The 57,671-nt window shown below is 42.7% G+C and carries 43 protein-coding genes and 3 pseudogenes (1 of these 46 running past the window's edge); 15 read left to right on the top strand and 31 right to left on the bottom strand.

Annotated elements, in window-relative coordinates; all coding sequences use genetic code 11:
- The 4 genes from CSV70_RS12885 to CSV70_RS12855 form a co-directional block, all read right to left on the bottom strand.
- On the bottom strand, positions 1-472 hold the 5' end (the start) of the coding sequence (locus tag CSV70_RS12885) for a DUF418 domain-containing protein (RefSeq protein ID WP_099661151.1). The gene continues 716 nt to the left of window position 1, outside the view; the window shows 472 of its 1,188 coding nt (coding positions 1-472); its start codon is at positions 470-472; its stop codon lies off the left edge, out of view.
- Positions 469-4,173, bottom strand: coding sequence for a helicase-exonuclease AddAB subunit AddA (gene addA, locus CSV70_RS12880; RefSeq protein WP_099661152.1), 3,705 nt, complete (start codon positions 4,171-4,173; stop codon positions 469-471). The genes CSV70_RS12885 and addA overlap by 4 nt, the downstream gene beginning before the upstream one ends.
- On the bottom strand, positions 4,157-7,648 hold the full coding sequence (gene addB, locus CSV70_RS12875) for a helicase-exonuclease AddAB subunit AddB (RefSeq protein ID WP_099661153.1): 3,492 nt from the start codon (positions 7,646-7,648) through the stop codon (positions 4,157-4,159). The genes addA and addB overlap by 17 nt, the downstream gene beginning before the upstream one ends.
- A 1,573-nt stretch (positions 7,649-9,221) precedes the next feature.
- Positions 9,222-9,854 (bottom strand): TVP38/TMEM64 family protein, encoded by a 633-nt coding sequence (locus CSV70_RS12855; protein ID WP_085133035.1) that lies wholly within the window; start codon positions 9,852-9,854, stop codon positions 9,222-9,224.
- Between the two features lie 95 nt (positions 9,855-9,949).
- On the opposite strand from CSV70_RS12855, the gene CSV70_RS12850 reads away from it, so the two are divergent.
- Together CSV70_RS12850 and CSV70_RS12845 are read left to right on the top strand one after the other, a co-directional pair.
- Entirely contained in the window at positions 9,950-10,684 is a 735-nt protein-coding gene (locus CSV70_RS12850) for an AzlC family ABC transporter permease (RefSeq protein ID WP_099629564.1), read from the top strand.
- Entirely contained in the window at positions 10,684-10,986 is a 303-nt protein-coding gene (locus CSV70_RS12845; RefSeq protein ID WP_085133033.1) for an AzlD domain-containing protein, read from the top strand. The genes CSV70_RS12850 and CSV70_RS12845 overlap by 1 nt, the downstream gene beginning before the upstream one ends.
- A 111-nt stretch (positions 10,987-11,097) precedes the next feature.
- On the opposite strand, the gene CSV70_RS12840 is transcribed toward CSV70_RS12845, so the two are convergent.
- The 16 genes from CSV70_RS12840 to CSV70_RS12760 all read right to left on the bottom strand — a co-directional run bounded on the left by CSV70_RS12840 (position 11,098) and on the right by CSV70_RS12760 (position 27,627).
- Positions 11,098-11,349, bottom strand: coding sequence for a CsbA family protein (locus tag CSV70_RS12840; RefSeq protein WP_085133032.1), 252 nt, complete (start codon positions 11,347-11,349; stop codon positions 11,098-11,100).
- A 14-nt stretch (positions 11,350-11,363) separates the two neighbouring features.
- Positions 11,364-12,536, bottom strand: coding sequence for a PDZ domain-containing protein (locus CSV70_RS12835; protein WP_099629563.1), 1,173 nt, complete (start codon positions 12,534-12,536; stop codon positions 11,364-11,366).
- 171 nt (positions 12,537-12,707) lie between these two features.
- Positions 12,708-14,135 carry a S41 family peptidase gene (locus tag CSV70_RS12830; RefSeq protein ID WP_085133030.1) on the bottom strand — a complete coding sequence of 476 codons (1,428 nt, stop codon included), beginning with the start codon at positions 14,133-14,135 and terminating at the stop codon, positions 12,708-12,710.
- A gap of 70 nt (positions 14,136-14,205) precedes the next feature.
- Positions 14,206-14,793 carry a redoxin domain-containing protein gene (locus CSV70_RS12825; protein ID WP_099629562.1) on the bottom strand — a complete coding sequence of 196 codons (588 nt, stop codon included), beginning with the start codon at positions 14,791-14,793 and terminating at the stop codon, positions 14,206-14,208.
- A complete protein-coding gene (locus tag CSV70_RS12820) occupies positions 14,790-15,473 on the bottom strand; it encodes a hypothetical protein (protein WP_143560436.1) in 684 nt (227 codons plus the stop codon). The genes CSV70_RS12825 and CSV70_RS12820 overlap by 4 nt, the downstream gene beginning before the upstream one ends.
- A gap of 43 nt (positions 15,474-15,516) precedes the next feature.
- Positions 15,517-16,833: a murein hydrolase activator EnvC family protein gene (locus CSV70_RS12815; protein ID WP_233191811.1), complete on the bottom strand. Its 1,317-nt coding sequence runs from the start codon at positions 16,831-16,833 to the stop codon at positions 15,517-15,519.
- 25 nt (positions 16,834-16,858) lie between these two features.
- Entirely contained in the window at positions 16,859-17,743 is an 885-nt protein-coding gene (gene ftsX / locus CSV70_RS12810) for a permease-like cell division protein FtsX (RefSeq protein WP_085133027.1), read from the bottom strand.
- Positions 17,733-18,419, bottom strand: coding sequence for a cell division ATP-binding protein FtsE (ftsE, locus tag CSV70_RS12805; RefSeq protein WP_085133026.1), 687 nt, complete (start codon positions 18,417-18,419; stop codon positions 17,733-17,735). The genes ftsX and ftsE overlap by 11 nt, the downstream gene beginning before the upstream one ends.
- Before the next feature lie 396 nt (positions 18,420-18,815).
- Entirely contained in the window at positions 18,816-19,160 is a 345-nt protein-coding gene (gene cccB, locus CSV70_RS12800; protein WP_085133025.1) for a cytochrome c551, read from the bottom strand.
- A 454-nt stretch (positions 19,161-19,614) separates the two neighbouring features.
- Positions 19,615-20,716, bottom strand: a protein-coding gene (gene prfB / locus CSV70_RS12795; protein ID WP_099628044.1) for a peptide chain release factor 2 whose coding sequence is annotated in 2 segments (ribosomal slippage) — positions 19,615-20,643 and positions 20,645-20,716 — 1,101 coding nt in all. Because the reading frame shifts where the segments join, the coding sequence is not laid out codon by codon here.
- Between the two features lie 33 nt (positions 20,717-20,749).
- A complete protein-coding gene (gene secA / locus CSV70_RS12790; RefSeq protein ID WP_099661168.1) occupies positions 20,750-23,248 on the bottom strand; it encodes a preprotein translocase subunit SecA in 2,499 nt (832 codons plus the stop codon).
- 941 nt (positions 23,249-24,189) lie between these two features.
- Positions 24,190-24,744: a ribosome hibernation-promoting factor, HPF/YfiA family gene (gene hpf / locus CSV70_RS12780; RefSeq protein WP_099627955.1), complete on the bottom strand. Its 555-nt coding sequence runs from the start codon at positions 24,742-24,744 to the stop codon at positions 24,190-24,192.
- Positions 24,745-24,862: 118 nt separating this feature from the next.
- Positions 24,863-25,234 (bottom strand): PilZ domain-containing protein, encoded by a 372-nt coding sequence (locus CSV70_RS12775; RefSeq protein ID WP_158232428.1) that lies wholly within the window; start codon positions 25,232-25,234, stop codon positions 24,863-24,865.
- Between the two features lie 67 nt (positions 25,235-25,301).
- A complete protein-coding gene (gene fliT / locus CSV70_RS12770; protein WP_085133017.1) occupies positions 25,302-25,655 on the bottom strand; it encodes a flagellar protein FliT in 354 nt (117 codons plus the stop codon).
- A complete protein-coding gene (gene fliS / locus CSV70_RS12765) occupies positions 25,652-26,053 on the bottom strand; it encodes a flagellar export chaperone FliS (RefSeq protein WP_085133016.1) in 402 nt (133 codons plus the stop codon). The genes fliT and fliS overlap by 4 nt, the downstream gene beginning before the upstream one ends.
- Positions 26,054-26,085: 32 nt before the next feature.
- A complete protein-coding gene (locus CSV70_RS12760; RefSeq protein WP_099661166.1) occupies positions 26,086-27,627 on the bottom strand; it encodes a flagellar hook-associated protein 2 in 1,542 nt (513 codons plus the stop codon).
- 448 nt (positions 27,628-28,075) lie between these two features.
- Here CSV70_RS12760 and CSV70_RS12755 point away from each other — a divergent pair, with 448 nt between their 5' ends.
- The 5 genes and pseudogenes from CSV70_RS12755 to CSV70_RS12735 all read left to right on the top strand — a co-directional run bounded on the left by CSV70_RS12755 (position 28,076) and on the right by CSV70_RS12735 (position 34,153).
- On the top strand, positions 28,076-30,043 hold the full coding sequence (locus CSV70_RS12755) for a methyl-accepting chemotaxis protein (RefSeq protein WP_099661165.1): 1,968 nt from the start codon (positions 28,076-28,078) through the stop codon (positions 30,041-30,043).
- Between the two features lie 113 nt (positions 30,044-30,156).
- Entirely contained in the window at positions 30,157-30,285 is a 129-nt protein-coding gene (locus CSV70_RS12750; protein WP_085133013.1) for a YjcZ family sporulation protein, read from the top strand.
- Between the two features lie 110 nt (positions 30,286-30,395).
- A pseudogene (locus tag CSV70_RS16945) lies at positions 30,396-30,473 on the top strand (YjcZ family sporulation protein); the annotation flags it as partial.
- 139 nt (positions 30,474-30,612) lie between these two features.
- Positions 30,613-32,595 carry a methyl-accepting chemotaxis protein gene (locus CSV70_RS12740; RefSeq protein WP_099661164.1) on the top strand — a complete coding sequence of 661 codons (1,983 nt, stop codon included), beginning with the start codon at positions 30,613-30,615 and terminating at the stop codon, positions 32,593-32,595.
- A gap of 1,045 nt (positions 32,596-33,640) precedes the next feature.
- A complete protein-coding gene (locus CSV70_RS12735; protein WP_099629346.1) occupies positions 33,641-34,153 on the top strand; it encodes a sigma-70 family RNA polymerase sigma factor in 513 nt (170 codons plus the stop codon).
- Positions 34,154-34,577: 424 nt separating this feature from the next.
- Here CSV70_RS12735 and CSV70_RS12730 read toward each other — a convergent pair whose 3' ends face one another.
- Positions 34,578-35,132, bottom strand: coding sequence for a competence protein ComK (locus tag CSV70_RS12730; protein ID WP_085133009.1), 555 nt, complete (start codon positions 35,130-35,132; stop codon positions 34,578-34,580).
- 471 nt (positions 35,133-35,603) lie between these two features.
- Here CSV70_RS12730 and CSV70_RS12725 point away from each other — a divergent pair, with 471 nt between their 5' ends.
- The 3 genes from CSV70_RS12725 to CSV70_RS12715 all read left to right on the top strand — a co-directional run bounded on the left by CSV70_RS12725 (position 35,604) and on the right by CSV70_RS12715 (position 39,274).
- Complete coding sequence (locus CSV70_RS12725; protein WP_099629347.1) at positions 35,604-36,953, top strand: sigma-54 interaction domain-containing protein; 1,350 nt, start codon at positions 35,604-35,606, stop codon at positions 36,951-36,953.
- 209 nt (positions 36,954-37,162) lie between these two features.
- Entirely contained in the window at positions 37,163-38,485 is a 1,323-nt protein-coding gene (locus CSV70_RS12720) for a GntP family permease (protein ID WP_233191812.1), read from the top strand.
- Between the two features lie 21 nt (positions 38,486-38,506).
- Positions 38,507-39,274: a 3-hydroxybutyrate dehydrogenase gene (locus CSV70_RS12715; RefSeq protein ID WP_099629348.1), complete on the top strand. Its 768-nt coding sequence runs from the start codon at positions 38,507-38,509 to the stop codon at positions 39,272-39,274.
- A gap of 107 nt (positions 39,275-39,381) precedes the next feature.
- Here CSV70_RS12715 and CSV70_RS12710 read toward each other — a convergent pair whose 3' ends face one another.
- From CSV70_RS12710 to CSV70_RS12700, 3 genes are read right to left on the bottom strand one after another with little or no spacing between them, the layout of a single operon-like run.
- The gene (locus CSV70_RS12710; RefSeq protein WP_099629349.1) at positions 39,382-40,173 is read right to left on the bottom strand and encodes a putative hydro-lyase; all 792 of its coding nucleotides are present in this window, start codon (positions 40,171-40,173) and stop codon (positions 39,382-39,384) included.
- Positions 40,174-40,192: 19 nt separating this feature from the next.
- The gene (locus tag CSV70_RS12705; protein ID WP_099627945.1) at positions 40,193-41,419 is read right to left on the bottom strand and encodes an NRAMP family divalent metal transporter; all 1,227 of its coding nucleotides are present in this window, start codon (positions 41,417-41,419) and stop codon (positions 40,193-40,195) included.
- A complete protein-coding gene (locus CSV70_RS12700; RefSeq protein WP_099629350.1) occupies positions 41,416-42,192 on the bottom strand; it encodes a LamB/YcsF family protein in 777 nt (258 codons plus the stop codon). Before CSV70_RS12700 ends, CSV70_RS12705 begins: the two co-directional genes overlap by 4 nt.
- Before the next feature lie 278 nt (positions 42,193-42,470).
- Here CSV70_RS12700 and pxpB point away from each other — a divergent pair, with 278 nt between their 5' ends.
- Positions 42,471-43,211, top strand: coding sequence for a 5-oxoprolinase subunit PxpB (gene pxpB, locus CSV70_RS12695; RefSeq protein ID WP_099629351.1), 741 nt, complete (start codon positions 42,471-42,473; stop codon positions 43,209-43,211).
- Positions 43,202-44,188, top strand: coding sequence for a 5-oxoprolinase subunit C family protein (locus tag CSV70_RS12690; protein WP_099629352.1), 987 nt, complete (start codon positions 43,202-43,204; stop codon positions 44,186-44,188). Before pxpB ends, CSV70_RS12690 begins: the two co-directional genes overlap by 10 nt.
- A gap of 53 nt (positions 44,189-44,241) precedes the next feature.
- Here the strand turns inward: CSV70_RS12690 and CSV70_RS12685 are convergent, their stop codons facing one another.
- A complete protein-coding gene (locus tag CSV70_RS12685) occupies positions 44,242-44,982 on the bottom strand; it encodes an IclR family transcriptional regulator (RefSeq protein ID WP_099661163.1) in 741 nt (246 codons plus the stop codon).
- 139 nt (positions 44,983-45,121) lie between these two features.
- Between CSV70_RS12685 and CSV70_RS12680 the strand changes: the two genes are divergently transcribed.
- Positions 45,122-45,820 (top strand): YjjG family noncanonical pyrimidine nucleotidase, encoded by a 699-nt coding sequence (locus tag CSV70_RS12680; RefSeq protein ID WP_099661162.1) that lies wholly within the window; start codon positions 45,122-45,124, stop codon positions 45,818-45,820.
- A gap of 67 nt (positions 45,821-45,887) precedes the next feature.
- Here CSV70_RS12680 and CSV70_RS12675 read toward each other — a convergent pair whose 3' ends face one another.
- Positions 45,888-46,595 carry a gamma-glutamyl-gamma-aminobutyrate hydrolase family protein gene (locus CSV70_RS12675; RefSeq protein ID WP_099661161.1) on the bottom strand — a complete coding sequence of 236 codons (708 nt, stop codon included), beginning with the start codon at positions 46,593-46,595 and terminating at the stop codon, positions 45,888-45,890.
- 204 nt (positions 46,596-46,799) lie between these two features.
- A complete protein-coding gene (locus CSV70_RS12670) occupies positions 46,800-47,615 on the bottom strand; it encodes a choline kinase family protein (RefSeq protein ID WP_099661160.1) in 816 nt (271 codons plus the stop codon).
- Positions 47,616-49,168: 1,553 nt separating this feature from the next.
- On the opposite strand from CSV70_RS12670, the gene CSV70_RS12660 reads away from it, so the two are divergent.
- Positions 49,169-49,600 carry a hypothetical protein gene (locus CSV70_RS12660; protein WP_099661158.1) on the top strand — a complete coding sequence of 144 codons (432 nt, stop codon included), beginning with the start codon at positions 49,169-49,171 and terminating at the stop codon, positions 49,598-49,600.
- Positions 49,601-50,315: 715 nt separating this feature from the next.
- Here CSV70_RS12660 and CSV70_RS12655 read toward each other — a convergent pair.
- The 3 genes and pseudogenes from CSV70_RS12655 to CSV70_RS12645 form a co-directional block, all read right to left on the bottom strand.
- Positions 50,316-51,619, bottom strand: a pseudogene (locus tag CSV70_RS12655) (transposase).
- A 126-nt stretch (positions 51,620-51,745) separates the two neighbouring features.
- Positions 51,746-53,044: a hypothetical protein gene (locus CSV70_RS12650; protein WP_099661157.1), complete on the bottom strand. Its 1,299-nt coding sequence runs from the start codon at positions 53,042-53,044 to the stop codon at positions 51,746-51,748.
- Positions 53,045-53,327: 283 nt separating this feature from the next.
- On the bottom strand, positions 53,328-55,163 hold the full coding sequence (locus CSV70_RS12645; protein WP_099661156.1) for a nuclease-related domain-containing DEAD/DEAH box helicase: 1,836 nt from the start codon (positions 55,161-55,163) through the stop codon (positions 53,328-53,330).
- Positions 55,164-55,559: 396 nt separating this feature from the next.
- On the opposite strand from CSV70_RS12645, the gene CSV70_RS12640 reads away from it, so the two are divergent.
- Positions 55,560-56,468 (top strand): endonuclease, encoded by a 909-nt coding sequence (locus tag CSV70_RS12640; RefSeq protein ID WP_099661155.1) that lies wholly within the window; start codon positions 55,560-55,562, stop codon positions 56,466-56,468.
- Positions 56,469-57,257: 789 nt separating this feature from the next.
- Here the strand turns inward: CSV70_RS12640 and CSV70_RS16530 are convergent.
- Positions 57,258-57,671: pseudogene (locus CSV70_RS16530) on the bottom strand (hypothetical protein); the annotation flags it as partial.

Here is a 57,671-nt window from a genome sequence, read left to right as displayed (position 1 = left end):
ACAACAATAACGTTGGCACAAAATAAATGACTAGTGAAAGGGCCAGCAACCACTTCTTTGGAATCCGGATCACCGCAATCATAATGAATCCCATCAACGCGTAAGTGAACAAAATATCACCTGACCAGATCAGCACCGCATGCAACACGCCAAAAATCAGTAGAATTCCCATACGTCTTGCCATGAATGACCCAAACTGCGTATCATTCCTCAATGATTTTTCATACTGCATATTCAACCCATAGCCGAATAACATGGCGAATAACGGATAGAAACTGGCTTCAATAAATACATCGATAAAATGAAACATCGCCTGTTCATGCGAAATGGTGTACCACGAATACGGATCCATATACGCATACGGCGAATGGAAATGAAGCATATTCGCAATCAAAATACCGAGTAATGCAATACCTCTTAAAAAATCGAGTGCTTCCACTCGTTCTGTTAGAGGTGTAGGAGTCAACTTCAAACGAATTCCTCCTGTAAACTAATGATTTTTGCTCCGCTGAATAAGTAAAGCAACATTTCTTTAATTTCGATCGAAAGAATGGATTCCAATACATTCTTATACAAATTTAACTGAGTGCCATAACGGACTTGCATTTCATTAGCAATCGCCGAATCGGAACGAAACGCACGGATATCGTCTGTTTTATAATCAACGAGCACCCACTCGCCGTCTTCATGAAATAGACAATCCGCAATACCTTGAAGCAACTGGAATTCACCTTCAACAGCAGGTAGCGCGTAAGTAAACGGCATTTCACGTAACACTTGATCGGCTTGCTTCATCCGTTTGCCAAGTGTCGTCTGGAAAAAAGCCACAATCGCTTGAATATCAATCGCCATCGCCTCTTCTTTCGTCAACAGTTCACGTGCTTCGAGCTGCTCCACAAATTGCATAGCACTTGCTAGATCCAGTTCTTCTTTCAAATCGAGATGTTGCATAACGGTATGCATTGCGGTTCCAATTTCTGCTTTCGTCAATGAACGCTTCTGCAAAAATGATGGACGAGCATGAAGATTTGAGATGCGTTTCGTGACGTCTCGTTCCATTTCCTCAAACGGATCCGCGTCGCCTCGTTCGAACTCAAGCAACGCAATCCGCTTCAACTCACTGACGGATTGTTTGGAAGACAATTCAACTGCAAATTCAAACGGATACTGCGCATCAAAACGACTTCGCACTTCTTCCACCAACACTGGATTCACCGTTGCCGTTTCCTGATCGACAGGTATCCAATCCTCAATCTCGACTTCATTCGTCCGATGAAAAGCAGAAAACGGCAAGGCATTTACTTCCCATGATGACGGATCATCCACCAGTTCCCCACCTGTCGTCTTACCGAACTTACCGAAATCCATATGACGCGCAACGGCTGGTCCTATCCAGTCGAGGTAACCGGTTGCCCGTGAACGTGTGTATTCCGGCAAAGGATCCTCTTCATTCAATAACTGTGCTTCTTGCCACTTGTTCATCGTCTTTTCGATGTCTTTAACTGAAGCAATCAATTCCAAATGCTCTTTAGCACGCGTCATGGCTACGTAGAGCACGCGCATTTCCTCCGCTCGCATCTCTAGCTCCTTTTTCTCTTTGATCGCCAGAAACGGTAGTGACGTGAACATAATACGCTTATCCGGGTCGATCGCTTTGACAGCGAGTCCAAAATGCTGATCAAATAAATACGGATTATGGAAATCCATTTTATTAAACGGACGACCCATTCCCGCTAAAAATACATACGGGAATTCCAAACCTTTTGATGAATGAATGGTCATGATACGCACGACGTTTTCCTTTTCGCTCATGAACCGCGCTTCTCCGAGATCATCTCCGCGTTTACGCATGCGGTCGATAAACCGAAGGAAACGGAACAACCCACGGAACGACGTCTTTTCATAGGCCATCGCCCGGTCATGTAACGCACGTAGATTGGCTTGGCGCTGTTTACCATTCGGCAAAATTCCGACCATTTCGTAATAATGCGTATCTTGATAAACTTGCCAGATCAATTCCGATAACGAACCGTGCCTAGCCATATTCCGCCAGTCTTCAAGTAATAGGAAAAAGCGTTGCAGTTTTTGCTGTGTAGCAGTATTCACTCCTGCCCCACCGGTCTGCATGAACAATTGTAGCGCTTCATAAAACGTCGCATTACGATTGACGAGACGAATTTGCGCTAATTCGTTTTCAGTTACGCCAACGAACGGAGCACGCAACACCGAAACAAGCGGAATGTCTTGGTATGGATTATCGATCACGCGCAATGTATTGAGCATAATCATCACTTCAATGGCATCAAAATAGCCCGAAGATAAAGACACATAGACAGGAATTCCAGCGGCTTTTAGTTCATCCGCAATTTCACTCGACCAGGTCATCGAACGCATGAGAATAACAATATCACTATATTCAAGCGGACGTTGCTTACCGCTAAATGCATCCGCGACTTGTGCTTGCTCATCTTTCCACGCTTTAATCTTCTGTGCAATATACCGTGCTTCTACTTGGGATTTCTTCAGCTCTTGCTGGGCTTCTTGTTCTTCAGACATTTCCTCTTCTTCATTCTCATACAAAATCGTCAAGCCTGCCGATACATCCTTATCGGGATAATGTGCACCGTACTTCAACGCGGCCGCCTCATCATATTCAATTTCCCCAACTCGCGTCCCCATGATCTGTCTGAAAATATAGTTCGTGGCATCGAGCACTTCTTTACGGCTTCGGAAGTTGGCATTCAAGTCAATTTTCAATCCTTGATCCTCTACATCAGACGTAAAACGATCATACTTTCCTAAAAACAAACCCGGTTCTGCCAAACGAAATCGGTAAATGGATTGTTTGACGTCCCCTACCATAAATAAATTGCCATCTGCTTCTCCGCCACGCTTCACTAACTGCAATATAGCTTCCTGCAAGAAATTCGTATCCTGATACTCATCCACCAATACTTCTGCAAATCGATTTTGGTAATCGATTGCAATATCAGAAGGCACTCGTTCTCCGTCTACTTCTTCGGATAAGATCTGTAATGCATAATGCTCAAGATCCGAGAAATCCACTAAGCCGCGTTCTTCTTTCGATGCTTGATAACGCGTCGAAAAATCCTCTACCAATCCAACGAGTGTATGCATAAGGGGAGCCATCAAACGGATTTCTTCTAGCAATCTTGCAGGTGTTCGAGTAAAGTACGTATCTTTCAATGCATTGATGATTTTCTTCACTTGATCACGCATCGCCTTAGCACGCGCGGCCAAGTCTTCATCACATGTATCTTTACGGATCGTACCTGCTTTCACCCATTTCAACGTCTGGAAATACGCATAGGCATCTTCCCACTTGCCGTGAAGCATATACTCAAGCGCACCGTCAATCCATGCTTCATCTGCTTTAGCGGTTTCAAGCAATGGCAACGGTCCATCATGCATTTCCGCTACTCGCTGTAAATCACGCGTGACCGTTTTAGCTTCTTCAAGCGTATGCTGGATCGATATTTTCAGCGAATCGATAAATGACAAGTCGTCAATCGTCGCATGATCCCCAATTTCATATTGCTGCGGAATGAGTTCTAGCCATTGCGATGGATTGGGATGTACACGGGAATAATCATAGAGTTTATCAATCAACGTCTCGATCGCCTGATCATTACGGTCTGCGGTGAAACTATCACTCAGACGATAAATCGCTTCTGGATCGGGCTGACTGTAGGCATCTTCCAACACTAGTGCGATCGTATCATCACGTAAAATCGCTGCCTCTGTTGCATCGGCAATACGGAATCCAGGATCGATATCCAGCACATATGAATACTGTCGAACTACTTGCAGACAAAATGAGTGCAACGATGAAATCTGTGCTTTATTCAGCAAGTTTAACTGTCTGCGCAAATGGACCGAAGAAGGATCTTGGACGATGGCTTCTTCAAGTGCACTCGCCATACGATGACGCATTTCGGCAGCCGCCGCATTGGTGAACGTCACAACGAGTAGCTGATCGACGTCTATCGGGTGTTCCGTGTTCAATACTTTTTCAATCATCCGCGTGATGAGGACTTTCGTTTTCCCTGAACCTGCCGCAGCAGAAACGAGAATATCTTTACCGGACGCGTGGATTGCTTTCCATTGATCGTCCGTGAATGTCTCATGTGGCGGTTTATTTGGAATTCGCATCTGGATCAATCTCCTTCCTCATCTTTTCTAATGATTCTTCTGGTTTATAGGCCGAATAGTTCCGTGTAGGTTGTGTCGGATCTGTACTATCAAACTGACAAATCGACTGATACGAACAAAACGTGCACGGCATATGTTCTTTCAAGCGGTATGGATAGACACGTGTATCACCTGATAGCATGCCGTCTCCCGCTTGCTGATGTTTTTTTCGGACAAATGAACGCAATATATTGATATCTTCAGGTGGTACGACTTTTGAATTCGAATAAAACGAACCGTCTTTCTTTAATCGTGCTGGAATAATTAACGATTCACTTTCGATCTGGTCATCCATCGCCAAAGCAACGTCCGCATCTTCTACTATATAGCCTTGCATTTTATAGGATTTCAATAACTCTTTTTCCACAGCATCTTCGTTTAACTCTTTTGTCAAACGCAACATCGGATTGTGAACATACATATACAGTACACCCGCGGGATTCGCGTAGACACCGAGCCAATCTTCCGCATGCTCAAGTGCCACATCGAGATAAGTCAGCATTTGCAGCGATAAGCCATAATACACTTCGGTCAAATCAAGTGCACGGGCTGACGATTTGTAATCGACTACTCGCAAATAGGTCTGATCGTCTTTTTTCATCGTATCGATTCGGTCAATTCGTCCTCTAATATGCATCTGTTGGCCATTTTTCAAATGGATTTCAAGTGGTGCGATATCCTCATCTGGACCGAAACCTGCTTCGATCGCAATCGGCGTGAAGCTGGAATTGCGTGCTTGCGACTGTAATGCACGGATCGTCCGTTGAATGATGTGCATCAATTTTCGTTGAATATATGCATAGCGTTGACTTGACAATAAAATTCTATGGAAGAACTTCGGCGCCAGTGCATCAATCGCGTCACGACCTAACTGCCAGCACTGTTCTTTCGTCAACGCAGCCCAGGACAAGCCTTGACGCATGACTTCGTCAGATACCCATTTCAATGCCGCATGGAATAAATCCCCGATATCGGGCGCTTCAAGCTGGAATTCAAAACGCTCTTGTAAATTCAGACCATATGTTGTGAAATGTTGGAACGGACAACTGTAGTATGATTCTATCCTGGATACACTCGTCGTAAAGGACGAACCGTATAAACCTGTCGTCAATTCCGAATCGAGCAACTCGGTCTTTTGTCGCTTCAACGCGGGTTGTACGATGGACTCTATAACTGAAGACCAAAGTGGATCTTCTTTATAATAGGCTAGTACCGCTTGCCATTCAGGTGCGATTTCTTCCTGTGTTGAAGCTTGTCGCATTATACGAATCGCATAAGACAACGCCACTTCAGGATGTTCGATATAGGCAAGCTGATCTTCTACTACAGACAATTCTGTAGGTTCCATGACAGCAATCTCCGTAGGTATATTCGGTACTATCTGCTGTAATCTAGGAATGTAAAGAGAGGGAATTAACGCTTTCCCTTCTTCATCCGCAATGGGATAGCTGACAGTCAAACGCGCACTTGCTCCGGTAAACGCCCGGTACGCCATATATGATTCGCGCATGAGCTGAAGCTTCGTCGTAGGTGCGAGCGTCATGCCGATCTCACTAAATAACTCTCGGTCACTGTCTGAAAGTAATCCTTCATGATCATTGCGCAAAGGCAACACCCCTTCATTCGCACCGAGTACAAACACCGCTTCGACATCCATTGAATTGAATAACTCCATAGTCGTCACAGTTACTTGATCGAGCGAAGGCGGAATCAATTTGAATTCCAGCGTATCGAATCCTTCATCCAATATTTTAATGGCTTCTGCAATCGGCAGTTCTTTCTCGCCAAACATTAGCACAAACTGATCCAACACATTAATCCAACTCGTCCACGCTTGTTCATGTTCCGCCGCTGCTTGCAAACGATTTATAGTATGTTCCGTTTGCTGCAACTCTATAATTTTATCGTAGATGCGAAGAGATTCTATTGTGTAAAACAACGCTTCCGCCACGTCTTGACCGGTACGAGCAGACTGTAACTTCTGTTGTAATTGTTCAATTGGCTCGCGAATCATATCGCGAGTCTCCGCAAACTCCGCCTGTGTCGCAAGTTCTTCATCTGTCTGTACGGTACGGACTTTTTCTAGACCTCTATAGCGACTCACCTTCCAACGCTCTTCATCTTGCCAGCGGGATTTGCCATGGATTCCTTTAGCCAGTACGAAATTCTCTAAGCGGTCTGCCCGCTCTCTCCATACTTGTTTGCTTTCATTGACAGGGAAAAACAAATCCGTCTTCACTGCCCTGAACACTGCTTCATACGACCAATCTGTACGCACCGCTTCAAGCAATGACCGTGCACATTCAATCAACGGATGATGCAGCATCGGTTTCTTCTGGCTAATGAACACTGGAATATCATATTGCGTAAAGATGTTCTGGATCAATTCGTTATAGACATCCGGTTGACGATTTAATACCGTCATGCCGCGGTACCGCTTGCCTTCACGCATCAGCTTGCGAATCGAACGTGCCACGGCATGCACTTCCGCACGGCGATTTGACGCCTCGATTATCTGGATCGCACCTTCCGATTCAAACGTTTCAGGCGGATAGTGATCAAACTGCTGTTCCAAATGCGCCAATTCTTGATTTGAAAAACGCTGCAACTCCGTCAAATGAATGCGTTCTTCACGATCAACAGACTCACTATATGCCAGTTGCTGAAGCGTTTCGTATTGTTGCTGTGCAGTATGGAATAATTCATGCTCGCTGTTATGCACTTTTTCTTCCATCGGCAACACGACTGTAACGCGTTTCGTATATTTCATTAATTGCGTAATAATCGAATATTCCTGTGTCGTGAAATCGCCAAAGCCGTCTATATAAATCGACGCGTCCTGTAGCCACTCCGAATGTGCTATCTGATCAGCTAGCGCATTTAGTTGCCCTTCACTGTCCATATACGTCGTTCCAAGACGTTCTTCTATTTTCTCAAGCAATAATTGCAAATCATGCGCTTTATCTTGCAAAATTCGAGGCGCTTGCTTATCGGCAAGTGAGATCGTCAATTCGGAAAATGCTTGCTGATCGATACAATACTTACTGAATTCCTTCATGACGTCACTAATTTGCTCAGCGAATCCGTGCTTCGAAGCCGCTTGTTTAAATAGCTTGAACGAGTCTTTATTATCTTCTAGCACACTGCGTACGAGCATACGATACCCGAAGCTATCTACTTCTTCGCGCGTGATGCCCCCAACTTCTTGCAGCACCCGCCATGCAAGTCGTTTGAATGTCAATACTTGGGCACGGATCATGCCGGTCAATCCAGATTTGACGGACAGGCTATATTCCATCGAGTACGATAATTGATCGGGGACAATGACGACAATAGGCGCCCCCATCGGCCGTTCTTTCAATTCTTGCGCAATCTCGCGTTCAATAAAAGTGGTCTTTCCTGTTCCGGAGCGACCTGTAATAAAGCGCAGTGACATAACTCTCTCCCCTTTCATTGGAAGTAGGATTTATATAAGGTACGTTACGTTGTAGGATCGTTTTTAATATAGTGCCTACTGAATTACGGCTCTGGTAGGAGTGCGTAATAAACAGCGTTGAGTCGCCATTCTTGCACGTACTTTTTACTGTTAGCGTTTGGGCATAAGATTGTGGACTTGCTGACAATGTAAGTGGATTGCTCATTGGCTCCACTCCGGCGCTGGTGGATGGCTTTCGTTAGATAGTGTGTAGGACAGTTCATACACTTCACTCGCAAGAAACAAGTGATAGCTATCACCATGTCACTGTTTTTCTTTTTGCTAGAACCACAAACTAATTCATTTCCCCACAGTAGCGCAAGCACAACTGCGGGGTAGGCCGTGGCCATGAGACAACTGGCAGCACCATCGCCAGCTGGCTCATGGCTGGAGGCAATCCCCCACGTGCCTGCGCGGGTCGAGAAAGTGAACACTTGCTAACTTCAGTCTCCAAAAATAAGTCGAGCGACGTACCCAACAAAAGTGAGCAAGAAATGCATGATAGCTATCACAATGTCACTGTTTTTCTCTTTGTTAGAACCACAAACTAATTCATCCCCCCACAGTAGCGCAGGCACAACTGCGGGGTAGGCCGTGGCCATGAGACAACTGGCAGCCCCATCGCCAGCTGGCTCATGGCTGGAGGCAATCCCCCACGTGCCTGCGCGGGTCAAGAAAGCATACACTCACTAATTTTAGTATCAAACAACCAGTCGAGCGACGTTCCCAACAAAAAGTGAGCAAGAAATACATGTATCACAATGTCACTGTTTTTCTTTTTGCTAGAACCACAAACTAATTCATTTCCCAAAAGTAGCACAGGCACAACTGCGGGGTAGGCCGTGGCCATGAGACAACTGGCAGCCCTACCGCCAGCTGGCTCATGGCTGGAGGCAATCCCCCACGTGCCTGCGCGGGTCAAGAAAGCATACATTCACTAATTTTAGTATCCAACAACCAGTCGAGCGACGTACCCAACAAAAGTGAGCAAAAAATGCATGATAGCTATCACAATGCCGCTGGTTTTCCTTTTGCTAGAAACACAAACTAATTCATTTCCCCAAAGTAGCACAGGCACAACTGCGGGGTAGGCCGTGGCCATGAGACAACTGGCAGCCCCATCGCCAGCTGGCTCATGGCTGTAGGCAATCCCCCACGTGCCTGCGCGGGTCCAGAAAGCATACACACACTAATTTTAGTACCATATAATCAGTCAAGCCACGACCCAACACATTTTTATCTACCATTAAAAATTTTGAAAGCAAGTTTTATTCACGTAATAACGATCAGAACCACAAACTAGTTGATCGTAAGTGGAAGGTGACGACTCCCGGAGGATCAGCGTGCGCCTTGAGACCCTGGACTGAACGAAGTGAGGGAAGCGGCTCAAGCCACGCCCTCGGGAAAGCGGCCACCTGGAACGTCGATCAACGGTGCCACCCACTCTCCCTCTTCTTTAACTCCGAGCAAAAAAATCCCTATCGCTCTTTCTTCCATTGTACCGAAAGAAAAGAGAGACAGGAACCGTTAACCTTTACTCTTTTTTGTGATCACCCTGCACACTAGAAAAACTCCTAAAGTCTTCCTCCACCTTCCGCGTCAACCTACGCTCAAACCACTTCCCTACCAACCACAGCAAGAAAATAACCACAAACATAATCAACGTCCGGATCGGCTGCGTGACAAGCGCCCGCACATCATACCCAATAAACGTAATCATCATAATCATCACTAGCTTTCCAAGCATCAGCACAAATAAATAATTCCTCTTGTTCATATTCGACAAACCCGCCACAAGATTCACCAAAGCAGAAGGCGTAAACGGAAAACAAATCAAGATAAACAACGGACCAAAGCCATTACGCTCGACCCACTGAATGAGCTGTTGCACTTTTTTAGGGCGGGTCAAGAACGAGAAGAACGTATTGCCGCCAAATCTACGGACGAGCAAAAACACAACATACGAACCCGCTACCGTTCCAGCCCAGGAAAGGACAAAGCCTAACCAAAAACCAAATGCAATGGCATTGGCGATAACAAATACGAAAAGTGGCAGAAATGGTAAGAATGCTTCCAAAAACGTCGGGATTAATCCCATGAAAAATCCTAGTGCCTCATACTGGTCTGCCAAATCCTCCACTTTATCAATTGATAGCCATTCATTCATCGCCAACACCCTCACTGATTTTCATAATTTTTCGTCATATTGCTGTAGAATTTGTTGAGTTATAGTATACTAGCTCCTAGATTGGTAAAAGAAAGATGGGCTGCCTAGTGAATACAACCTTTTCTCATGGCCTGAAAGCAGGATCGAGCATTGCCATCGGCTATTTTCCCGTTGCGCTGACATTCGGACTGCTCGCCAAAACGACCGGCCTCTCTATTATTGAAGCAACCGCAATGAGTTTATTCGTCTATGCAGGAGCAGCTCAATATATGGCACTCAGCTTACTCGCGACCGGCGTTGCGCCGTGGCTCATCGTGACGAATACATTCATCGTCAATATTAGGCACTTTCTCATGACGGCTGCTCTAAGTGAAAAAGTGGAAGCCGCACCAAAATGGAAGAAAGCTGTCTATGCATTTGGAATCACTGATGAAACATTTTCCGTTCTTGCCACGCAAAAGAATCGACAAGTCACGACCGCTTTTGCGTTTGGCGTTGCCTTGATTGCCTATAGTAGTTGGGTGATCTTTACAGCAGTAGGACACGTCATTGGAGCGAACTTACCGCAATTTCTACAAAAAGCAATGTCAGTTGCACTGTATGCGATGTTCATTGGCTTGCTCGTCCCTTCTATGAAAGGCAATCGCAAAGTAGTGTTGCTCGCAGTGATTGCAGCAGCCATTCATTGCACACTGTATTACACACATTTACTATCTACCGGATGGTCGATCTTGGTCGCGACGCTTGCCTCCGCAATAGTTGTTGAGATTCTTTATGTAAAGAATAATAAGAACGTTGATCGCTTTACTGAACAAAAGGAGGTAAACTGATGGGATCTACGTATTGGTGGATGTTGCTTGGCATGGCCGTCGCCACATATGTGCCTCGAATGATTCCATTGACCATTCTCGACGGCAAGGAATTACCGCCAATCGTTAGCGGCGTGTTGCGCAATATTCCATATGCAGTGCTCGGTGCACTGATTTTCCCGGCTATTTTACATATCCAAGATGATATTCTTTTCGGCATAATAGGCGCGATCACAGCGTTTACACTAGCCTTCTTCGGCCTCGACGTGATGTTTGTCGTGATTGGTACCATTGCAGCACTCGCAGTGTACAGTCTATTTTGACTCTTACTCTCACTATTCCCCACAGCGAAGACAATTAAAACAGCGACTAGCTAGTATTCGAAATAAAAAAAGCGGTTTTCAAAGCATATATGCTCTTTGAAAACCGCTTTTTCACTCCTCGGCTTGATTCAGTCGCGCATTCTTCACCATGCGCGACGCAAACCAAAAACCTACTGTCAAAGACACTGCATCCGCTACATACAACAACCAGTTATGCGTATACCCTGCATAGACCGACGCTGCGATGAGCGACAATGTCAATATTAATCCAACGACGTGATGAAATGTCACGCGCGTAAAAAATACCACTAAAATCCCTGGCAACAACATCGCAAACAGTAACTTCGTTTCGAAATCATGCATATTGTTCTCCCCTTTTAACGCACAACCACAATACCTAGACGGAAGTGGTCATGACGGAACAGCACTTGTTGCTTTAGACGTACTTCTTGATCACGGCCGATTACTTGCAAACGACAGTGTGCAGCATTGACTTGGATGGCATCATATAATTCATCTTCATTATGAATCGAAATGCCGTTTACCGACTTGATCAAATCACCTGGGACTATGCCCATTTTCTCTGCTGGCGAATCGTTAAGAACCGCTACTACATAGACACCTTCTGATTGAGGCACTAACAATACTTGCTTATTGCGTTCTGATAGTGAAATCATAGCACTCAACAAGATACGGCATAAGACCCCTGCAAGCAATGCTGCCCAACCAAGCACAGGCATCCAAATTGCACCGATACCTACAACCACGACAGCTACACCGAGCCAAGCGATCGCTTTGCCCATTTTAGGAAGTAGCACGTCCGGGAACGTAGAACGAACCCATTGCGAGAATCCGATCACTACAGGTACTGGAATGAATGAAAATTGCTCTGAGCCTAGTGTGAATTGCGGCCAGTACGGAGCAAATTCCGCTACCATATGTCCGGGTACTATAAATACCACTGGCACGAGCCAAAGTAATTTCGACTGATAAATTGCACCACGCATGCCGCGCTGTGTCGGAACGAATGATGGAGACGTATGACGCGCCGCATGACGACGAACTAATAAGCCTTCTGAAATTAACAATAATCCTGCAATAATCGGTACCGTAATAGCTAATGTACCGAAGAAGTCCAAGTCTTCTTGAACAAACCATGTGCCGATTGAAAAGTCTCCCGCAAAACGATCCAATGCCCATAGCGCAAAGAACGCGATAGTAACATAATAAATCGGTGAGGCTAGTTTATAGGAGAATGATACAATAACGAGCAACATGATAATGGATAAAAGAATGATCCAGTTAAAATCGACGATCAACCCAACACCGGCAATCAGAATCGATAACACAAGACCGTGCAACCAACCTACTGAAAGAATGTGTTTCATTTCAGTAGAACCTTTGTTGATGCCCACATTGAAATCTGTTCGCTCGCGACTTACGCGTTTACTGCCAAGCATATAGGCAGCCACTAAAGCGATTAGCCAGACTGGATTCAGAAAAAAGTAAAGTAATGCATCTTTTAAATTAAGTAATAGTTCGCTAGACATCTTCTGTCACCTTTCTCGCTTGTCTTTATAGCTCTTTTCTTCATTGTACAAAAAAAGAAGGAAAATAGCGAGAGAGTTCTTAAGGAAGTTCCAATTTAAGCTAAATTGCATAAAAAAAAAGAGGCTGTCCGCAAGTCTTGTTTCCAAGACCTTGTCGAACCGCCTCTGCTATTATTTCCCCAATTCATTGACGAGGAAATCGACCGCCATACGTAACTGTTTGTCGTTCTTTGGCTCCGCTCGATATTCTTCTGCAGCCGTTTTTAATGCCATGAAGAATTCTCTGTCCATATCATAGCCTTCTTTAATTTCATACTCCGCACGAAATGCATGTACTGCTTCTGCCGTTTCACGATCGAAATAGCCATCTGTTCTACCTGGACGATGATCAAATGCTTTGAGCATGCGTTGCGCATATGCAACTTGGTCATTGAAATGCCCTTCTTTCATCGTATCCGTCACCATTTGTAAGTGCTCAGTGAATAATGTATTCTGTTTTACTTCAATATCCGCTGTGACTCCTTTGCCATGAATCCACTTCTCTTTAGGCGTCAACCATTTACTCGTCGATAGCTTCAATTCTCCGCCATTGGATAATTCCATCGTTTCTTGTACAGTTCCTTTTCCGAAACTGGTTGTGCCGATGATCTCACCGCGTTTCAGATCTTTGATCGCTGCACTCAACACTTCACTCGCCGACGCACTACCAACATCTTGTACGATGACAATCGGAATTTGTTTCAAACGTTCATTGAATGAAAGCTTGTCGTCTTTCTCCGTTGAAACAGGCGTTAAATTCCCTTGTGCATCTTGCATCACGACAAACGTTCGATCTTCTTCCAATAGACTACTGGAAATTTCGGATACAGCCTTCAAATAGCCGCCCGGATTACCGCGCACATCGATGATGATCGCTTGGGCACCTTTTTTGATGACGTCAGACGTAGCCTTTTGCCACTCTTTTGCTGTCTCTTCACCAAACATGCTTAGCGCTATGTACCCGAGCTTAGCATCCCGTTCTTTAATTAACTGATGCGAAACAGACTGCACAGGCATATGATCGCGTGTGATCGTGAATTCCATATGCTTATCCGCTTCAGGTCGGAAAATAGTCAACTTCACTTCCGTCCCTTTTTCGCCTCGTATCATATTGACTACATCACGTAGTGTTTCATTGGCCAACCGTTCACCGTTGACACGCACAATTTCATCATAAGGCTGTAATCCCGCTTTTTCCGCCGGGCCTCCTTTTACTGGAGCTACAACAACATACTTACCGTTCGTCCGTGTCATTTCCGCACCAATCCCGACACGTGATCCCGCGAGTGATTCCCGGTGAGACTCCGCTTCCTGTTCGGTCAAGTACGTCGAATACGGGTCGCCGATCGTATCGGTCATCCCACGCAATGCCCCTTCAATCAGCTCGTCCTTCTTGACTGGATACACTGCTCTCTCCTGAATCTTTTCGAACACTTCATCCACTACAGGCAACTTACTGATCGACTCATTCTTTGCAGCTTCTTGCTTTCCACAGCCATTTAGCCATATGGCGCCGATCAGTAATAACACCCCCGCCAAAAAAAGCCTGCTCTTACGCATTCATAACCTCCTCCTCTCTTCACTATATGAAGAAAGACAAGAAGTTACGACACGAGAACAGACTCTTTTTTCAGTCCATGAAGTCGACTAATTCATTCAACGTTTTTTCATCTAATGGCCCCACGACTTTTTGTGCAATGCGCCCTTGTGTATCAATCATAAACGTTGTAGGCATCGAGATCACACCATATTTATGTGTGACTTCCGCTGTTTTATCTAATGGAATCGGGAAGCTTAATTCATAAGAATCTACAAACGTTTCTACTTCATCTATACCCAGTCTTTCGGATTCCGTGACGTTGACTGCGATGAGTTCTACTTGGTCTTCATCCGTAAGTTTCGAATAAAAGCTTTCCATATGCGGCATTTCTGCTTTACACGGAGGACACCATGTCGCCCAGAAGTTCAAAATCACTTTTTTCCCTTTTAACTCGGAAAGCGTCACCGTTTCGCCTGCAAGAGTTTCCAGTGTAAAGTCCGGGGCAGGTGAATATTGCTCTAAACCTTCTTCTTCCCCTTGCACTGCATCTTCCGGATTCACTTGTGTAATCGGAGTTTCTACCGCTTTTTTCTGTCCGACTGTATTTTCTACCATGATGAAGATTAACGTACCGATGATACATGCCGTGATGATATATCCAAGCGTTTTCCTACTCACTCTACCTCTTCCTTTCCACTAATTGGTTGTGCCGTAGCTCTATCTATTCCAAACAGTAACAAACCGATGAAAATGGTCGTGATGAATGCTGTGTTCAGTAGATTTCCTTGGATGGCTGACACGAAAAAATGAACCGCTATCAAGACACCCGCAAGATCGCTCACTGTATTGACTTTCTTTTGTTCACACCACCATGACAATACAAAGACGGCGATAAATAATAGAACCGTTGCACTTTTCACTACCAGACTGCCTTCATTAAGAAATGTCATAGCGATTTGGTAGACAGCCTGCCAACAAATCAATGCAAGCAATACCGACCATTTATCGATACGCTCCCACTTCTCTTTATATACTCGACGGAGCATCCATACACCGGCTACGACTAGCCCGAGTATCCAGCCGAACGTCCCTCCGTGAAAATAAAGGATAGAGAGCGGATTTTTCATGACCATAGAAAAGTCCGTTAAAATCACTGACAATTTCCAAATGATTACGACATGGAAAAATAAATCACCGATTCGTTCGCTATGTACTTTACCAACGTATAATCGAATGAAAAGATAGGTCACTATGAAACCCGCAATGAACGCAATCCAAGAAGACGGCATTGTAATCGACCCGATTGGATAATACTGCGTAACCGGCATCGTCACTCCCCCTATTCTTTCTATAAACATATGAAAACCTACCTATTCAGGCAGGTTTTCAGTTTATGCTATATTAAAAAGAAACGTAATGCAAAGGATTGACTGCACTTGGACCTGTCGCGGAGAAGTTTCCTACATGCACTTCAAAATGCAAATGCGGACCTGTAGAGTTTCCTGTCGAACCGACCGCTCCAATGAGTTGACCTTTATCGACAGATTGTCCTGAGCTTGTACCAATAGTTGATAGGTGAGCATAGACCGTCGTCAAAATCTGACCTTTCATGGAGTGCGTGATCATGACCACGTTACCCAATCCGTCCATACTGCCCGCGTACGATACGACACCATCTCCTGCTGCTACAACTGGAGTTCCTGTTGGTGCGCTAATGTCCATTCCACGGTGTTGTTTTTTCACTTTCGATATCGGGTGAATCCGCCAGCCAAATCCTGAACTGAACCTACCCGTTGTCGGTTTTGTCCAAGAGCCGCTTGAGACAGGCGGAGCGGCAATGGAACTTGGCGAACCACTGTTTGCCGCAGCTGCTGCTGCTGCCAATCTTTCTTGCTGCAACTTTTGCTTTCTCGCTTGTTCTTTGCGAGCGACTTCTGCCAAACGATTTTGTTCTGCGATAATTTTCTTTTCCAATTCAGAACTGAATGCTACCGTTTCGCTATATTCTTCTTCTAACGCGCCTTTTTCACTTGAAAGTTTTTCCTGACTCTTTTCAAGCTTATTTACCACTTCTCTTTTTTCGAGCTTTTTATTATACAATTCGTCTTTCATTGCTTGAATTTTTTGCTTGCGCTCTTTTTGTTCAGCTAATTTCTGCTCTACCAGTTTCTTTTCTTCTTCTAGCAACGCGATATCTTCTTCTTGTTGTTGAATGATTTTTCGATCTGCATCCATCAATGTAGATACTGCCGAGAAGCGGTCAATGAAATCCGCGAAGCTGTTAGCACCAAGAAGCACGTCCAAATAACTTACTTTATTCCCCTTGACTTGCATCACGCGAACACGCTCACGTAAAACTTCGTCTCGTTGTTTGATCCGAATCTCTAATTCTTTAATAGAAGACTGAAGTTCATCAATTTCAATTTGAGTCTGATTCATTTCTGCAATGATCCGATCCATATTTTGATTGGTTTCTTCAATTTTGTCATTCAGTTTTTTAATTTGGGAGACCAGTACATCGACTTCCGACTGCTTCTCCTGTATTTGAATTTCTTTTTTCTGGATAGTAGAATCTAAATTTTTCTTTTTGATTTCTGCTGCATTTTTTTCATTCTGCAAATCTTTCAGAGAGTCTGCGAATACATCTGCACTGCCAACCGTCGTGGTAAGCAAACAAATCGCAAGGACACTTGAAACGATTTTATGTCTTTTTATCAAATCCTAGTTCTCTCCTTAGTCAAACTTACGATTTCAAGAATTTCCTGACTGACATGAAACTACCCCATACGCCAATAAAGACGGCGACGAATAGTAGTAAAAAGTTCAATTGTAATAGGAATGGGTTAGGGTCAAGCAAATGGAATAATTGATTTTGCAAACGACCTTCCCAAAAACTATACAACTTCGAATAAAATGTCGTCATTAAAGCCATCGGAAGGATCGCACCGAAAATGCCAAGCCACACGCCTTCGAGCATGAAAGGAATCCGTACGAAACTATCTGTTGCACCAACCAGTTTCATAATATCGATTTCTGTACGTCTCGCCACAATGGTGAGTCGGATCGTATTCGATATGAGGAACATAGCAGTAAACAGCAATGCCAATATTAAGCCCAGTCCGATGTTTCGTCCTATTTTTAAGACATGGAAAAGTTTTTCTACCTTTCCTTCACCGTATTCCACGTCAAAAGTATGCGGGTACGTGGCAATTTCATTTGCGATGGATGCTGTGTTTTTGGGATTATCCGCTTTAACATATAATGCATCACCGAGGGGATTGTCCTGTTTATAGAGCGCCAACTCATCACCAAATGACTGAATCATTTGCTCCAATTCCTGTTTTCGCGAGGAATACTTGACTTCGGCAACACCTGGGGTTTCTTTGACTTCCTTCAATAGTTCTTGGACTTCATCTTTACTAGCACCTGGTTCCGCGACTACTTTGATTTCTACATCATTTTCGATGTTATCAGCCAGTTGATTCAAGTTCATCATGATGACGATGAATACGCCGATTAATAGTAAAGTCACGGTCACTGCGCTAACTGATGCAAAAGTCATCCAACCATTTCGACTTAAGCTTTTGAAACTTTCCCGAATATGACGTCGTACTGTTCTAGATTTCATTGGAGTATTCTCCTTCGTTCTCATCTCGTGTGATGAGTCCGCCTTCGATCTGTATCACGCGATGTGGTTGATTATCCACAATATCTTTATTATGTGTTGCCATAATGATCGTTGTGCCTTGTGCATTTATCCGTTCAAAAATCTTCATGATCTCCCATGAAGTCTCTGGATCTAAATTCCCTGTCGGTTCGTCTGCAATGACGAGCTTCGGTTTATTAACGATCGATCGTGCAATCGATACGCGTTGTTGTTCGCCACCTGACAGTTCATTTGGAAACATTCTCGTTTTCTTGGTGAGCCCTACTAATTTCAGAACTTCTGTCACTTTTTGACGAATGACGCTCGGTGATTCTTCAATTACCTCTAGCGCATACGCAACATTTTCGTAGACAGTCAGTTTTGGCAGTAGTTTAAAATCCTGGAATACTACGCCAATTTGTCTTCTCAAATAAGGGACATCTCTTCTTTGCATTTTTGTCAGTTCCGTATTATTGAAGTAAATCAATCCACTAGACGGGACTTCTTCACGATACATCATTTTAATGAACGTGGATTTACCCGCGCCACTCGGTCCGACAACATATACAAATTCCCCTTTTTCGATTTCGACGTGAATTCCGTTAGAGGCTACAACACCATTCGGGTACTTTTTGTATACATTTTTCATTACAATCATACATCATAACCACCTGAATTTTGTTTTTCTCTCATATTCGCCATTTTTATTATAGCATGGCCTTGACTCTACCATGTATTACAGTTATGTATCAATTGATTAAGCTAAAGAAATAGTGAAAATTGGTTTATTTTATGGATCTATATAAGATGAACATAAGAAGTAGTCATCCTATGGAAACCGTTGATTTCCGTTCCAGGCGGACGCGTTCCGCGGGCACGGCTTCAATCTCCTCGTTCGCTTCGCTACCTGCGGGGCTTTCAGCTCGCGCTGTTCCCGCTGGAGTCGCCGCCTGGAACGAAAATCAACTTAGTATATCCTAAAATCTTTCATTCAACTTATAGACAAAAAAAATCGCCCCCAAGGAAGTCTTGGAGACGATTGATTGAATTGTTATTATTTCTTTTCAGCTAACCAAGCAGCAACTGCGTCTGCTTCTTCGCCTTTAATAACACCAGGAGGCATAGCGCCTTTACCGTTAACGATCACGTCGTGGATTTCTTCTTCAGAAAGTGTTGCACCGATTTTATCAAGTGCTGGACCTGCTCCACCTTCTAAGTTTCCTCCGTGACATGATGCACAGCTTTGTTGTACAACTGCTTCTGCATCTACATCAGTAGTAGCCGCGCCGTTGTCGTTTGTCGCGTCATTATTTGGTTCTGAAGCGTTATCGTCGCCTCCACCACAAGCGCCGAGAACTAGTGCTGCTCCGAAGAGTGTAGCTAATAGTTTGTTCTTCATGTAATACCCTCCTTTTACTTAATTTTTTCTAACATATAGTAGTATACCAAATATTAATCGATTTATGGTGAATAGAGATCATAAAGTTACAAATTATCCAGGATAATCGTGTATTTTGTCTATTTCATCCCATAAAAAGACGCTTTGGTAGTAAGTACATATATAGTATTGACCAAATATCCGGTTAGTAAACATTACATTTTGTCACATGATCAAAATGGCGAGGAAATTTACGGTCTCCCACGTAATTTGGGATGAATAAAGATCACTCTTTGTCACAGTCTGTAATATTGTAATGTCTTTGTAATATTCAAACGACAAATGTGACAAAAGTTCACATATGTGCACAAGGCAACTAGTTTATCCTTCACTACATATGCATATGAGCTACTCTGTAAAAAAAACAGCCGAACGAAGTCATGAAAAACTGACTTGCTCGGCTGCCTTTCTATGATTAAGAAATTCTCGAACGTAAATATGCATTGATAAATTGATCGATCTCGCCATCCATCACAGAACTCACGTTACCTGTCTCCTCATTCGTACGGTGATCTTTCACCATAGAATAGGGATGGAAAACATACGAACGAATTTGACTGCCCCAACCAATTTCCTTCTGCTCGCCACGGATATCCGCTAAACGTGCTTCCTCTTCTTCCACGCGAATCTGGTAAATCTTCGCTTTCAAAAGATTCATCGCACGCTCCCGGTTCTTAATTTGTGAACGTTCCGTTTGACACGTAACAATCGCACCCGTTGGAATGTGAGTCATACGTACAGCGGAATCCGTCGTGTTGACGTGCTGTCCGCCGGCACCGCTTGAACGGTACGTATCAATTTTGATATCTTCCGTCTTCAAATCCAATTCGATGTCGCCGTCAAACTCCGGCATGACTTCAATGGAAGAGAAGGATGTATGACGTCTACCTGAAGAGTCAAATGGAGAGATCCGAACGAGTCGGTGCACACCTTTCTCCGCTTTCAAGTAGCCATATGCATTATGCCCTTTAATTCCGAGTGTGACAGATTTCACGCCCGCTTCGTCACCTGCTTGATAATCGAGAGTTTCGACTTTAAAGCCGTGGTGCTCAGCCCAGCGTGTATACATACGAAGCAACATCGATGCCCAGTCTTGGGACTCGGTGCCGCCTGCGCCTGAGTGTATTTCAACTACTGCATTATTTTTATCAAATTCATCGCTCAATAACATTTGAAGATCGAATTGTTCCATCTTCTTTTTGAACTCTTTTAATTCGGAAATGAGATCTTCTTGTAACTCTTCGTCCGCTTCTTCTCGCAAAAGTTCAAGCGTCATTTCCAAATTCTCTTGTGTCTCGTTCAATGCGTTATATTCACCGACAATGTCTTTCAATGCATTCGATTGTGAAATAACTTTCTGAGCCGCGTCCTGGTCATCCCAGAATCCTGGCTCCAACATCATTTCATCTAATTCCTGCATGCTAGCCTCTTTGTTTTCTAAGTCAAAGAGACCCCCTAAAGTCCGCTAATTTCTTAGCTGTTTTGTCGAGATCGTTGCGAACATCGGATAATTCTATCATAATGGTTTCCTCCTGAGTGGTTGTTTCTCTTTATGCTTTGCCGTGGCAGTTCTTGTACTTCTTGCCGCTGCCACACGGACAAGGTTCGTTACGTCCGATATTGACAGTACGTCGGATCGGCTTTTTAGCAACCGGTGCGCCGTCTTCTTTCGGGTTGTTCGCTTGACCTTTTGCTACTTCTTCGCGCTCCAAGTTATTGCGGATTTCTGCCTTCATGACATACTTCGTCGCATCGTTTTCGATGGCAATTAGCATATCTTCAAACATCGCAAATCCTTCTGCCTGGTATTCACGAAGTGGATCACTTTGTCCGTAGGCACGTAAATGAATTCCGTTACGAAGCTGATCCATCGCATCGATATGATCCATCCACTTGGTATCAATCGCACGCAACAAGACCACCTTCTCAAATTCACGCATACGTTCTTCGGACATTTCTTGCTCTTTCTCATTATAGCGCGCAATGACCAATTCGTGAATAAATGTTTGCAACTCTTCTGGTGTTTTACCTTCCAAGTCTTCGATCGTCACAGTATCTTCAGCCAGTAAGTTCGCTTCGAGATAGTCTTTCAAGCCTTTGGAATATACGGTATTGTCTGCAGTGTGGATCGCCACAACGCGTTCAATAACCGAATTCAACATATTCTCAAGAACTGGGCGAATATTTTCTGAGCCAAGAACTTCATTACGCTCTTTGTAAATCACTTCACGTTGCTGACGAAGTACATCATCATACTGTAATAAACGTTTCCGTGAATCAAAGTTATTCCCTTCTACGCGTTTCTGAGCCGATTCCACTGATCGTGACACCATTTTCGACTGGATCGGTGTTTCATCGTCCATACCGAGCTTGGTCATCATCGATTTCATTTGTTCAGAACCGAAACGACGCATTAATTCATCTTCTAATGATAGATAGAATTGCGTAACACCTGGGTCTCCTTGACGCCCTGAACGTCCACGAAGCTGATTATCAATTCGTCGTGACTCATGGCGCTCCGTACCGATGACCGCTAAACCGCCAACGTCTTGGATATGATCACCCAGTTTAATGTCCGTACCACGACCAGCCATGTTGGTTGCGATCGTTACAGCGCCTTTTTTACCGGCGTCTTGAATGATTTCGGCTTCTCGCTCGTGATTTTTCGCGTTCAAGACATTATGCGGAATGCCGTACTTTTTCAAGAAGGCTGAAATGATTTCTGACGTTTCAATCGCTACTGTACCAACTAGCACTGGCTGGCCCTTTTGGTGTCGATCTCTAATATCTTCCGCAACCGCCTTATATTTTCCATCCACGGATGCAAAGATCAAGTCTGGGCGGTCATCACGAGCAATCGGTTGATTGGTCGGAATCGCAATCACGTTCATATTATAGATGTTGCGGAACTCTTCTTCCTCTGTCTTCGCTGTACCCGTCATCCCAGAAAGCTTTTCATACATACGGAAATAGTTCTGGAACGTAATCGTCGCCAATGTCATCGACTCGTTCTGAACTTCAAGTCCTTCTTTCGCTTCAATCGCTTGGTGCAAACCATCGCTATACCGACGGCCTTTCATCAAGCGTCCCGTGAAGGAGTCAACGATGACCACTTCGCCTTCTTCCACAACATAGTCTACGTCATTATGCATACTTACATGCGCTTTTAATGACTGATTGATTGCGTGGTTTAGCGTCACGTGTTGCAGGTCGAATAAGTTATCGATACTAAATGCCTTCTCAGCCGCTTCAATACCTTGTTCTGTTAACACAACACCTTTAGTCGACTCATCAAATGAGTAATCTTCTTCTTTTTTCAGCGTGATCACAAAGCGATTGGCTAATCGATATAATTCCTGTGCTTTCGCTGCTTGCCCGGAGATGATCAGCGGTGTACGTGCTTCATCGACTAAAATGGAGTCCACTTCGTCAATTACGGCGAAATGAAGCGGGCGCTGTACTTTATGTTCATTATAAAGCACCATATTGTCACGCAAATAGTCGAAACCGAGTTCATTGTTCGTGCTGTACGTAATGTCCGCTTCATACGCTTCACGTTTCTCTTCTTTGCTGAGACTGTTCAAGTTCAAGCCTACAGTCATGCCAAGAAACGAATACAACTGCCCCATTTCTTCCGCATCACGGCTAGCCAAGTATTCGTTGACTGTTACTACGTGGACGCCTTTGGCAGTCAGTGCATTCAAATAAACGGCGAGTGTAGAAGTCAACGTCTTCCCCTCACCGGTCTTCATCTCTGCGATATTCCCTTCGTTCAGAGCTGCAGCACCCATGATTTGCACGCGGAACGGATATAACCCGAGTACGCGGCGAGACGCTTCACGTACGACAGCAAACGCTTCAGGTTGCAGTTCTTCAATGGTTTCACCTTGCTGATAGCGCTCTTTGAATTCATCTGTTTTCGCTGTCAGTTGTTCGTCTGACAGTTTTTCCATATCCTCAGCCAATAGTTCTACTTGATCGGCAATTTTCTCAAGTCGTTTTAGGTCACGTTTGTTTGGATCGAACATTTTATTCAATACGCCAAGCATTTATTGTCACATCCTCATAGCTTCATCAATTAGCAGGACGCACCTGCCAGTTGTAAGTTCGTTGTCTAGGTATATTTGAGTCACACTCCATTTTAACATTGTAAAAAGCTAGGTGCAAATGGTGTGCTGTATCTTTTTTCCTAAGTTTGTTTTGGGATGGGTGGACTTAGTGTTGGGGTGGGGATTTACGCTTCAGAGGGGGACGCTTTCCGGAGGGCGTGGCTTGAGCCGCTTCCTTCGCTTCGCTACGTCCAGGGTCTCAAGGCGCACGCTGATCCTCTCGGAGTCGCCCCCTCTTACGCTCCAATCCCTTGCAATGTGAGCGGATGTTACTTTTTGTTGTGCATTAAAGTTAGTGTTGTAATGGGTGTTGAATTTCTGTACTTGAACTGAAATAAGTCCAGACAGAACAATAATTAACACACTATCTACAGTGATTGATCTACGTACCTCCACCATCAACGTAGGATTGAAGCGGAAGCTGGCGGCGACTCTGGGAGGATCAGCGCGAGTTCGAGACCCTGGACAGAAAGCGTCCCCAACTGGAGCTTCCATTCCATCCCCTCACCACTCCACCACTCTTGCTTTTGAACTTAAATGAGTTCCAAGACAACAATAATTAACACACTATCTACAGTGATTGATCTGCGTACCTCCACCATCAACGTAGGATGGAAGCGGAAGCTGGCGGCGACTCTGGGAGGATCAGCGCGAGTTCGAGACCCTGGACAGGTGCCTTAATTTCTGCAAAGTACACAGAAATACGGCAAAGCGAACCCTTCGCTGTTCACTTGGCTCGGGCCGCGCCCTCCAGAAAGCGTCCGCCAGCTGGAGCTTCAATCCCCTCATACTCACCAATTAACCTGCCTAGCTTAAAGTATATATTTTTTATTTAGAATAAAAAACAAGCCCAGCATAAGCTGGACTTGTCTCGTTGCGTATTAGTTAGTTTCAATTAGACCATATTTGCCGTCTTTACGCTTGTAGACAATGTGCGTGCCGTCAGAATCTGCATCTGTGAAGATGAAGAAACTGTGGCCTAGCATGTTCATCTGAAGAATCGCTTCTTCTTGATCCATAGGCTTCAAATCGAACTGCTTTGTACGTACTACGTCGAACTCCGCATCGTCCTCAAGCACTTCGGTATTATTGCTATCAACCGACTGGAAGAAAGCCGCTACACCTTCACGCTCACGTGACTTACGATTAACACGCGTTTTATATTTACGAATTTGACGTTCTAGCTTGTCGACGATTAAATCCACAGCTGCATACATATCGTTGTGACGCTCCTCTGCGCGAAGTGTCAAATTCTTCATTGGAATCGTAATTTCCACTTTTGTTTGCTTATCACTATACACTTTCAAGTTAACATTAGCTGTAGCGTTTACACCTTCTGAAAAGTAACGCTCCAGTTTCTCAACTTTCTTTTCAACGTACTCTCTGATCGCCGGAGTTACCTCGACGTTTTCACCGCGAATATTGAAGTCTAACATATGAACTCCTCCTTTGTTTAAACCCTCACTACCTTACTTCTTCATAGTACCCTTAATATCCTTTCTAAAACGTAAGAAATATGCGGAATTGTAAAGAAACTTCTGATTCATGTGGGTTTTACTCTGTTTCTTTCGCTTTACGGGCATGATGTTTTAATTCCTCGGTGATCAGCGCATCCATTTTCTGCTCTTCCCCAAACTCGAATCCATACTCAAAGCCATATTCAGTTTCTTTTTTCCAAGCCACATTACCTAAAATTTCAATGGGTTGCTTATATATTGTAAATTCCAATTGCAATGCAAGAATTTCTGAACGAACAGGCAAATCGAGATGCGTCACGAACTTCACTCCGCCTGTGCTGATATCCAAAATTTCACAGTGTCCTTCATTGGAAAGGCTTTTCTCTTCATTATTTAATTGAATCCGAAATGTGGCCGGTATGTAGGGATTGAACGAGTAACGAAAGTAGTCATGGCGATTATAACGCATAGGATTATTCCTTTCTGTTGAATACCTATATGTAAAAAAACCGAAAGAGATTCCTCTCTTCCGGTCATCAGTGCTTCGAATCGAAATAAGCACCGTCTTGAGACATCTTACCATATGGATTTACATAGCTATTCATGTTTTCTTTTTTGGCTTGGGCTTCTGAAATATTTGTTCGAATGGTATGTGTGAAGCGTTCCAGACTAGTCTGTACATCTTTCTCTAAACGAATCAATTCCTTACCAAACTCCTCTTCTTCTGCGGTGAAAGGCTGAACGATTTGTGTCTGTAACAGATCACGTTCATTCAGTATCTTGTCTATTTGCTCGATGACTTCATCACGCTTTTCTTCATCTGTTATCTTTACTAGCGCAATCAATTTAAGAGAACGGTCACGCCACATCGTCATGGCAGGTCGGATCATATTTCACTCACGTTCGAGTATTGTTTCGAACGATTGATCTGGATTACTTGTTTCCACGTATCGCGGAACTCTGTAATAATTCCTGCCGCTTCTTCAAACATTGCTGGATCATTTTGGATATTACCATCGATCAATCGACTATTAACGAATTCGTACAGAACAAGCATGTTTTTGGATACGTCATAGGATGTATCCAATGTCAACATCAATTCAGTCACGATTGCTTGTGCTTTTTGAATCGCAATATTTTTTTGCTCTAAATTACCTTTAGCCAGCTCCATCTTCCCTTGCTGAATAAATTTAAGGCATCCGTTATAAAGCATTAAAGTTAGCTCACCAGGCGTTGAAGTCGTCACCGTATTTGTTTGATATGCTGCATAAGGGTTGTTAGTAGCCATGTTCGTCATTCTCCTTTTCTAGCTAAGTTGCATTACATGCCGCCGCCAAGTGCACTCATTAACGCAGCCGACTGGGAATTGGCACGCTGAATTGCTTGCTCCATCGCGTTAAACTGCTTGTAGTAGCGGCTTTCCATCATTTGAAGCTTCGTTTCAAAACGCTCGATTTGTTTGTCCATGTTTTTGAGGGAGCGACCAAGAGCAAAACTATCGTTTACCGCTGTTGAACTACCCGCTTTGACGGTAATCTTTTTTTGAGCTTCTTGTAGTTCATGTCGGTATTGTTGTGCAATTCCGCCCTTTTTAGGATCAGTATTGTTTTTACCGATTAAATCATAGACTGCGTTTGGATTTTCTGAAATTTTGGTACGTAATTTATCTTCATTAATAGTTAGTTTACCGTTATCCAGATAGTTTTTAGAAGTTTCGATACCTAAATCTTTCAGACTGATTTTAATTGGGTTTCCATCTTTGTCAACACTCTTACCATCTTTATCAGTAGTATTTACAGTTGTAGTCATGATTGAGCGTAAATTATTTAGCATTGAAGAAAGTGCTGGATCACCTTTTAAAGTACCACTCATAGCCTTTTCTTCCCATAGCTCAATTTCTTTTTCCTTCATATCCGCTTTTTCTTCAGCTGATAATGGATGGAAGGACTTGAATTGTTTTTCTTTAATTTTACTATTTAGTTTTTCAATCATTTCGTTATAATCATTGACGAATTCTACTACTGAATCAAAGATTTTATCTGTATCGGTTGTTGAATTGAATGTAACAGGCGAAGTCGTCGTCTGTTTAAGTGACACTTCAAATCCATTTATAGTAAATGTGTTAGAAGATCGTGTTGTTTCTAGACCATTAAACGTAAACTCTGCGTCATCACCTTTTGTTAATTTCGGATCATCTTTTCCATTAACACCTTCAACCACATTTAACTTTAATTTATCTACCATAGTGCCTGATAATTCTATTATCCCATCTCCACTATTCTTAGCGCTCAGCGCAATTTTTCCAGACGCTGAATCGTAAAATGCACTGACCCCTGATTTTTCGTTAATATTTTTTAATATTGAATCAATAGTGTCTGAAGCTTCAATTGTAAGATCTGTTACTTTTCCGTCGGGAGATTTTATCTGCAAAGTTTGTTCAGCACCATCAGGAATAATCCCTAACTCTGTTAATGTTTTTGTTTTTATTTGGTCATCGCTTAGATTTTCTTTAGTAACACTATCAGAAAGTACCCCCCCTTGAAGAGTAGCCTGCGTAGCCAATTGTTTCACTTCAATCGTCCCCGAAAAGTCAGAAGTAGAACCTTTCGCTGTAATACTAACCGCTTTATCATCAGACACGCTGACGTTTTTCTTCATATACGTACTTTGCTTCATGACCGTGTCAAATAGCTTATCACTTGATTTTCTCAAGTCCCGGTTCATGGAACGGTAATCGTCCAGTTGCCATTGTGTGTATTGTTTCTTTTGTGTAATTTTATCAAGAGGAATCCGATGCGCTTTCATCATATCTCTGATGATTGATTCTGTATCGATTCCCGATGCCAATCCGCCGATTCTCATCGTGCCTCACACCTTTTTCGTTATATTTTATGATCGATTAATAATCCAATAAAGTCTTTCCTTGCTACGTGTATATTGAGTAATTTTTTGAGCGGTATTTCACGAACTTCCTCTTCTGTTTTCAGCGTACTCACTCTCATATGATGTTTGCACTGGTTGGGTTGCGGGGCTTTCATCAATTCGGTTAATCATACTGATACCCCCGTCTTCAATGAACAATCATTACATATAGTATCGGATTGAAATACGCGATGTTGAGTGTAACGCCAGTTTTTCTTCTATAGATTCATAGCGGATTTATTTTTTAGTTGTTGATGACGGATTAAATTTTTTGCTACTTCTTTCTTATATGAATAAATATTTTCAACGTTATGAAAATCAGACTATTAGAACAGTCGAAAGTAATGTATGATAAGGACAATCCATAAGAGTAAAGGAGCATACATCCATGTTTCATTCCATCAAAACGAAAATGATTCTTCTTGTCCTCGTCATAGTTGCTGGCGGAGTCTTGACCATGACAGGAATTAGTAGCTGGTTAGTGAAAGAACGCACAGAGAAAAACCTGACAGAATCGAGTAGCACGCTACTAACTGAAATAAGTGCGTCCATTGAAGCGGATTTGCGGCAATACAGTAAAGGGTTAGAGTTGCTGACCGATTCATCTGATTATACGAATGCAACCGCCACAACAGGCGGAGCAGAAGTCGTGAAAGCACTCACTCACACATTGGATACATATCCAGACGTATCTAGTACATATCTTAGCTTTGCGACCAAAGAAACGATGATTCGTCCTTACGTGGATTTGACAGAGTTTGATCCGACTGAACGTGAATGGTATCAACAGGCGGTAGCAGAAACGGAACAAGTACATTGGACCAAACCGTATATTGACGAAGCGACGGGTAATTTTGTCATTAGTGCTTCAAAAGCCGTGATGAATGGCGATAAACTTGTTGGTGTGGCGGGAATTGATATTCAATTATCCACCATGTCCGAAGGTATCTCGGCGACAACTATCCCCCACGGCGGTTATGCATTCATTCTCGATTCAGAAGGTACGGCTATCGCCCACCCTTCACTCGTCGGAGAGAATGTTATGGATCGTGATTATGTAGCTGACATGTACAAAGAGCCAGCTGGCCACCATACATTTGAGCAAGAAGGCGTCAAAAAAGTAGATATGTTCACGACGATTCCGAACTTCGACTGGAAACTCGGTGTCATCTATGATCAGAAAAATATGCAATCTCTCGCAACGGGTTTACGAAGCGTCATGATCATTGCGGCTGTCGTGACATTGACGTTACTGGCCATCATTCTATTCATTTTCATCAGTCGACTACTGAAGCCGATTTTCCGTTTACAAGAAACCGTGCAACAAGTAGCGGACGGTGATTTAACGGTTAGGGCGAACTTCCATTCCACAGATGAAATTGGAGAACTGGCTGCAGGTTTTGATAAGATGCTGGACCAAATGAACAGTTTAATCACAACCGTTACGCATTCCGCATCGAATGTACTGGCGAGTTCCCAAAACTTGAGTGCAGTATCTGAAGAAACGAATGCGACAAGTGAAGAAATCGCAAGCGCTTTGGCAGAAATCACTAGAGGCGTTGTCGAGTCTGCGGAAAATGCGGAAACCGTGACGACTCGTGCGGAGTTATTGAATCAGCAAATTCAAGAAGCCAATGATACAGCCAGCGAAATGGCGAGCTTGGCAACAGAAGCTGTCACATTCAACGCAAAAGGTCGCGCGCAAATGAGTATTTTAAACTCTTCTTTCAATAACTGGAATCAAGACTTGCATCAAATGGGCGGCATGATTGGCTCATTAGAAGATAAAGTGAAAGCGATCAGTTCCGTCATTGACGCCATCACATCGATCTCTTCCCAAACGAATTTACTCGCGTTAAATGCCAGTATTGAAGCAGCGAGGGCCGGTGAACACGGTAAAGGCTTTGCAGTAGTAGCAAACGAAGTCCGTCAATTAGCGGAACAATCCGCGAGATCTGCTGAACAAGTACGTTCTACCATTCATGAACTACAAAACGGCACGCAGCATGTCATCGAGCAAATGGACAATACGCGGAATACGTTCGAACGCCAAAGCACAGTCGTACAAGATACGGAAGGAATTTTCGAGAGTATTTCCAGTTTCATTGGCGATATGCAATCTCGCATTCATCAAGTCACTACTGCTCTTCAAGAAATGGATACCCATAAAAACGATGTATCTACGCAAATTCAAATTTTACTATCTACAACAGAAGAATCGGCAGCTGCTTGTGAAGAAGTGAGCGCTTCTTCTGATGAACAACTCCACGCAATCGGCTCTGTTGCCGAAGCGGCCGAAGCCTTGACGCAGTTGAGTGAAGATCTTAGTACTGCCGTGGAACGATTCAAAATCTAACAAGATCCGCCTTTCCTTTTTGAAGGATTGGCGGATTTTTTTATAAAAGCCAAGGCACTCTGAGAATCTCTGCATAGAATAAGGGTAGTTCCACATTTGGAGGTGAAATCATTATGGGAGAATCAGTTAAAGGATCTGGATACGGCGGCGGTTATGAAGGCGGCTTCGGCTTTTCAATGATCGTTGTTCTGTTTATCTTATTGATCATTGTCGGTGCAGGATTTATGGGTTACGGTTGCTAATTACTTAAAAAAATGGAGGTGGAGACATGTTTGGATTCGGTGGATATGGACACGGTGGTGGCGGTTACGGAGGATCTGGTTGTGATACTGGTGGATCGTACGGCTCATGCGGTTCTTCGGGTAACGGATTCGCATTGATTGTTGTACTATTTATCTTACTGATTATTGTAGGCGCCGCTTGCCTATAAGACGTGAAGAAGAAACCTGTCGATTTTTCGACAGGTTTCTTCACTTTTCTTTATAAAACGATGAACATATAGGAAATTTAGCCGATATGAAATTAGGTACAATATAGCATCACACATCTTAGGAGGAGTTGAACACCCCGTGTTACGGTCAATTAAAACAAAAATCATCTTAACTGCTATGATTTTATTCATTCTAGGCATCGCATTAATGACCTTAATGACGAATGAACAAGCGAAGAAACAATCGATAGCCAACGCCATTGATTCGAGTGATGCCATCATCAATGAAATGAGTTTTGGAATTTATCACTTTTTGGACAAGTATGAAAAAGGATTGGCATTGTTGGCAACGACCGATCAAATAACTAAATTTACCGGAGAAAACGGTAAAGAAGTATCTGTTAAGGAACTAGAGGAACATCTCGATAATTTCTTGCCCATGTATACAAGTGCAGATGCCATCTATTATTCATTGCCATCTAAATTTACAGTCTTAAAACCGGATGGTGATTTGACGGGTTATAATCCGACGACGAGAAACTGGTATAGATTAGCACAAGAAAATCCAGACGAAGTGCAATGGACGGAACCGTATTTAGATGATACAACCAATCAGTTTGTCATCACTGCTTCGAAAGCTATTATGAAGGATGGTACGTTTATCGGTGCTCTTGGACTGGATATTGAACTGAGCGCTCTGACAGACGAAATAGCGAGCCGTGATATCGGGTATAACGGGTATCCTGTGTTAATCGACGATCAAGGGCTGGCGATCGTTCATCCTTCCAAATCAGGAACCGATGTAACAAACGAAGCCCATTTCAAAAAAATGTATGATGCGGATAGTGGTGTAATCCAATATACCGACGATCAAGGGATTGATAAGCGCAATATCTATACGACGATTCCCGACTTAAACTGGAAAATTGGCGCAGTTTATGAAGAAAGCGATCTTGGCGCTATCGCGCGTTCATTACGCAACTCCATGTTAATCATTGCACTTGTGACGTTGATTCTCACATCCGTCGGTCTATTCATTACCATCAGCCGTATGTTAAAGCCACTCGATACAGTCAAAGAGTTGATGGCCAAAGTGTCTGACGGAGATCTGACAGTACGTTCAGATAACCAGAGTGCCGATGAAATTGGTGTACTGAGTCGTGACTTCAATCATATGGTGCAAAATATGAACGAAATCATCACAGTCGTCCATACATCAGCAGACAATGTCCGATCGAATTCCGAAAGCTTAAGTGCCGTATCAGAAGAAACGAGTGCAGCAAGCAATGAAGTCGCAATGGCTGTCGGAGAAATTGCACAAGGTGCCGCGAAATCTGCAGAAGATGCAGAAATTGTGACAGAACGCATCGACCTTCTCAGCCAGGAAATCAATGAAATTCGAGAAAAATCGCAAGTGATGCTGGATATTGCTACTCAAACCGGTATTCAAAATACCAATGGTCAGCAACAAATGCATGCACTGAAGACTTCCTTTACAACTACAGGTAAAACGCTAGAAGAGATGTCCACCGACATTGATTCACTCGCAATTAAGGTACAAGCAATCGGTAGTGTCATGGAAACGATCATGAACATTTCAAAACAAACCAACCTCTTGGCACTAAACGCAAGCATTGAAGCGGCAAGAGCGGGAGAGCACGGCAAAGGATTCGCCGTCGTGGCAGAAGAAGTACGCACACTGGCTGAACAATCCGCACGTGCCACAGACGATGTCAAAGTTACAATTGAAGAATTACAAAAAGGATCACATATCGTATCGGAACAAATGCAACAAACGATCCACACATTCCGCGACCAAGGCGTAGTCGTCGAAGATACAGAAAATACGTTTGAAGAACTATCTTCACTCATGGATACGATGCAAGAATCCATCCATCTGGTATCCGATGAAATTCAATTAATCGCTACGCATAAGGATGACGTGTCCTTAACGGTTGAAACCATGTCCGCCACATCACAAGAAACTGCAGCGGCTTGCGAAGAAGTCAGCGCATCCTCAGAAGAACAACTTCGCGCCATCCAATCGGTAACAGAAGCTGCCGAAACATTGACTGAACTGAGCGAGAAGCTATCAGAAGTCATTGCACAATTTAAAATGTAACAGGTTTTAGAGAAGATCCCCGTCACGGGGATCTTCTCTTTTTTGTGCGCGCTTTATTGGGCTTGGTGTCCGATCATAGTTAGTGCGTGAGCGCTCTATTGAACTTGGTATCCGATCATACTCAGTGCGTGAGCGCTCTATCAAACATATCCGATCATACTCAGTGCGTGCGCGCTCTATTGGACATGCTATCCGATCATACCCAATGCGCGAACGCTCTATTAAACACGATTTCCGATCATACTCAGTGCGTGAGCGCTCTATTGAACTTGGTATCCGATCATACTCAGTGCGTAAGCGCTCTATCAAACATATCCGATCATACTCAGTGCGTGCGCGCTCTATCAAACACCGTATCCGATCATACTAAACCCGCGAGCGCTCTATTAAACACCGTATCCGATCATACTAAACCCGCGAGCGCTCTATTAAACACCGTATCCGATCATACCCAGTGCGTGACCGCTCTATCAAACATATCCGATCATAGTTAGTGCGTGAGCGCTCTATTGAACTTGGTATCCGATCATACTTTGTGCGGGGGCGCTCTATTGAACTTGGTATCCGATCATACCCAGTGCGCGAGCGCTCTATCAAACATATCCGATCATACTCAACGCGCGAGCGCTCTATCAAACACGATTTCCGATCATACTCAACGCGCGAGCGCTCTATCAAACACCGTATCCGCTCATACTCAACCCGCGAGCGCTCTATCAAACACCGTATCCGATCATACCCAACCCACGAGCGCTCTATCAAACACCAAATCCGCTCATACTCAACCCACGAGCGCTCTATCAAACACCAAATCCGCTCACACCCAACGCATAACCGCTCTATCAAACACCCCATCCACTAACAAAAAAACAACCACCCCCACCAACTTCATCCAATAAAACCACTTCCTTTCCACCCCCAAAAGCATACGCTTCTCCCCAACCAAAACTACTTTATGACGATTCGATATCCCTTTTAAAACTTTCTATTATATAAATACCCAGGGAATACAAAGTGTCGTGCACGACCTGAAGAGGTCACATTTATGGAAAGCAGACAGAATGAAAACTTTGAACACGTAATGGAACAATACGAACCGATGATCTCAGCCGTCATCAGAAAACTAAACATCTATCGTGATTTTGACAACTTCCGTCAAACCGGACGCATCGCCCTATTTCATGCATGGACACGCTTTGATGAAACCAAAGGAAATTTCACGCCGTTCGCCTATCGTTCCATCTACGGTGCGATGCTCGACGACTTAAAAAAAGAAAGTCGATTCAGCGAAGTCAACACATCAGTCGAAAGCGAAACCTTAGAACACCTAACACAAAACAACTTCACCGAAGACCCTAACAACGAATTACACGAAATCATCACCGCACTCCAGACTAATGAACGCGAACTGCTAATCAATCTATATGTAGAAAACAAAACCCAAGCTGAATGCGCCACCCACTTCGGTATTTCGGTTTCAGGAATTAAAAAACGTCGGGAAAAACTACTAATGAAATTAAAAGACCAACTAACGACCAAACGTAATTTAGAAATATAAACAAAAGCAAGAGCTGCCCATTTGGGTAGCTCTTGCTTTTGTCTCTATACATTTTATTATATTAGCTGACGATTCCAGTTGGACGTAAATGAAAGGCAGCGCTTCACGTTACGTCAACCCTTCCACTTGCGAAACCCACGACGTTGCGCAAAACGCGCGCAAGACGAACAAACTTTAATCTTCTTATCATTCGGCAAATAATACCCCTGATAAACAGACGTCCGCTTCTTACAATATTCACACTTCGGCTTAAAGAAATCAAACAACATACTCTTCCCCCCTGACCGCTCATGAACAGAGTTCCCAACCAAACGATTCATTAGTACATTGATTATACCACCCAACTATCAAAACAGTGAACATTTCACAATCCATTCGACAGAAAAAGCGCTCCTCCAAAGAGGAACGCTATGTATACATCTATTTACTCATCCGTAATCTCATAATTGCCACGCTTGTGATTCTTTCGGATCAAATACGTCTTATACTCTTTCCTATCACCGAGCGCCATCTGCGTGAACCTTGCTGTCAATCCATTCTTTAACATACACGTTCGCTGGTATCTTTTCTGGAACACCGAATAACTACAGTTCACAGTGAAAACATTGCCATCACGGAATATCACTTTTGTATGGCCTTTATCGAACGGTAAGAATGTCAAGATTTGTGACAATGAAAACCACACGCATTCAGTACTCGAAGGTGAATTACTTGGAAATAAATATATATCCAATCGCTCATTCACCATCACAGGTGTCATATGGATTCTCCCCATTAACGCCTTGCCCCCATCGATCCCGCCGCGCAAACTAGTCCCGTAAAACTGCATGCTCAAGTCCACTACTTCAGTTGGACTTTTGTCCACTCGTACAAAATCACCGTCTTTCAGTAACACCGCACATAACTTTCCCACGTCATCATAATACGGAAATACCATACTCGTCCCCGGTGAAATCACTGACTTTGTTTCTTCATCCATGCCCCATTATCCCCCTTTTTGTAGAAACTCCTTTCGATTAGTAGGATAAAGGGGTATACTAGCGATATGTTGGTATACACCAGCTATTAAATCCTCGAGTCTGTCTCCCACGACATGAAGCACTCGGGGATTTTCTTTATCCACTACGTGACGCATTCAATTCTCACCTCCTTTCAGACATATACATTAACGCACTAAAAAACAGGCCAATAAATATAGCTTTAATTATCGACCTGCATTCATTCATTTGTAAATATAGTAAGCGTTTACATAGCTATTTGCGCATAAAGTACCTGTCTTATAGACAAGTATATAGTACTATATGGATTTCGTCTATATTAATTTCCAGTATTCTGAATTTATTGTTGAATCGCTGTATCATTTGCCATATTATGTATTTAAATGATGGCTCTCTAGAAGTATTGCCTATAATGTTGATGGAAAATAAAATAGGATAGGACGGTGTATTTTTTGAATCGCTTAATTACTAATCTCCCCGAATATGTGCTAAATCAAATATTGGAAAATGCGTTTCAATGGTTCGTTGTAGTGGACCAAGATGCCAAAATTATCTATATGAATCAAGACTATTGTAAATTTCTTCACATTGAACAACGCGATACTATAGGCCGTCCTGTGAATGAAGTGATTGAAAACACCCGCATGCACGAAGTGGTGAAATCTGGAGAAGAACATATTGCCTCTCCTCATTATATTAAAGGAACGTATATGCTGGCGAATCGAATACCAATTAGAGTGGATGGTGAAGTGGTCGGCGCATTCGGCAGCGTAGTGTTCCGAGATCTACACGACTGGCATCATCTAAGCTCTCATGTAAAACAGACGTTAGAGAAAATTCATATGGGGGAAGTGGCGCAAGTGCCTAACTCCTATCAAATGACGGATATAAAAGGCTCTTCAGCCAGTATTCTTTCCATTAAAGAGACTATTCATATGATCGCTCCGAGTGATTTGCCTGTGCTTATCCAAGGTGAAAGCGGAACTGGGAAAACCTTGTTCGCTCATAGTATCCACCAATTATCGAATCGCTCAGATGAGCCGTTAATTACAGTGAACTGTGCGGCAATACCACCTGATTTATTGGAAACCGAATTGTTTGGTCAAGGAAGTACGAGTGATCGAAAAAGCAGAATTCAACTAGCTGACGGTGGCACTTTGTTTATAGATGATATCGGTAGCCTGCCCTTACCTGTTCAAGTGAAGCTTCTTCGATTATTGAATGACGGCGTAGTCGAATCATTGAATTCGCATCAGGCAGAACCGGTAAATGTCCGGATTATCGCTTCTTCTAGCCAACCATTAACTGAACTCATTGAAATGAATCAATTCCGAACCGATCTCTATTACCGTATCCAAGCGATTACGCTAAATGTGCCACCACTGCGTGAACGAATGGAAGATTTCTCTGAGATTATCAGTTTCATATTCCATAAGACCATTCGTCAGACAGGAAAAAGAAGCTTGGAGTTTTCGAAAGAGACATTGGACTACTTGAACGCGTACCGATGGCCAGGCAATATACGTGAACTTCAACATGTCATTCAGGCGGCGGTTTATTTAACAAGCGGTGATACGATTACACCGGATGCCTTGCCGCCACAAGTTAAACAGCGCAAGATGAACTATTCCCCTAGCTCACGAACACTTGCCGAATCACTAGAAGAAGTGGAACGAACCATTCTTCTTGATACGTTAGCACAATTTCCGAATAAAAAAGAAGCCGCCGTTATACTCGGTTTAAGTAAAAGTACGTTATATGAGAAATTAAAAAAATATGAGATAGGACCTACTTTCCGATAAAGTGGAATTCATTCCGATATTCCGGACTAGTCTCCTATTATTTCACTACCAGAATTCCTGAAATCCGGAATTATTTTCAGCCATAAACATGTAAACGTTGCTATGTAGCGGTTTGCATGTTTTTTTGTTTTCTGTTTAAATACATGAAAGCGCTTCACTTGTAACAATTCAGACAAACTTTTTAAAAAAACGGAGGGATACGGATGGGTATATTAGGGATGGTTGGACTGATTGGCGGTTTAGCTTTACTTATTATTTTAACGATGAGAGGCATGAACATATTAATCGCTGGACCGGTTTCGGCTTTATTTGTCGCATTAATGAGTGGCATGGCATTATTCCCTCAACTGGCTGGCGAAGGAGAAGAAAACTTCGTCACTAGCTATATGACAGGATTTACAAGTTTCATCATGTCGTGGTATTTAATGTTCCTACTCGGGGCTATTTTCGGTAAAGTAATGGAAGACAGCGGAGCGGCAGATGCTGTTGCGAAATGGTTCGTAGAAAAGCTCGGCATGAAGTTCGCGGTACTCGCCATTGTGATGGCTTGTGCGATTCTAACATATGGCGGCGTGAGTTTGTTCGTCGTTGCGTTCTCTGTGTATCCGATGGCTATCTCGCTTTTCAAGCAAGCGAATCTACCGAGACGTTTCATACCTGCTACATTAGGGCTCGGCTCCGTGACGTTTACGATGACGTCCGCGGGATCACCTGAAATCCAAAACTGGATCCCTATTGAATTTCTTGGAACGAATGCGTACGCCGGCTGGGAAGTCAGTCTCGTCGTCGCATTGTTCATGGCTTTCTTTGGCTACTGGTGGCTTAAGCGCATCATCACAAAGGCTGTCAAGAAAGGCGAACGTTTTATTGACAGAGCATCAGATCCTACATTCGATACGACGCGCGCATTGCCGAACCCTTTCCTATCCATGATTCCATTGGCAATCGTCTTGATCATTTCTTATGTATTCCATGACAAACTAGCACAATCTGCATTAATTCTAGCTTTACTCGGCGGCATCATCTCCACCTATTTCGTCGGCAGAAAATACTCACAAAACTATGGTGCAGCGGTTTCAGCGGGTACACTCGGCGCAATGGTCGCAATTGGGAACACAGCCGCTGTCGTTGGATTCGGTGGCGTAGCCAAAGCAGTCCCCGCATTCCAAGATGCCGTCGCCGTGATGACAAATATCCCTGGCTCTCCGTTAATCGGTGCAGCAATCGCCGTATCGGTTATCGCCGGTATGACTGGATCCGCTTCTGGTGGGCAAGCTATTGCTCTACCGCTATTCGCACCACATTACATGGATATGGGGGTCAATCCGGAAGCACTTCACCGCGTCGTGGCGATTTCATCTGGTGCGCTCGATTCATTGCCACATAATGGCTACGTTGTCACGACAATTCAGTCGATCGCTGGTGAAACGCATCGTGCTGCTTACGGTGCAATGGCGGCGGTTACAGTGATTGTACCGACCATCGGTGTCATCATCGCAATCGTTTTATTCTCACTAGGATTCGGTATTTAATAGGTCAAGGAGGAAATCCATATGGTAAAAGATAAAGTATTGCTCATCACAGGGGCCGCTCAAGGAATAGGATTCGAAATATCGAAAGCATTCGCAGAAGCTGGCGCCATTGTCGTGTTGACCGATTTGAATGAAGATAAAGTAAAAGAAGCGGCTGTCACGTTAGGTGGCGGCGCAATCGGTTTGAAATGTGACGTAACGAAAGAACAAGATATTCAACATGCAATCGATGAAGCCATAGCGCACTTCGGCAGAATCGACATTTTGATTAACAACGCAGGTTTGCAGCACGTCGCAAAGCTCGAAGACTTCCCTACTGCACGATTCGAACTGCTCGTGCAAGTGATGCTCACTGCGCCATTCATTGCGACGAAGCTAGTATTGCCGCATATGAAGAAACAGAAATTCGGTCGAATCTTGAATATGGCGTCCATTAACGGACTCGTAGGATTTGCAGGCAAAGCAGCTTACAACTCTTCCAAACACGGCGTCATCGGGTTGACGAAAGTAGCCGCGCTTGAAACGGCGGCTGACGGCATTACTGTCAATGCGATTTGCCCTGGCTACGTCGATACGCCTCTCGTGCGCAATCAATTTGAAGACTTAGCAGAAGTTCGTGGTGTCCCTCTCAAATCGGTATTGGAAGAAATTATTTATCCTCTAGTTCCACAGAAACGTTTGCTGGATGTGAAAGAAATAGCGGATCTCGCGTTATATCTTTCCAGTGATAGCGCGAAAGGTATTACAGGTCAAGCCGTTGTGCTAGACGGTGGGTATACCGTGCAATAAAGTTTCATTCATTTCTAAAAAGTAGGCGTAGCAATAGAACTACGCTTTTCCATAAGCAATCAAAAAAGTTCTCAACTCGACTTGACGTCGGTTGAGAACTTTTTTTCTTACAACACACTGAGCTCTGAATCTTTCCTATCGCTAATGAACATACAACCTGGAGAATGCGTGATCATAATAGCCGGCTTACTTTGCATCGCTACAGCTTGCGGAGTAACGCCGCACGCCCAGAACACAGGGATTTCGCCTTCATTGATCGTCACCGCGTCGCCAAAGTCAGGTGCGGAAATGTCGTCTATTCCAATCAAACTAGGATCACCGATATGAATCGGTGCCCCGTGAACATCCGGGAAACGCGTCGTAATTTGAATCGCGCGAATCGCATCTTGCGCATTCATGGGTCGCATGCTGACTACAGTCGGCCCTTCAAAAATACCCGACTTTGTGCAGGCAATAGACGTTTTATACATCGGGACATTGCGATTTTCTTCAATATGCCGAATAGGAATTCCATCCGCAAGTAACGGTGCTTCAAATGTAAAACTACAGCCGATTAAAAAGCCGACCATATCGTCTTCCCAGTACTCCGTGATATCGTTCACTTCTTCAGTCAACACACCGTCTCTATAAATGCGATAACTCGGTAGTTCACTGCGAATGTCTGCATCTTCCGCGATCTTAGCGGGACGATACGAACCCGGTTCTGTGACATCGAGCAATGGACAAGACTTCGGATTACGCTGGCAAAACAGCAAGAAATCCAGCGCATGCTCTTGTTTTAATATGACCAAATTCGCTTGCGTAAAGCCTGTAGCCATCCCGGACGTCTGCCCCGTAATGGTTTGCTGTCGAATCAACTTCCGAACTTCTTGTGCTTTCATGGAACGATACGCTTCCATCAATAAAACCTCCTATTCATCAGTCAAAGAGTAATGGAATCTGTTCAATCAATGTCATAACACCCAACACGCCCATTACGACGACGACGACTGCGCCGCCAATCGTCAACCAGAGTGGATGCTTATATTCACCCACAATATCTTTCTTATACGCCGCAATGAGCAACGTACCGAGTGCTAGTGGCAGAATCAATGCATTCACTGCCCCTACCAATAACAGAATCGTGACTGGCTTGCCAACAAATGCGAACGTCGAAGTCGATATCACAATGAATAAAATAATGATCCAGTTATGATACTTTTCGATGAGTGGATGGAACGAGCGGATGAACGAAACCGACGTATACGCCGCACCGACGACAGACGTGATAGCTGCTACCCACATGATGACTCCGAACAATCTCAACCCAAGTTCGCCTGCTCCCAGTTGGAACACCGATGCAGGTGGATTGTCTGGATCGATCTGCAATCCTTGTGCAACGATTCCGAGCACCGCTAAAAACAAGGCTACGCGAATGATACCAGTGACTGCAATACCCGTGACAGAACTTTTCGTAACTAACGGGACAGAATCAATTCCTTTAATCCCCGCATCTAGCAAACGGTGTCCTCCTGCAAACGTAATGTACCCGCCGACTGTTCCGCCAACCAATGTGACGATTGCGAAGAAACTAATTTCAGACGGATTAAACGTTCGAATGATCGCTTCCCCGACTGGTGGCGATGTCTTGAACGCGACGAATACGACCAAAATAATCATGATCACACCCGCGACCGCCACGACTTTGTCCATTACTTTACCTGCTTCTTTTACTACGAAGATCAAAATCGCAAAAATCGCACTGATGATCGCGCCCATAATGGGATCGATGCCAACCATCGCGTTAAGCCCTAAACCTGCCCCCGCTACGTTTCCGATATTAAACGCCAGGCCCCCTGCGACAATGAGGAAAGCCAGAACGAAACCTAATCCGGGTAGCACTTTATTGGCAATTTCTTGTCCACGTAAACCGGACACCGCGATAACTCTCCAAATATTCATTTGGGCAAAGACATCTAAAATTAATGAAATTAAAATAACGAAACCGAAACTTGCTGCAAGTTGTTCCGTAAATACAGTAGTCTGTGTTAAAAAGCCTGGTCCGACAGATGACGTGGCCATTAGGAACGCGGCGCCAAGTAAGACCCCACGAGTTACTTTTTTCTGTTCCTGCTCATGAGTAAGTCCTAACTTCTCATTTTTCATACAGCATCCTCCCTGCCGGAAATAGCGCTAATCGTAATTTCTTCACCACGTAGGCGATCTGTAATGTATTTCGCGAACTCGACTGCGTGCTCTCCATCTCCATGAATGCAAATCGTATCTGCCCGTAGCGCGACATCGGTCTGTTGCTGCGAACGTACTCTTCCTTCTTTCACCATCGTAATCACTTGCGCTGCCGACTTCTCTTGATCGGTAATCATCGCATCGTCTTGCGAACGCGAAGTGAGCATGCCGTTTGATTGATACGTACGATCAGCAAATACTTCATGCGCCGTCACAAGTCCAATCGCTTCTCCAGCTTTTGACAATTCACTATCCGCAAGAGCAAACAATACAAGGTCCGGCGATACATCATAGACGGCCTGTGCAATCGCTTCGGCAATGCCTTGATCTCTTGACGCCATTTGATACAGCGCACCATGCGGCTTAACATGCTGCATCGGTTCTTGATGTACAGCTAAAAACGCTTGCAGTGCACCAATTTGATAGACGACCATGTCATACGCTTCTTGAGCGGTAATATTCATATCTCGTCGTCCGAATCCAACTAAATCCGGTAATCCTGGATGCGCACCGATTCGGACGCCATTGTCGATCGCAAGCTGTACCGTCTCCCGCATCACGGAAGGATCTCCTGCGTGGAATCCGCACGCTATATTGGCAGACGTAACATATTTTAAAATTTCTTTTTGTTCGCCTAATGTATAACGACCAAAACTTTCTCCCAAATCACTATTCAAATCTACTTTTGCCATGTATATGACCTCCTATGTTTTTCACAATGAACGAACCCGCCAACAGGAAGTAAGCGTTTGCATTCAACTTAGTTCCGATATTCGAAACCGAGGTTTTGAACTTGAAACTTAGTCTATCACAAAAATCTTTTGTTGAATAGACCATTATCTAAATATGGTGAGTATTTTCATTAACCGAATAATAAGCTTGTATTTTCTCTCTAGAAATCTATAATAGAACTACGATTCGTTTTTCAGAATAACGGTTTCGAATTTTGGAATTTGAAGGAGATGTTACGATGAGTGATCAGAAATCTCTCGATATCAAAGCACTTGGCGATTCTGCCATTTTGATAAAATTAGACGAAGGCATCCATCCTTCCGTCCATCAACAAGTGAAAAACCTGTCTTTCCTTTTGGATGAATTCCCATTCGACGGATTCATCGAGTCGGTTCCCGCTTATAATAGCTTGGCGGTATACTACTCTCCGTATCTCGTCCATCAATCAACGCATGGCTTTCAAACAGATGGCACGCCTTTGGAAAAAGTCATTCATTATATCAATACGCTAGCTGACCAAATATCCGACCTTCCGGTTACTGAAGGAAGAGTAGTCGATATTCCGGTTCTATACGGCGGAACATTCGGTCCCGATCTACACATCGTGGCGGAAACGCATAATCTGTCTATTGACGAAGTCATTGAAATTCATACGACACCTGAATATCTCGTGTACATGATCGGCTTCGCACCAGGATTTCCGTTTCTCGGTGGCCTCGATGAACGAATTGCGACACCGCGAAAATTAACGCCACGGACATCGATTCCTCCTGGCTCGGTCGGAATTGCCGGCAAACAAACCGGTGTCTATCCACTTGAAACACCGGGTGGTTGGCAAATTATCGGACGTACACCAACGGATCTATTCGTACCGGAATTATCTCCCCCGTCTTTATTGCAATCGGGAGACAAAATTACTTTTTATCCGATAACACAACAACAGTATGACGAGCAAAAGAAGGTGAAGTCATGTCAATAAACGTATTGAATGCCGGGCTTTTGACGACCATACAAGATATCGGGCGGACCGGTTCGCAAAAATTCGGTGTTCTTGTAAGCGGTGCCATGGATAGTTATTCCATGCGCATTGCGAACCTCCTAGTCGGCAACGATGAACGTGAAGGTGTTCTCGAAATCACATTATTTGGCACGATGCTGCGGTTTGAGGAAGATACATTGATCGCCATTACAGGTGGAGATCTTCAAACAACAATTGACGGGATACCGGTTGCGAATTGGCGGCCTGTTATTATTAAAAAAGGCTCCATTCTCAAGTTCGGCTTTGCGATTGAAGGTTGTCGCGCGTATTTGGCAATTGCCGGAGGGATCGATATACCGGTTGTGATGGGAAGTAAAAGTACGTATTTGGTGGCGGGAATTGGTGGATTCAAAGGAAGAGCACTGCAGCAAAACGATCACTTGTCGTTCGGTCAGTTGACGGAATCAAACGACAAAGTCTTTACACGGATCGAACAACAAGGCACGCCAGACTGGGCTGTACCGCATCATCCGTTCATCAGCCTGGCTTCCACACAAACGATTCGAATCATGGAAGGCACTGAATATCAGCATTTTGATGAAGCCAGTAAACAACGACTAGTTAGCGAGCCGTATGTCGTCACGCCGCAATCTAACCGAATGGGCTTACGACTTGAAGGACAAGCACTTTCATTAACGGAAAAACTGGAATTGCTATCGGAAGGCGTGACGTTTGGAACGATTCAAATACCGCCTAACGGCAAGCCGATTATTTTAATGGCGGATAGACAAACGGCTGGCGGCTATCCGAAAATCGGACAAGTCATCACCGCCGACTTAGGCAGCCTATCGCAAGTGAAACCTAACGCGGAACTAACTTTTAAGCTCATCACCCATGCAGAAGCAGAGCGTGAACTCATCGCAAAAGAAGAGCAGATCAACCAAATCAAAATTGGAATTCAGCAGAAACTTCAGTAGTAAATAAAAAACCTTGCATTTCAGTATAACTCTACTAAAATGCAAGGCTTCATTCATCCTGTATATCCAAGCTGCCTGGAGATTTCCAAGGCGGCTTTTTTCACTTTTGGAACGAGTATTTTCACATGCTCTTCTTGATAATTCGCTTCAATACCCGCGATTACATCTCCATTAAAATCAAAGATGGGCGCCGCCACAGCAGATGTGAAATTCTCAAGCTCTGAATTACTAAGCGTATAGCCGTTCTGCCGCGTCTCTTGAATAGATGCGAGCAACGACACTCGATCCGTGAACGTACCAGTACCGAACTGCTGTAATTCGGTCTTATCCAAATACTCGGCGATATAGCTATCCGAAAGATAGGACAAAATAATCCGAGAACAAGCCCCTGCATACAACGGACTGCTTCTACCAATCGCCGTATACAAACGAACTTTCTGGAATGTATCGATCTTCTCCACATAAATCGCGTGATCTCCTTGACGGACAATCAAATTAATCGCTTCTTTCACATCTTGGTGAAGCTCTTCCATAATCGGATACGCAATCTTTCGAATGTCCAGCCGTTTCGAAACCAAACTACCGTATTTCAATAGCAACAAACCGAGACGATACTGTGAATCCGCGCCTTTCTCGAGAAACTTCATTTCTTCAAGCGACGACAGCATGCGATAGACGGAGGATTTCGGGATTCCCGATAGGTCGATGATTTCTTGAAATGTCAATGCCGGATGATCGACGAATAGGTTAAGTATGTCCAAGGAGCGGACGACTGTTTTATTGTTTGTGCTCATAGTGGCTCCTTTCCAAACGTAATATTTTATATGGATTCTATGGACGAGTATACCATCATTACCCTACCAACGCATTACACTCTTTCGTTCCTGTCATGGTATACTAGTACTTATTGTTTGTAAAAAGGAGTCCTTCAATATGCCATACGATGTACTATTATTCGATTTAGACGATACGTTATTCGATTTTGAAGAAACAGAAAAACACGCACTCGGCAATACATTCCACACGTTCGGACTACCAAACGGCTTGGAAGCGTACCGTGACACATACCGCGCAATCAGCTCCGTCATCTGGGACGATCTCGAGCAAGGACGCATCACACTGGAAGAATTAAAAGTAGAACGTTTCCGTCGGTTATTCACACAGCACGAACTGCAAGTAGATGCTTCACATTTTGGAGAGCTATACATCGAAAATCTAGGCCACGAATCACATATGATCGACGGTGTGGAAGAGATGATTGCACAGCTAACTGATTACCGGAAGGCGATCTTAACAAACGGATTCACCATCGCGCAGCACGCTCGCATCGCCGGCTCTCCTTTACGCGATACATTCGAAGCGATCATTGCTTCTGAAGAAACAGGCTACAAAAAGCCACAGCCTGAGATTTTCGAATATACATTTCAGAAACTAGGCATCACAGATCCTTCACGTGTACTGATGATCGGTGATTCGTTAACGTCCGATATACAAGGTGGAATCAACGCGGGTATCGACACATGCTGGTTCAATCCAGACCGTCGTGAGAACCATACAGCAATTCAGCCGACCTATGAAATTCATTCATGGGCAGAATTCAGCTTGAGACGCAAGAAAGTAACGAACAACTAATGTGAAATTCAAAACGACTAAACCCTCCAATACAGTTCGTTGGAGGGTGTAATTATGTCAAATTTCATTACCTGTTTTCGCTTGCCGCCTCAATAAATTTCTTAAACAACTTCAACGACAACGCATCTTTTTGTTTCACCATCGCTTCAGGATGCCACTGAACACCTACCATAAAACGATGCGCCGTACTTTCCAGCGCTTCAATCACACCGTCTTTCGCAACCGCTGTCACGACAAGTGGTGCTTTCACTTCCTTCACCGCCTGATGATGCAGCGAATTCACTCGCACTTCAGAAGTACCCGCCCACTCCGCCAACCGACTATCCCCTACAATATCAATGGAATGAAAAGCATAGTCTAAATCTGTCAGCTGATAATGCTGCAACAAATCCTCAGACAGCTGCGCATACATATCCTGATAAATCGTCCCACCAAACGCCACATTCATCAACTGATACCCTCGACAAATCCCCAACACGGGCTTATCTAGATCCGCCATCGTTTTAAATAGCGCAAGCTCCGACTCATCCCGCTCAGGCAGTACTTTTCCAAGCTGCCGATGTGGTTCTTCGCCATACAAATACGGATCTAGATCTTCCCCACCAATTAGCAATAAACCATCTAACCGATCGCAAACTTCTTCAATCGCTTCAAGTCCGACTGGCAAAATAACAGGTACGCCACCTGCTTGTCGAACGGCCTGTATGTATCTAGTTTGAACTAATGTATCACCGTTTTGATCTAGATCTGACGTGACCCCGATTACTGGTTTCATGAATGGCACTCTCCTCTTTACTACTACCAACGTTCCTACGGTGAAAGTAGGCACAATATATTCTATACCCCAATTGATGGGAAGTTAGTCGAGATGATGCACGACTAAATAGGGAAATTTGAAAACCCAGACCCTCCGAATAGAAGATCTGGGTTGAATACAATATCGTTTTATACGTTTTCACATTAACTTTGTACCGAACTTTTAATTCTCATACACCTTATAATACCGCTCTAACCCTTCGATAAGACGCTCCGTCCGCTTCGCTGTATACTGTTCAAACGAAGGATCTTCTTTCTCTTTAACGAGCGACCATAACGACCAAAGAAAGTCCGACTTCAACTTTTGCAGATCCAGCGACTTTTTCGATGAAGCCGGCAAACCGTAATAATCGAGTAACACTTGCTCTTGCTGCTCACTTAACTCCCGTTCCAAAACAAACGCCGCCAAATCCCATTCCGGCAAATAATTCGCACTGTACTCCCAGTCGATCAACAGCACTTGCTTGGCACCATTTTGAATAAAATTACCCGTCACTGAATCCATATGACACGGCGCATACTCTTGCCGCTCTCCTTGCATCAACTTTCTCAACCGCTCCTCCAACAACACATACAGCGAAGGAATTTCCGTTAACGCATGTTTATACTTCTCCACTTCACCCCAATAATCAAAACGATTCCTAAACTCCCTAGTCGACGAATGAAGCGTAGACAACACACCCGCCACTTTCTCCAAATACTCCGGCGTCACAATCAAATCCCGCGTCAAATCAGCCGTCGCATCATAATACGGAGTCATTTTAATCCCGTCATCCGTAAACACCACATTACCAACCGTGACCCCAATTTCAGCCGCAATCTGCTGATTCGCTTTCTCATTTTGGCGATTAATAATATCTTCAAACTCATGCGCCGGGAAACGTAAAACATATTTTAGTCCTTTGTGTTCGACGAGGAAGTTCAGATTGGTAAGACCGCCTAGTCTTTTGATGTATGTAAGTTCTTCGATTAGATACACGTTTTTGCACCTCTGTTTTCTGTACTATAGTATGTATTGTTCTTCCGGTTGACTTCTAAATTCCAAGTATTCATTTATTATTCAAAAAATTAAATCGAAAATTTGTTGATTGAAATTAAATACTTCACCGCAAATATCTTTTCTTACCACTCCATAGATCAAGTGTGCACTTACGAACGTGAACTCACCTATTAAGATATTATCTTTCAACGCATCATTTAAATCAATAGCAATACTAGATTTCCTATAGATCCATTGAAATGTAGGCGATGTAATGATTGTCTTAATTTCAACTTCACTAATTTCTCTGTCCATACTGCACTTGAATACGTTTTTTCTAATGTACTGTTTACAAATCCTTTGACTTGTTCAAGAAACCTCGCTGCTATAGCATTTTCTATGTCATCTCGTTGAGTTCTTGACACTCTGTCTGGATTCACTCTGCATGTCCACTCTCACTTTTCATATAGAGCTTTTTCACGAAAAGGATACACCCATTAACAATTATTTTTGTTAGTGACTTGTTTTCGATTTTTGTCATTCAGGTACTGAATAATGAAATGTGAAACGTCGAGATTCTTCTCGACACTATTCTTATTTTTTAAGATTCTTTAAGTTCTTTGGTTATTGGCCTGGCAGGTTTAGGCAAGTGCACTTGCTCAAATTCGTCAGGTACACCTGTCGACTTTAAGCAGACCACCTGTGACTACTGGGCAGGGTCTTATGTCATATTGGATAGGTTAATTGTTATGTATTTGAGTAGAGTTTTTTTTATATTGCGAAGAGTGATTTGATCATGAAGAAAATATTTTCGAGAACCAATTTACTAGCATTTCACAAGTTTCTGAACCAAATTTATTAATGTTTATATTACTTTTTTATAAAAGTTGAGCTTAATAACCAAGAATCAAGAACCCAAATAAATCCGCAACGATTCTATCAACACCTGATGCTCCTCAATTTGTTTCTCCAACTGCTGTGTTTCTTCCTCATTAAGTCAATACTTTAATGCATATTCTGCAATTTCTTTCATTTTGTACAAATGTTTTCGATTTCTTCTTGGATTCGATCTTGCTGTTTACTTGCTCTAAGTGTTGTCTCAATCTCTTGATTCCCTTTGTCTTTTTAATCATTTGTTTCTTTAAACCTAAATGACCATTCTGTTAAAAGTCCTTTTTTAAAAAACTCCTACTAAACCATTTAGGTTATGATGAATCTAAGTATTTAATCATTATTTATGATTTCCTGTGCACTGAACTCTCATAGTATTTTAAATAATCATGCTTACTTCAATAATCACTATTGTTTTTCACACAAATATTCTCCACTAAGTTGAATGCCCTACGTACGGTTTTTCCCGAGTTAATTGTAGATATATAACCTATAGTTTAAAAGGCATAAAAACCCAACACGAAAATTATGTATTAAATGATATTGTATTACAACATAAACAATCTATAAAAATAAGATATCAGCATACATTAATTTGTTTGCTTTTGGGTATAAATTTATGGCCAACTGAATAAATATTAGTTGGGAGGTGTTTTGTTTAAATGAATATTGAATCAAAAGAGTTATTGTTAAAAATGAAAGAGTATGATTTTGTTTATGACACTACAGTGGGCAAAATGGTCAATACGAATTCTCAGGAAGATAAGGCTTATGTGTTTAAAATATTGGACTTACTTTATGAAAACTTTCACAAGGTAAGATTTGTAGATGATTTGAGTGAAAGTGTAATTGGCAAAGGGAAATGGGCTGTTTTAATTTCTCAAAAGTTTGCAATGGTAGATAAAAGAATACCCATTCCACAAGTACCATTTCACTTAAAATATGATGGTAAAGATGACATATCCATGAAGGCTAAGCACTCATATTTTTTGCTCATTGGATTTTTTCAAGAATTAGATGATGAGATATATGTCTCTTTGAATTTTAAGAATGAGGAGTACAGGAGGGTGTATAAGGAACTCGTAAAAAAATAGTCATTAGTATTAGTTTTAACAGTTTTAAAATCATTTTGGTGAGTTCCTTATTCTAGCATACCTATGTACTACACAACTTTGATACGATTTAGAACTTTTCCTGATTTGTGTGATGGACAGTCGCTCAATATCTGACGCCTTTCGCGAAAAGAGAGTTGAAACAGTCTTTTCGTATATTTGGTAAACGCAAAGATCACCTTGCTGTTGAAGAACGAACCCTACTTGATAGACTTTTACAATATGGCGACATATTACGCCAAGTCTATCAGTGGAAAGAAGCGTTCATTGACTAGTTCGTCTTATAAACAAGCGCTAACCGGATATGCACAATGGCTTCACCCAGGCTGACTCAATGACCATTCAGCAGTCCAAGACTGCCTAAAAACCATGAAGAATTGGCAGGCCGAGATCTGAATTATTATCATTTACGCTTCACCAACGCAGCTGTGGAAGGGGAAAATAATTTAATTAATTCCTTACAACACCGGCACTTTTTCATGCTCAATCCAGAGCACTATAAAGAGTCCATTTTACTGGAGTGTAATCTGGAATGGATTGAGTTAGGAGGCTATTCAAGCACATGCTTTGGTGAAGGTTCCATTTTTATATTGAAATTAAATAATAAAAACACAGTATTTGAATCAATTTCATAATTGCTCTTTTTAAAAATACAAACAAGGATAGAATTTGCGAATTATATTTCAAAAAACAGAAATCATGCAGCTGGAAGCAGTTGTAACCATGCGTTAATTCGGTCAGCCGCGAGTTTAGAAGCGTTATATATCAGAACTAATAAGTCGAAATGAACATTTGCACGTTTTCCTGTTCGGTATCGTACGTTGTTCAGTTGGAAAAACTCTTTCAAATAGGCGTTGACGCGTTCCACTGCGGTGCGACGATTGAATAGCTTTTTCCATGCCTGAGAACCGCGGGTTGGTGCCGAATATCTCCGCAGATCCGTGTCGATTTTGACCTTGTACACTTTCTGGCAGATTCCTTCATTTGCGAGTGGACACACCTTACACTCATGAGGTCGCATGTATTTCAGCGTTTCATATTTGGTGTCGTAGCTGTCGTATCGGTACGAATGCTCACGGAAACAAGTCGGTGCGAAATGCTCGTCAAAGCCAACAGGCTCGGGTTCATTGCGCTTATTGTAAGCAATGATGGACCGGTGTCCCATGCGATGCCCTGCTCGTAAATCGCTTCGAAATCGTAGCCGGCATCTAGTGTATGATAAGTCAAATGAGGAAGTGGAAGCCCTTCTTCAATTCCCTTTAACAGCGGAATCGCGGCTTTTCCGTCATTCAAGTTCCCGGAAGAAAATAGAGACAGCAGGATATATTGACTAGATGCACCTACCGCTAAATGTTCTTTGTAGCCGAACCAATATTCGTTCCGTCCTTCACTATTTTTCTTAACACCCCACTCGGGATCTATCGGAATTTCCGCACGCAGCAGATCCAGCAGAACGTCTAGCTGGTCTTCGATTTTCTTTTCATAGAGCGATAGTTTCGCTTCCCGTTCTGTCTGTTCGATTAGCCATTGTTCGCGCTCTTCCTTCTTCTTGCGACCGCGTTTCTTTGGCATCGCTTTGAGTTTTTCTCGCTTAGATGGTGCTTTGTCACGTGCTTCGAAATGAGTAGCGTCAATCGCGGTGGTATCATCTAGGATAAACCCTTCTGCGATGGCTTCCAGGATGATGGTTTCCTGTACACTTTCCAAGACGTTTGTTTCGCTTAACTTAGTCAGAAGGCGGCTGTAAGAAGCCTCGGAAGGAATTGCGTCCGAGACCTTGGACCCACAATTCAACTTGAAAGTCAGGTCATGTTTCAAGCGTTTCACCAAGTCCTTGATGGTCGGAATCCGTTCGATATATTGTGCGAATACACTCACCATCATGGCTCCCTAATTCAATTCGGTGAGTGCACCGAATCGGGATTTCTTCTTTATTTCAAAGAAGATGGAATCTAGATCAATGGCAGCTACAATCTCTTCATATTTTTGGGTAAGTTCCATCTCATATTAAATGTTTCTTGCCTGTGCATCATACAACTCCAGAACAATTCAGAATAGTGTCTGAGCTGTATGATGCACAGGTAGGCTATTTCTGACGAGTATGCAACGCTAGTGGGCACTAAAGAATTAATCGTTTTCACTATCTATCGGGCAAATGATTTCCTCCATAATTTCTTTCTTATCTTTGAAGTTTAGAAAAAACATAAGTGTTGAGTCGATAATACGTAACCTACGATTGACTCTATCATAATCAAATAGAGGAGGAGATATCATCTTTTTGCTTTGGCGTTCCGCTAACTTGTGTAGCAAGTTTGTCATGTCGGAACCCCTTACATCTTTCCCTCTATAATGAACTTTCTTTATCTCTTCCTGAAGTTTACTTTTACTAATTCCATCTCTGAGATCATTAATATGACTTTCTACTATTACACGGACAAGATAGTAAGAAAGGTATAATCCATTTATGATTTGTCCACTATCGGAAATACTTTCTAACGACCGTATATGACTTGAAGCATATTCATCCACTTTTTTCTCTATTGATTTTTCTAAACAATCTTCATTGTTTATTTTCAATGTTATTTTTTGCCTCTTTACTACATCACTCTCAAGACAAATCTCTTTACAGAGTTCTTGAACAATTCCTATATTACCAAAAGCAATTTCTTTCACTTCAGTTTTCACAACTTCAGAAAACTCTATATTCAATAACTTGGAACCTTTTAAAATAACTTCATCGAAATCTTTTGGCAACCATGGCTCGACTGGTATTTCTACTAGTCTGTCAATTAGATCTCTATTAAACTGTAACAGTCTATTCTTCTCACGCCAAATACCTAATATAATAAATCTAACATTATTTTCTTGGAAAAGCCTTAGATCAATAGACAGTATTCTTTGAACTTCTTCTTCTAGGTAATGAAAGTTCTCTATAATAATGAATTTATTGAACTTTACTTCTTTTAATAATTCACTTACATCCTGACTAATACTTAAATTATATTCAATATCGTGAGACACTTCACTACTTTTAGTACCCCCAGATATTTTACCAGATATATCAGCCCCTCCTTCTCCGAAAAAAGGTAACATGGCTTTAAATGTTGTCTTGAATGTCGCTTCTCCACTTGAACTGATTTCCTTTTCTTTTGAACTGATTATTTTAATACCTAATTGTCTTAACAGTGAGGCGTATATATGTTTTGTAGTCATGGCTGTACTACAACCAACTGTAATTGAGTTTTCTTCAGGTATATGCTGTTGAACTAATGCAGATTTCCCTTGTTTTGAAGAACCATAAATGACAATATGTTTATCACCTTTTAATTCTTCTTCAAACTTCATGTCTACATTTTCTCTATTATAATAACTAAGTACTCTTTCTTTTTTCACTCCAAAAACGTCTTTCACATTTATTTCTCCCATGAGTTCCTCCCAAGTTGTAGTCTTTAAAAATAATGCTAATAAGATTATTACAAAATATTCTACTAGTATATCTTCACCATACTTCTGTAATTGAATTGACTTTAGCGCATCTGTGCATCACGCAAACGGTAAATAATTCCCAACGGTGTCGAATTTGTGTGATGCAAAGGTGCGTGTACTAAGTCACCTATGCATCACACAATCCAAGAACTATTCAGAATAGCATCAAAGTTATATTTGCATAGGTAGACTCAATCTATAATTCTTAGTTATCAATAACCTATTACTTGAAAGTTTCGCCAAGCTGATCGAAGTCCCGACAGCTGTTCAGACATGTAAAACTTCTGGACTCCGAAAATGAATTGACGCGCGTTAATGAAATGAACAGCGCCTCTTTCAATGCTTTCCATTGCTCCTCGTTCCGCACACTCTCAAGCAGCAAAATGACATGAGAACTTTCCCATCCTTTATAACTATGATAGCTACATACTTTCAGCTGGCCCTTCCCTGGCTGGAACTTCCACTTCTCATTGCGCCGTTCCTGTTGATTCGCATTGCCGGCAAGGTCGTACACGTGAGAAGCCGTAAATCTAGTTTCGTTATGGAGATGCCGGACCACATTGACGCCGGTAGTTTCTTTCATTGTGATAATTGCAATGTCTTCAATGGTACTGATACCTTGATCTAGAATTTGCTGAATGATTTCCCGAGTCCGGGCATTTCGTTCTTCCGGCGTAACGATATTTTCCCACGCTATCGTAGTAAATAAGTCGCCCTGCTCATTCACTCGTTCAATCTCTGACTCGAATTTTAACATCTCGTCCAACTTGGCAAGCTGATGAATAATCAGTTGCGGCAGGCGATGGCTACTCTTCAAATGACCTACCTGCCCACGGAAGCCGATTCCTTCAATCTCATTGCCGTCTGTAATCCAGATACCTTGCCCGTCGTAAATACTCTGCGCTTTGTCATACATGACGAGCAACTCGCCGTCTTTTGTATAAAATTCTTTTAAGAAACGAATCCAGTCGCCCTTAAAATCCTGTCCTTCATCAATTAAAATTGTATCGTACTGAAGATGGCTTGGATGTTCTTCGTTTAGTTGATCTGTCACCGTTGCCATCACTCCATCCATGTATTCTTCGACAGAATCCAAGTTACCTCCCGCCTGTACACCGAGCTCAGTTCTTATCGTTTTCACAAAACCATGGAAATGTGAAATCGTTAAACGACTTCGGAGCAACGAACGGTCTCCTTCGCCGAACTGCTGGCTGCAAAGATCGCGGATATAGTGGCGGAGTGTAATGTTAAACGTCAGTAGCAGTACACGCTGTCCGTCCTTAATCGCTTCTGCCGCCTTTGTTGCCAAAATAAGCGTCTTGCCTGAACCAGCCACACCGCCCCAACGCCTGATGCTACCTGTTTTGATAGGCACGAGCGTCTGTTGCTCCGCTGTCAGGCGAACCGGCTCTTTCCGCCCGCGCGCATAATCGCTCGGTCGGAGCACTTCTTCCACATTGTCAACCAACTTCTGCATATACTGTTTTGGATGCTGTGCAAACTTAGAACTCTTGTAATAAAGAACCGCAGGAAACTTATCGAATTTGCGTTGTCCTTCCTGCAACTCCTTGAGATCACTCTTTGTCCAAACAAGGCACTTCCTCGGATCTGGATTCCCACAAAATTCTAGAGCGCGTTCTCTGCTTGCTTTGTGAAAATATACAATAGGCGTAATCATCGCATAAGCATTAATTCCTGTTTCATCAGCTTCTACATAAGATGAAAGCTCATACTTCAGGAGCAATTCTTTGTAATCCATTGCTTGTTTGACGGGATTCCGGTTCATATAACGTTTGTTCGTCCCGAGCACTAGTCCTCCGTTTTTATATTGCGGCGGTTGGAGGTGCCAATCCTTTACCTCAATGACGATAATTCCTTTTTCGCGATGGGTTAAAATGAAATCCGGATGCAGAGAGTTAATTACCGGCTGATCATAAATTGTCCAGCCTTCCAGAAGCGGTATAGAGCAGAGTGTTTCCAGTAAATATTTCTCGCCGTCTGTCTTGTCTTCCCGTGTATTCGGATTCTCTACCACTTTTATATCAATGATATTTGTCATTTTACTCCTTCTTTCGTTTGCAATTTCCCCAAATCTCGGATTAGACCCCGGCTTTAGTTAGGAGCATGTGGACAACACGCGATTTAGGAACTATTCAGAATAACGCCGAGGTTGTGTCGTGCACAGTAGACAATTATTAAAGTTTTTGTCGTGTCTGTATTTAGTTGCATAGCTATGATATAGGTATTATATCGGTTTTAATTGGAGATATTTTACTGTTTACAGGAGATTAATTAGGAGACTAATTATATTATTGATCTTGTAAACATAAAAAAATAAAAACACGCTATTTGCAGTGTAGTTAATTGTAGTAGACTACGGAGTCTGGTTTACACATGATTATATTTTGCAAATCAGGTATAATAAGAACAAATATTCGTAAGGTGGTGTATCGCAATGGATCAACAATTTAATTTCCATGCACGGATTTGCGGAAAATTACTCGGAGACGGCTGCCTGATAAAACAAGGAAATAGACAGCCAAGATTTCAATTCATGCACCGAATAGAAGATGTAAGCTGGGCACAGTACTGTTATGAACGCTTACAAGATTTCTTGCCCCTATCGCCTCCAACCTACTCCAAAGTCGCTGATCCGCGTCTGAGTAAACGATACTCAGAAAGATATATAGTGCAATCGCGAACGCATCCAACCATCACCAATCTTTACGCGACTTGGTACCCAGAAGGAGAAAAAGTCATTCCACTTGAATTCCTTGACTCTTATCTAAATGAAGAAGCATTGTCCTGGTGGTACCAAGACGACGGACATCTGAAAATAGTTAATGGAACAATGAAAAAAATAATACTTTCAGCCGACAGCTTTACTACCTTTGAAAATAATTATTTGATTCAACTGCTGTTCAAAAAGTTCAAACTACGCTTTTCACTAGATGGACAGAACCGGCTCATACTCTATGATCAGTTTCAAATCATTTACTTTCTTAAAATGATTTCTCCTTGGCTGAGCCCTGCGATGACACGCAAGGCAGCTGTTGTATTACCGTTAAAACCAATCGCCAAAAGAACAACTGTTTACCTGCCATCCACAATTAACTTACGGAAACCGACTGCAGAAATCAATGAAAGGCTTGTTAAGCTTTACTCACTTTTGTGTGAAGAGAAGAAATCAGTCTGTCTTAACACGACTTTTAAAGAGTTTGAACAACTAACATTAGTTGACGACGTGCCGACAATTGGTTACCAGATTGTTATTCAAGAGCCTTATTGTGACTTGTTGGCTAGGGTTCGTCAGCAGACTGGGTTATCTGTAAGTTTATTAGTCGAGTATTGCTTTCTCAAATAGCTTAAGAAATTCGAAGAGCTTACTTTCATGAAACTGGTTAACTTGATGTAATCATTAGTATTCAGAATTAATTTTAAGATATTAAGCGAGTTCACCTGTGTATCATACAACCCGATAACAATCAAGAATAGTGTCTGAACTGTGTGTTGCAAAAGTGTGTGTCCTAATAATACTTACTATTCCTCTAAAATACTAATTATTATTCTAGAAGAGTTCCAAATTCAAAGTAAACATTAATTATTTTTAAAATTAATTCAAAAATAAGTTTATACAAATCAAACATTTTACCTAATATATCATTTTACACCACTCTATAAACCTAGCCTTCATTTACGAATCTCAAGTCAACATATATGCTAGAATCTTTTAAAGCATCTTTTTAACCAATAGTAATAATAGATTTCCTGTATTCCCATTGAAAAATAGGCATCATAATTACTGACCTTAGTTTTTCACATGGATAACTTTGAATTACTTTTTGAATTGCATGAAAAGAAATAAACAAGAAAAAGTGCCAACTTATCACATGATAGGTTGGCACTTTTTCTGTTATTTGAAAATAATAAATTGAAGGTCGGATATTTGCAACATGTTTCATCTTTATCTTCTAAAAATGTATTTCAATCATTTTCATTTTTTATAATACTTTTAGAAGTTGTATATCTTAAATAATATTCATTACTGAAAAATATTTTGAGTGCCTGTGTACTGGACTTCTATGATTGTTTAAGCAAACATAGAATTTATTACACGGATACAGTTCACTAAAGTACCCTATACAAATTAATTTTACTCAGGTAATTGCGTCACGGCTTCATCTTCTACTATAACCTCAACTAAACCACTTTCATTACTGTTTGTATTTGTTAGACTAACCTTAATTGTAGACTCTACAAATTGTAATTTTAGGCTTATTACTAATTCGCCTTCTTTAGTTGCAACAGCAGTCCCCAGTAACGTTAAACCATCTGCTTTGTATACTTTAACAATATCCTTAACAGCCAATCCTGTCAGAGTAACAGTGTCAGCGATACCTACATTGTTCGCTACTGTAATCGTACTGCTCACGGGAGCCGTCGTCACTTTTTCAGCCGCAATGGCTGCTTTGGTCTTGTCACTTTCTAGACTATTGACGTTCGTCACACTGACCTGAACCTCGTCTTCAGTCAACTGCGCTTTCAAGCTAACTGTGACTTCGCCTGC

Source organism: Sporosarcina sp. P25 (assembly GCF_002743235.1).
Classification (GTDB): domain Bacteria; phylum Bacillota; class Bacilli; order Bacillales_A; family Planococcaceae; genus Sporosarcina; species Sporosarcina ureae_B.
This window is presented reverse-complemented; position numbering and strand designations above follow the sequence as displayed.

What these genes read in the sequence shown, in the direction of transcription:
- addA (WP_099661152.1), bottom strand. Translation starts at nt 4,173, where the DNA reads ATGCGAATTCCAAATAAACCGCCACATGAGACATTCACGGACGATCAA.
- addB (WP_099661153.1), bottom strand. Translation starts at nt 7,648, where the DNA reads ATGTCACTGCGCTTTATTACAGGTCGCTCCGGAACAGGAAAGACCACT.
- CSV70_RS12855 (WP_085133035.1), bottom strand. Translation starts at nt 9,854, where the DNA reads ATGAATGAATGGCTATCAATTGATAAAGTGGAGGATTTGGCAGACCAG.
- CSV70_RS12850 (WP_099629564.1), top strand. Translation starts at nt 9,950, where the DNA reads ATGGGCTGCCTAGTGAATACAACCTTTTCTCATGGCCTGAAAGCAGGA.
- CSV70_RS12845 (WP_085133033.1), top strand. Translation starts at nt 10,684, where the DNA reads ATGGGATCTACGTATTGGTGGATGTTGCTTGGCATGGCCGTCGCCACA.
- CSV70_RS12840 (WP_085133032.1), bottom strand. Translation starts at nt 11,349, where the DNA reads ATGCATGATTTCGAAACGAAGTTACTGTTTGCGATGTTGTTGCCAGGG.
- CSV70_RS12835 (WP_099629563.1), bottom strand. Translation starts at nt 12,536, where the DNA reads ATGTCTAGCGAACTATTACTTAATTTAAAAGATGCATTACTTTACTTT.
- CSV70_RS12830 (WP_085133030.1), bottom strand. Translation starts at nt 14,135, where the DNA reads ATGCGTAAGAGCAGGCTTTTTTTGGCGGGGGTGTTATTACTGATCGGC.
- CSV70_RS12820 (WP_143560436.1), bottom strand. Translation starts at nt 15,473, where the DNA reads ATGTTTATAGAAAGAATAGGGGGAGTGACGATGCCGGTTACGCAGTAT.
- ftsX (WP_085133027.1), bottom strand. Translation starts at nt 17,743, where the DNA reads ATGAAATCTAGAACAGTACGACGTCATATTCGGGAAAGTTTCAAAAGC.
- ftsE (WP_085133026.1), bottom strand. Translation starts at nt 18,419, where the DNA reads ATGATTGTAATGAAAAATGTATACAAAAAGTACCCGAATGGTGTTGTA.
- cccB (WP_085133025.1), bottom strand. Translation starts at nt 19,160, where the DNA reads ATGAAGAACAAACTATTAGCTACACTCTTCGGAGCAGCACTAGTTCTC.
- secA (WP_099661168.1), bottom strand. Translation starts at nt 23,248, where the DNA reads ATGCTTGGCGTATTGAATAAAATGTTCGATCCAAACAAACGTGACCTA.
- hpf (WP_099627955.1), bottom strand. Translation starts at nt 24,744, where the DNA reads ATGTTAGACTTCAATATTCGCGGTGAAAACGTCGAGGTAACTCCGGCG.
- CSV70_RS12775 (WP_158232428.1), bottom strand. Translation starts at nt 25,234, where the DNA reads ATGCGTTATAATCGCCATGACTACTTTCGTTACTCGTTCAATCCCTAC.
- fliT (WP_085133017.1), bottom strand. Translation starts at nt 25,655, where the DNA reads ATGATCCGACCTGCCATGACGATGTGGCGTGACCGTTCTCTTAAATTG.
- fliS (WP_085133016.1), bottom strand. Translation starts at nt 26,053, where the DNA reads ATGGCTACTAACAACCCTTATGCAGCATATCAAACAAATACGGTGACG.
- CSV70_RS12760 (WP_099661166.1), bottom strand. Translation starts at nt 27,627, where the DNA reads ATGAGAATCGGCGGATTGGCATCGGGAATCGATACAGAATCAATCATC.
- CSV70_RS12755 (WP_099661165.1), top strand. Translation starts at nt 28,076, where the DNA reads ATGTTTCATTCCATCAAAACGAAAATGATTCTTCTTGTCCTCGTCATA.
- CSV70_RS12750 (WP_085133013.1), top strand. Translation starts at nt 30,157, where the DNA reads ATGGGAGAATCAGTTAAAGGATCTGGATACGGCGGCGGTTATGAAGGC.
- CSV70_RS12735 (WP_099629346.1), top strand. Translation starts at nt 33,641, where the DNA reads ATGGAAAGCAGACAGAATGAAAACTTTGAACACGTAATGGAACAATAC.
- CSV70_RS12730 (WP_085133009.1), bottom strand. Translation starts at nt 35,132, where the DNA reads ATGGATGAAGAAACAAAGTCAGTGATTTCACCGGGGACGAGTATGGTA.
- CSV70_RS12715 (WP_099629348.1), top strand. Translation starts at nt 38,507, where the DNA reads ATGGTAAAAGATAAAGTATTGCTCATCACAGGGGCCGCTCAAGGAATA.
- CSV70_RS12710 (WP_099629349.1), bottom strand. Translation starts at nt 40,173, where the DNA reads ATGGAAGCGTATCGTTCCATGAAAGCACAAGAAGTTCGGAAGTTGATT.
- CSV70_RS12705 (WP_099627945.1), bottom strand. Translation starts at nt 41,419, where the DNA reads ATGAAAAATGAGAAGTTAGGACTTACTCATGAGCAGGAACAGAAAAAA.
- CSV70_RS12700 (WP_099629350.1), bottom strand. Translation starts at nt 42,192, where the DNA reads ATGGCAAAAGTAGATTTGAATAGTGATTTGGGAGAAAGTTTTGGTCGT.
- pxpB (WP_099629351.1), top strand. Translation starts at nt 42,471, where the DNA reads ATGAGTGATCAGAAATCTCTCGATATCAAAGCACTTGGCGATTCTGCC.
- CSV70_RS12690 (WP_099629352.1), top strand. Translation starts at nt 43,202, where the DNA reads ATGTCAATAAACGTATTGAATGCCGGGCTTTTGACGACCATACAAGAT.
- CSV70_RS12685 (WP_099661163.1), bottom strand. Translation starts at nt 44,982, where the DNA reads ATGAGCACAAACAATAAAACAGTCGTCCGCTCCTTGGACATACTTAAC.
- CSV70_RS12680 (WP_099661162.1), top strand. Translation starts at nt 45,122, where the DNA reads ATGCCATACGATGTACTATTATTCGATTTAGACGATACGTTATTCGAT.
- CSV70_RS12675 (WP_099661161.1), bottom strand. Translation starts at nt 46,595, where the DNA reads ATGAAACCAGTAATCGGGGTCACGTCAGATCTAGATCAAAACGGTGAT.
- CSV70_RS12660 (WP_099661158.1), top strand. Translation starts at nt 49,169, where the DNA reads ATGAATATTGAATCAAAAGAGTTATTGTTAAAAATGAAAGAGTATGAT.
- CSV70_RS12650 (WP_099661157.1), bottom strand. Translation starts at nt 53,044, where the DNA reads ATGGGAGAAATAAATGTGAAAGACGTTTTTGGAGTGAAAAAAGAAAGA.
- CSV70_RS12645 (WP_099661156.1), bottom strand. Translation starts at nt 55,163, where the DNA reads ATGACAAATATCATTGATATAAAAGTGGTAGAGAATCCGAATACACGG.
- CSV70_RS12640 (WP_099661155.1), top strand. Translation starts at nt 55,560, where the DNA reads ATGGATCAACAATTTAATTTCCATGCACGGATTTGCGGAAAATTACTC.